Genomic DNA, 53,707 nt, shown 5'->3' with positions numbered 1-53,707 from the left:
ACGAAGGAGGGGTTGAGACACGAAACCCTCTCCCCCCACAAGGGAGAGAGGGTCGGATCCGCGGAGGCTCAGTCGGCCGCTCTGAGCAGCCGCCTAAGAACACCCGGTCGTCGTGCCGCAGGTGATGCACTTGAGACACGTGCCGTTGCGCACCATGGTGAACTGGCCGCAGTCGCCGCAGGGATCGCCCTCGTAGCCCTTGAGGCGCGCGATCTCGGAGGCCGAGAGCGCCTTGGCCTGCGCCAGCGCGCCGCTGCCGCCACTGTCAGGGCTCGCGGCGCGCGAGGTGACGGGCGTGGCCGCGGACGGCTCGAAGGCCGGCGCGGGCGGCTCGACGCGCGGGATGCCGCGCTGGCCGGCCGGACCATGGGGAATCTTGGCGCCGAGCGTGTCGCCGCGGAGGTCCTCTTCGGCGACATGGGAGAGATCGGTGCGGCCGAGGTAGGTGATGGCCAGCTCGCGGAAGACGTAGTCGATGACCGAGGTGGACATCTTGATCCGGTCGTTGCCCTTGACCATGCCGTTGGGCTCGAAGCGGGTGAAGACGAAGGCGTCCACGAACTCCTCGAGCGGCACGCCGTGCTGGAGCCCCAGCGAGATGGCGATGGCGAAGCAGTTCATGAGGGAGCGGAAAGCCGCGCCCTCCTTGTGCATGTCGAGGAAGACCTCGCCCAGCGTGCCGTCCTCGTACTCGCCCGTGCGGAGGTAGATCTTGTGGCCGCCGACAACGGCCTTCTGGGTGTAGCCGGCGCGGCGGTCCGGCAGCCGGTGCCGCTCGCGCAGGTACTTGGTTACCACCCGCTCGGTCATGCGCTCGGCCACCTTCTCCACGTCGGCCGCCGCGGCTTGCTCCTCGTCGTCGCTGACGGTGTTCAGCGGCTGGGAGAGCTTGGAGCCGTCGCGGTAGAGCGCGACCGCCTTGAGCATGGACTGCCACGAGGCGCGATAGGCGTCCTTGACCTCCTCGACCGTGGCGTCCTGCGGCATGTTGATGGTCTTGCTGATCGCCCCTGACAGGAAGGGCTGGGCGGCGGCCATCATGCGGATGTGGGCCGCGACCGCGATGAAGCGCTGGCCCTTGCGGCCGCAGCGGTTGGCGCAGTCGAAGACCGGCAGGTGCTCGGGCTTGAGGAAGGGCGCGCCCTCGACCGTCATGGTCCCGCAGCAGAAGTCGTTGGCGGCCTCGATCTCGGCCGGCGTGAAGCCGAGCGCGCGGAGCAGGTTGCCGTTCCACTCGGCCAACCGCGCGTCGTTGATCCCGAGCTTCTCGGCGACATAACCGTCGCCGAGCGTCCAGGAGTTGAGGACGAACTGGATCTCGAAGGCGCCCTTGAGTGAGGCCTCGATCTTGGCCAGTCCCTCGTCGTCGAAGCCCTTGGCCCGGAGCGTGTCGTGGTTGATGAAGGGCGCGCCGTCGAGGGTCTTGCGCCCCACGCAGTAGTCCACGATCTCCTCGATCTGGTTCGGCGGGTAGCCGAGCGCCTGGAGCGCCACGGGTAGGCTCTGGTTGATGATCTTGAAGTAGCCACCGCCCGCCAGCTTCTTGAACTTGACCAGGGCGAAGTCGGGCTCGATCCCCGTGGTGTCGCAGTCCATGACGAGGCCGATGGTGCCCGTCGGCGCCAGGACCGTCACCTGGGCGTTGCGGAAGCCGTGCGCCTCGCCGAGCTCCAGCGCCCGGTCCCAGGTCTCGCGCGCGGCCTGCAGGAGCCGCTGTGGGCAGCGCTCGGGGTCGAGGCCCCTGGGGGTGATGGTCAGCCCCTCGTAGTCGCTCGCGGGCGCGTTGTAGGCGGCCCGCCGGTGGTTGCGGATGACGCGCAGCATGTGCGCCCGGTTCTTGGCGTAGCCGGGGAAGGGTCCCAGGTCCTTGGCGATCTCGGCGGACGTCGCGTAGGCCTCGCCGTGCATGATGGCCGTGATCGAGCCGCAGATGGCCGCGGCCTCAGCGGAGTCGTACGGGATGCCGCTGCGCATCAGCACGGTGCCCATGTTGGCGTAGCCCAGCCCCAGCGTCCGGAAGTCCCAGCTCTTCTGCGCGATGATTGGGCTCGGGTAGGCGGCCATGAGGACGCTGATCTCGAGCACCATCGTCCACAGCCTGCAGGCGTGGCGGAAGCCCTCGACGTCGAAGCTGCCGTCGGGCCGGAGGAACTTGACCAGGTTGACGGACGCCAGGTTGCAGGCCGTGTCGTCGAGGAACATGTACTCCGAGCAGTTGTGGACGACGACCCCTCCGGCCACGAAGTGATGCGTAGCCTCCTCGGTCAGGTCGAACACGTCCGCATCACCGGCAGGCTCGATGGAAGCGACCTCGTCGGTGAGATCGTCCCGGTAGGTAGTCACCTCGGCGTTCAGCCGCGCCAGCGCCGCGGCCTTCGGGCTCGCGGGATGGAATCCAATCTCGCGCTCGAAGAGGAGGCGCGAAGACCGGCTGATCCGGAGCGAGAACATCGGCTGGACGGGATACTGCCGCAGGCCGCCGCGGCCGTCCGGAAGGAGCGAGAGCGTCGTCTCGCCGCGCCGGTTTGCGTACAGCTTGGACTTGATTCCGAAGGACAGCAGCAGCAGCTGGACTTGGCGGAGGAGCTCCTCCGGCGTGGAATCGAGGCCCACGTACTGGGACTTGTCCCCGTAGTTGGCGACGGTGCCGTCGGCCGTGAAGAGGCCCCGCAGGACCGCGGCCAGGGCGGGACGGTCCAGCTCGAACACGGCCGGCGTGAAGCGCTTGGCCTCGGAGCCTTCGTCGAGCACCGCGAACTGACGGAACAGCTCCACCACGGGGCCGGAGCCGAAGGCAAGCCGGGTCCCGGTGGCACTCCGCGTCACCTGCACACCGTCGTTGCGGCCCACAGAGCCAACCACCTTCAGCGCGGCCTTCGACGCATTGACGGCCTCGGCGACCGAGGCCAGCACGCCCGCCTCCTGGGCGTGCATGGTGAGGATGACAACCCTCTGCTCTCGGCCGCGGATGACCGAACGGGTGAGGCAGCCGTCGCCGACGGCCACCCCGATTCCGAGCGCGAGATCGGTCGGGAGCGTGCGCCTACCGAAGCCGGGGCCTTGGAGCATCAGCCGTTCACCCGACCGAACATCTTTGACCGCGACATCACCTCGCTCCACGGTCAGCACCCGGTGGTCACCGGTGATCTGTACTCGGTAACCGGCGCGGGTCGTCAGCCGGAATACGGGCTTGCGGCCGGTCGGGAAAATGCGGGTGACCAGATGGGGCTGGCCGTCGGCGCCGATGATCAGCGCGGACTTGCCTACGAGGCTGTCGATCCGCTGCCAGCCGTCGGCTGTCGCGACGAGGGTGTCGCCCGTCACGCACGGGTTCGAGGCGTTGATGCGGCCGTCCTCGGGGCAGGTGTGCCACTCGTTGATGGTCGTGTCGTACTGCACGCCCGGGTCCGCGCAGGCCCAGGCCGCGTAGGCGATCTCGCTCCAGATGTCGGCGGCCGCGACCTTCTTGGCGACCTTGCCGTCGGTTCGGCGCTTGAGCTCCCAGTCGCCGCCCTTGTCCAGCACCTCGAAAAAGCCGTTGGGCACGCGGACCGAGTTGTTGGAGTTCTGGCCCGAGACGGTCAGATAGGCCTCGCTGTCCCAGTCGGTGTCGTACTCCGGGAAGACGATCTCGGTCACGCCCTCGGCGGCCAGATGGAGCGTCTTCTGGATGTAGGCCTCGGGCACGAAGGCTGCGCGTGCCTCGCGCACGGCCGCGCGCAGCCCCGCGTTCTGCTTGGGGTCGGCCTCGATCCGGTCGCCGACGCGCGCCGCCTGCAGGAGCGCCTGGAGCCGGCGCTTGCCCAGCCGAGAGCCCGCCACCAGCGCGGCCACCTTCTGCTCCTCGACCACCTTCCAGCGGATGAACTGCATCACGTCCGGGTGGTCGATGTCGAGGCAGACCATCTTGGCCGCGCGCCTCGTGGTGCCGCCCGACTTGATCGCCCCGGCCGCCCGGTCGCCGATTTTAAGGAAGGACATGAGCCCCGAGGACTTGCCGCCGCCCGAGAGCGGCTCGTTCTCGCCCCGGAGGGCCGAAAAGTTGGAGCCGGTGCCCGAGCCGTACTTGAAGATGCGCGCTTCGCGGGTCCAGAGGTCCATGATCCCGCCGTCGTTGACCAGATCGTCGCTGACTGACTGGATGAAGCAGGCATGAACTTGCGGGCGTTCGTAGGCGCTCGAGGCGCGGGTCAGGACGCCCGTGTCGGGGTCGACCAAGTAATGGCCCTGGGCCGGCCCCGAGAGGCCGTAGGCGTAGTGCAGCCCCGTGTTAAACCACTGTGGCGAGTTGGGCGCCGCGATCTGCGCCGCCAGCATGTGGCAGAGCTCGTCGTAGAAGGCGCCGCCGTCCGCCGGGGAGTCGAAGTAGCCGTAGCGCTCGCCCCAGTGGGTCCAGCAGCCTGCCAGGCGGTGGAAGACCTGCCGGGCGTCCCGCTCGCCCCCGAGGACGGGCTGCCCTTCCTTGTCGAGGAGGGGCTTGCCGTCGGGGCCGACCTGGGGCACCCCCGACTTGCGGAAGTACTTCTGGGCCAGGATATCCACAGCCACCGACGACCACTCGGCCGGCACGGCGATGGCATCCTGACGGAAGACCGAGGTCCCATCGGGGTTCCGGATCTCCGAGTTCCTCTGGGCGAACTCGATGCCGGTATAGGGGCTTCGGCCTTCCGCGGTGAATCGCCGGGTAACTCTCATACATCCCTCCTCTTCTGGACGCCGTCCGCTGCGGTTTCCGCCCGGCCGCCGTCCGCCCCGCCGCGGACCGCGCCCGCGGAGGCTACCGCCACGAAAATTCGCCCCCGATTGCGCGCCGCCGTCTGGAGAACCGTGAAAGATGAACTGCGCGTGAGGCACAACATATTGTGCCCGGCTAGACTAAGTCAACCTTTATTTGGTGGTTTCCTCTTTTCTGGGTTTAGCGCGGTGCGTTGATGCACCAGAGCATTAGAATGAGGCCGCTATGCGCTGGCTCGTGGACGGCTACAACGTAATCAGGCGCGCGCCGGAGCTCAAATCGCGAGAGCAGGAGAGCCTCGAAGCGGGTCGCCAGGCGCTCTGCGCGCTGCTGGTCGAGGTCGCACGCGTGTCAGGGGACAGCTTCACCGTTGTCTTCGATGGCGCCCAGGCGGGCGGGCGCGCGGGCGGAGGCTCCGGCGTCAGCGTGATTTTCTCGAGCGCCCGCGAGTCCGCCGACAGTGTGCTGGCGCGCATGGCGCGCGATGGGGGCGCCGTCGTTTCAAACGACCGGGAAGTGCGCAGGGCAGCCGAGCGCGCCGGCGCCACCGTCGTCACCACCGACCAGTTCCTGGCGCGCCTCGACCAGGCTCGCCGGCTCCCGCCCGAAGCCCCAGCGGACCTGATGGACGGCGACGAGGAGGAGCCCAGTCGCGGACCGCGCAAGGGCAACCCGCGGCGGCTCAGCAAGAAAGACCGGGCTACCCAACGAGCTCTCGGCCGCCTGGGCCCCGGCCGCCACCCCCATGCCCATTAAAGGAGCGTCTATGCACATCGGCTTCGTCGGTACCGGAAACATGGGCCGTCCCATGGCCAAGAACATCCTGAAGGCCGGGCATCAGATGACCGTCTTCGATCTCCGGCCCGAGGCGACGGCGCCGCTCGAGGCGCTCGGCGCGCGCCGGGCGGCGGACCTGCCGTCTCTCGCGCGAGACGTCCGCGTCACGCTCATGAGCCTGCCCGACGCGCGGGCGGTGGAGGCCGCCCTGTGGGGTCCGGCGGGGCTCATGGAGGGCGCCCGGTCCGGCGACGTGGTGTTCGATCTGTCCACGGTCGGGCCCGAGAGCACCCGGGCGCAGCACGCGCGGATGGCCGAGCGGGGCGTGCGGCTGATCGACGCGCCCGTCTCGGGCAGCGTGAGCGGCGCCGAGGCCGGAACGCTCGCCGTGATGATCGGAGCGGATGCTGCGGCCGTGGCGCCCTACGAGACGGTCCTGGGCGCTATCGGCACCAGCCTCTTCCGCCTTGGCGAAGTCGGACGGGGGAACATCCTCAAGCTCCTCAACAACTACGTCGCGCTGTCCAACCAAGCCGTGCTCTGCGAGGCCATGGCGCTGGCCGACCGGCTCGGCATCCCGCGGCAGACCGTGGGCGAGGTCGTGGGCAAGAGCTCCGGCGCGTCGTTCATCCTCGAGCGCAAGCTCGGGGCCATGGTCGAGCGGGACTACAAGGCGGGCTTTTTCGTGGATCTCGCGTGGAAGGACCTCGGCTTGGGACTCGAGCTGGCGGCCGCTGCGGGAGCGAAGACCGCCGTTGGGCGGGAAGCCTGGAAGCTCTACGGGCAGGCCCGCGAGGCGGGCCTGGGAAGGCTCGACAGCTCGGGGCTCCTTGGGCTGCTGGAGCCCAAGCGCTGAGAGCTACCTGCCTTCTTTGATCAGCCGGTTGCGGCGCTGGAGATAGCCGTTGCGGACGGAGCTGTACAGATCGACCGTCGACTCCTCGATGCCCTGGAAGAGGTCGAGGTTGAGCGAACGATCGTTAATCGTGTCGCCGGCCTTCATCGCAAACTGATCGACAAAGAAGGGGATGTAGTAGTAGAGTGGGTTCATCGCTCCATCGCCGGCGAAGCCGATGCCATCGCGGACGGTCAGCGGCGGCAGCAGGGGCAGCACGAGGTACGGCCCGGGCCCGATGCCCCAGATGCCGAGCGTCTGGCCGAGGTCGGCCTTCTGCCGCTCGAGTCCCATCTCCTGGCGCGCAACGTCGAAGAGCCCGCCGACCCCGAGCGTGGAGTTGATGAGGAAGCGGCCCATCTCCTTGGTGGCGTCGAGGAGCTTCCACTGCAACACCTTGTTCACGAATCGCGACGGCATGCGCAGGTTCGTGAAGGCGTTGTCGATCATGGTTTGGAACATGTCCGGCACGACGAAGTTGTAGCCCTTCGCCGCCGGCTTCAACACGTACTTGTCCATGTTGTAGTTGAAGCTGAACATCTTCTCGTTGAACTTCTCCCACGGGTCGTACTCTTCCACGTCCGGGTCCGGCGGCACGGTGTCCGGAGTGCCGCGCAGCGAGGGGTCAACGGGTCCGGAGAGCGCGACGACCCAGTTGGGAGCGTTCTCGCTGGTGACGGGATCGTAGGTGACGACAACGGGAGCGGCGACGGACTCGTCCGTGTTCGCGGAGACGTCGGATTCGGGCATCGCAGGCTCAGCCGGCGCCGCGACCGGCGCGCGGGAAGCGAGCACGGAGCTCTCGCTGGCCAAGCTCGACGACAACGTGCTGCAACCGCCGAAAGCGAAGCCGAGGATTGCGAAGACGATCAGGACCGGCCAGACCCGCGAGCTCGAGCGCACCGTGCCTCCTCTTGTTCTGAACGTCATTGCCGCGTTCGAACCCGCCACCTTGAACCTATTTGCACAACGGCGCGAGACTAGCCTGAAAACGGACGTTATGCCAGCCCTTTTTCTTGCGAGCCCGAGAAAGCCGCGCGGGCCGCCCTTGACGGGCCACGCTGAGGCCAGGCTGTTCTCCGTCTGCCTCGCGCTGAGTTCTCGCATGGTACCAGAGCCAAGCAAGCCGGGTGCCAGGGTTCCTCAGGCTTCGACCCATGTCCTATCTGACTGTCCAATAAGGTTTTTCGATCCACGATTCCTTCTTACTTACCCTAATACGAGCGGCCGGGACATCGTAATTTGTCAGTTAGGGCGGGCGAAGTACCAAAACGCGGAGGTCGGGCTGGGAGCCGCCGAGCAAGATGGGGGTGGGCGGGAGTTGGCTCCCGCCCGAGCGCAACAATGCATGTGCGCAACGCCCGTTGCGCGTTCCGGCGCCCCCGCATATCTCGGCTCGCGCGTATTATCTGGTGCGATCATGGTCAGCCGGCATCCGCGCGCGTGGAGCCTGGTCGCCCTCACGGTGGCGACGCTGCTGCTCTTGCTGGGCGCCCTCGTGGCGCGCGAGCTCAAGGGCGTCGAGCGTCCCGTCCGCCTCTACCGCCTCCGTCCGGAGGCCGCCGGGTGACGCCCAGCGCCCTCCAGCATCTCTCGCGAACCGATCCGGTCATGCGCCGGATCATCCGCGCGATCGGGCCGTGCACGCTCGAACCGCATCGCCTCCGCTGGACGCCCTTTCAGGCGCTCGTTCGTGCCGTCGTCTACCAGCAGCTCCACGGCCGCGCGGCCAAGGCGATCCTTGACCGATTCATCGCCCTCTTCGACGGCCGGGCATTTCCGAGCCCGGCGGCCGTTCTCGCGGTCGATCCCCGACGGATGCGGCGCGTCGGGCTCTCGCGCGCGAAGGCCCGCGCCATCAGGGACATCGCGAGGAAGGCAGCGGCGGGCGTCGTGCCGACTCGGCGCGCCGCCGCGCGCTTGAGCGACGATGAGCTCGTCGCGCGGCTCACGGCGGCCCGCGGAGTGGGACGCTGGACAGTGGAGATGTTCCTGATCTTCACGCTGGGCCGGGAAGACGTCCTGCCGGTCGACGACTTCGGCGTGCGCGAAGGGTATCGCGTCGCCTACGGCCTGCGGAAGCAGCCCAAGCCCAAGGCGCTCCTGGCCTTCGGCGAGCGCTGGCGGCCGCACCGGACGACCGCGGCCTGGTATCTCTGGCGCGCCGCCGACCGCGCCAAGCGCCCGGCCTTACGCAAGCGCTAGCGCGAGATGGTCAGCCGCTCGATGCCGTAGCCGGTCGGGTCGACCCAGAGGGCTCCCTCGGCGAAGCGCGTGGAGCGGAAGCGGGAGAGGTCCGCGGTCTCGGGTTTGCCCTTGACGATCCACTCGGCGAGACAGCGGCCGATGGCCGGCGCCGTCTTAAAGGAAGTGCCGGAGTCGCCGAGCATGACCCACAGGCCCGGCACCGAGGGGATCTGGTCGATGATCGGGCGGCCGTCGGGGCTCATCATGATCATGCCCGCCCAGCCGCCGCGCATGGTCGAGCGGTCGAAGGCCGGGAAGCGCCCGGCGAGCCGCTCGCGGCAGAGCGCCACGTAGCTCGGGTCCACGCCCTCGTCTTACTTCTCCGGATCCGCGTGCCCCGAGCCCAGCTCGACCCCGATGAGGGTGCACCCGCGCCCCTCGGGGCGCATCCAGGCGCGGTGCATGGCGTCGATGACCACTGGGTGGCGGCGTGTGAAGCCGTCGGGCCAGCGGAAGATCGAGACCTGGATGCGATAGGGCGTGAGGCCGAAGTCGAGCCCGAGAGGCTCGAGGAGGCGCCCGGCCCAGGCCCCCGGTACCGCGACGACGACAGGCGCGGCGATCCTGCCCCGGCTCGTCTCCACTCCGGCGACGCGGCCGCCTTCGGTGACGATGCGGAGCGCCTCAGAGCCCGTCTCGATGGTGGCGCCGAGCCGCCGCGCGGCCTCGGCGAAGGCAAACGTGGTGGTGTTGGGATCGGCGAAGCCCGAGCCGGGCTCGTAGGCGGCGGCGCCGATGTCGTCCACGCGAAGGTCGGGAGAGATCACGCTCAGCTCGCTTCTCGACACACCAGACGCGTGTCGATGCCGATCCGCTGCTGCATGGCCACGTTGGCAGCCAGGTCGCCCGCGTGGGCGGCGCCGACGATCTGGACGAAGCCCGTGGCGTCGAAGCCGCAGTCCCCGCCCACGACGTTGGCGAAATCGCGAAAGACCCTGTGGCTCTCCCATGCGAGGCGGGACTCGACCTCGTTGGTGTAGTGCATCCGGACGAGCGAGCCCGATTTCCCGGTGGCGCCGGCGGCCAGGTGGCGCCGCTCGACGACCGTGACGCGCCTGACGCCGAGACTCGCCAGGCTGAAGGCGAGACTGGCGCCGTTGACGCCTCCGCCGATGATGACTACGTCCGCGCTCGCCATGGGTTCGACTCCTCCGCGTGGGGTCGGCCCGGCCGGTCGCCGCGATTGTGACACGCTTGACAGGCCCCCGGGAAGGCCCTATAAACGTCGCCACATACCGCTGTGGCAGGATCAGGCTGTGCCCGAACCAAACCTAACGGAGGTGCACACCATGCAGGTCACTCGACGCGAGTTGCTCAAGGGCGCGGCAGCCCTCGGAGTCGCCGGGGCGCTGCCCCAGGCGCTCTCTGGCTCGGCGCAGGCCCAGACCACCCAGAAGAAAGAGCTCATCACCGCCCAGGGGGGCGACATCGCCAAGTTCGACCCGCACTACAGCACGTCCTCCAACGACATCCGGGTCTCGTTCAACCTGTTCGACAACCTGACGAGCCGGCACCCGGACGGCAAGCTGTACCCGGGTCTGGCAACCGAGTGGAAGCTCGAGGGGCAGACGTCCTGGAGGTTCAAGCTGCGCCAGGGCGTCAAGTTCCACAACGGAGACCCCTTCACCTCGGCCGACGCCAAGTTCAGCATCGAGCGCACCTACAACCCGAACGCCAAGACCATGGTCGCCACGGCGCTCAGCACCATCGACCGGATCGAGGCGCCGGACCCGTCCACGCTCGTCATCCACACCAAGAAGCCCGATCCGCTCCTGCCCGCGCGGCTGGCCTTCTACGGCGGCCAGATCGTGCCGAAGAAGTACGTCGAGTCGGTCGGCAACGATACCTTCAACGCCAAGCCCGTCGGCACCGGGCCCGTCAGCTTCGGCTCGTGGGTCAAGGACGACAAGGCCGTATTCGACGCGAACCCGGGCTACTGGGGCGGTAAGCCCGACTTCGACCGCTGGATCGTCCGCGCCATCCCCGAGACGGCGCCGCGGGTCGCGGCCCTGCTCAAGGGCGAGGTGGACATCATCACCCAACTGCCGCCGGATCAGGAGGATCGCGTCAAGGCCAATGCCACCACGCGGGTGGAGGGCGCCCTCTACGCGGGCCTGTACGTCCTGGCCGTCAACAGCAAGCGGCCGCCGCTGGACAACCCGCTGGTCAAGCAGGCGCTGTCGCTGGCCATCGACCGGGACCTGATCGTCAAGGAGCTGTGGAAGGGGCGCGGCATCGTGCCGAGCGGGCCCATCGCCAAGGGTGACAACCACTTTGATCCCAAACTGCCCGCGCTCGCGTACAACCCGAAGGAAGCGCGCGAGAGGCTGAAGAAGGCCGGCTACAAGGGCGAGGAGATCTTCATCGAGACCACCGTCGCCTACACCGCGCAGGACAAGGCCATGTCCGAAGCCATCGCGGCCATGTGGAAGGACGTCGGCGTCAACGTCAAGGTCGAGGTGATCGAGTACTCGGTGCGCGCGCAGAAGAACCGTGAGAAGACCTTCAAGGGCATGTACTGGTCCGACCCGACCTCCACGCTCGGCGATCCGGACGGCATGATGTGGCGCCTGCTCGGCCCCGGCGGCCCGCAGGATTACTGGCGTGAGGCCAAGTTCGATGAGCTGGGCAACGCCGCGCGCTTCTCGGTCGACGAGAAGTTCCGCGCCGATGCCTACCGCGAGATGACCAAGGTCTTCCTCGAGAACTTCCCGTGGATCCCCGTGATCCAGCCCTACGAGGACTACGGCCTCCAGAAGTACGTGGAGTGGACCCCGAACCCGAACCAGCAGTTCGAGATCCGTCGCTTCAACTTCAAGTTCCGCCGCGCGTAGAGCTGCTCCCATCCCTCCCTCTCCCCCTCTTGGGGGAGAGGGCAGGGTGAGGGGGCTTTCCCCCATGCGCGGACTCCTCCCGTTCCTCGCCCAGCGGCTCTTCCGCGCCCTGATCGCCCTCTGGCTCGTCTCCACGGTCGTCTTCGTCGTCATGCGGCTCTCGGGCGACCCCGTGCCGCTCCTCCTCCCGCCCGACGCGCCCATCAGCGAGATGGAGCGCGTGCGCCACGAGCTGGGCCTCGACCGGCCGCTGCCGGTCCAATACGCGGTCTTCCTCGGCAACACGGTCAGGCTCGACTTCGGCAGGTCGCTGCACTTCCGCCAGCCGGCCTTCACCGTCGTGCGCGGCTACATCCTGGCCACGCTCGAGCTGGGTCTCACGGCCTTTGTGCTGGCGGCGGTCTTCGCCGTGCCGATCGGGCTCCTCTCAGCCATGAGGCGCAACTCCATCCTGGACCATGCGGCCATGGGTTTGGCGCTCATCGGCCAGTCGGCGCCGACCTTCTTTCTCGGCATCCTCTTCATCCTGCTGTTGGCGCTCAAGGCCGACCTCTTCCCCACCTCCGGGCGCGGCGGCTGGCAGCACCTGGTGCTCCCCGCGCTCACGCTCGGGGCCTTCACCATGGCCTCGATCGCCCGTCTGACGCGCTCGGCCGTCCTCGAGGTGCTGCGCGCCGACTACATCCGTACGGCGCGCGCCAAGGGACTCGGCGAGGTGATCGTCGTCGTCAAGCACACGCTCAAGAACGCCTCTATCCCGATTCTGACGATCACGGCGCTCCAGTTCGGCACGCTCCTGGGCGGCGCCGTGGTGACCGAGACGGTCTTCGCCTGGCCGGGCATCGGCCGGCTGGCCGTCCAGTCCATCTACAACCGAGACTACCCGGTGGTCCAGTGCACGGTCTTCCTCGCCGCGGTCATGTTCATCGTCATCAACTTCGCCGTGGATCTCCTCTATGGCGTCCTCGATCCCCGCGCCCGCGCCGGCTGAGCTGGTGCTGTCGGCGCTGCACGAGGCTCGCCCCCGCGGCAGGCGCATGCCCTGGCTCATGCGGCTGGGGCTCGGCTTCGTGGCGCTTCTTGCGCTGCTGGCGGTCGTGGCGCCGTGGGTGATCCCGCAGGACCCCGAGCGCCAGTCGCTGCGCACGCGGCTCCGGCCGCCGACGGTCGAGGGCGCTGACGGCCGCGCGCATCTCCTCGGTACGGACCACCTCGGGCGTGACATCCTCGCCCGCGTCATCTACGGCTCGCGGGTGTCGCTCGTGGTCGGCCTGTCGGCCGTGCTCGTGGGCGGCCTCATCGGCTCGGCGCTGGGCCTGGCGGCGGGGTACCGCGGCGGCCCTGTGGATGCCGTCATCATGACGGTGGCGGACGCCCAGCTGGCCTTCCCCTTCATCCTGCTCGCGATCGGCATCATCGCCGTCCTGGGCCCGAGCTTCCCGACGCTGGTCGTCGTCATCGGGCTCTCGGGCTGGGTCAGCTACGCGCGCATCCTCCGCGCCCAGGTGCTCGTGCTTCGCTCGCGCGAGTTCGTCGAGGCGATCCGCGCGCTCGGCGGCTCGACGGTGCGCGTCGTCCTGCGCCACGTCCTGCCCAACGTGTTGGCGTCGCTCGTCGTGGTCGCCACCCTCGAGCTGGCGCGCTCCATCGTGCTGGAGGCGACGCTGTCCTTTCTGGGGCTCGGGATCCAGCCGCCCACGCCCTCGTGGGGAGGCATGATCCAGGAGGGGCGTGACTACCTCGACTCGGCGTGGTGGATCTCGACTTGCCCCGGCATCGTGCTCATGATCACGACGATCGTGATCAGCCGCACGGGCGACTGGCTCCGGGACGTCCTCGACCCGACGTTGAGGGGCGAGTAGGCTGCGGGTGCCCGCTGTGCCCAGGCCCGGCTCCTTGACGGGCGCGGCGCCCCGTCACATTATGGGCCGATGAGAAGCGCGGCCCGCGGTGCCCTGGCGGCCCTTCTGTTGCTGGGGCTCGTCTGCGCGGCGATCGCAGAAGAGGTCCGGGTCTTCCACGGTCGCGTCATCTGGGTCCAGGGCACGACGATGGCCTTCGCACCCGACAGCGGGGGCAGCTTCGACGAGGACGTGTCGAAGGTCGATCAGACCTCCTACGAGTTTCTGAAAAGCGGCGACGCCATCACGGTCGTGGGGGTCGTCTCGGGCGACGGAAACAGGGTGATCGCCACCACCATCACGCCGGACCGGTAGGCCGCCCCCTCCCGGGCGCGCAGCCATCCTTCGTCCGGCTGCGGGATCTCCGCCCTGCTGCTCGCATCCATCGCGGCCGCGCAGCCGAAGCCGCTGCCGCTCGAGACGATCAGGCTCCCGCAGGGATTCGCGATCGAGCTGGTGGCCCACGTCGACAACGCTCAGACGGCTCGCTGCTGGTGTCCGACGATCTCGCCGGGGCGATCTACTGGATCACCTACCGCGGCTGACCTCCCGATTTCCGCGGCGAGGGTAGCACCGAGCCTTTCGCGCGGAAAGCGCCGCCGAATCGAGCATGGACCCACGATCCGGCCGCGATTCCCTCGTCACCGCCAGGCGGCGAAGGTCTGCCGGAGCTCAGCCGACGGGACCGTGTCACGCATATACGTGAACGATCCCTGCTCCTTCATTTCGCGGGCGCCCTTGAGGAAGGCCGCGAGCGCCAGGCGGGACAGGGCGCCGCCGACGCTGATGCGCTTCACCCCGGCTAGGGCCAGCTGCGCGACGGTGATCGACGGGTCGGCCGCGCTCATCACCACATTGACCGGCTTGCCGACGGCGGCGGTCACCGTGCGGATCGACGCGAGATCCCTGAGTCCCGGCGCGTAGAGCACCTCGGCGCCGGCCGCCTCGAAGGCCCGGAGCCGGCGGACCGTGTCGTCGAGGTCGCGACGGCCATGGAGAAAGTTCTCCGCCCGCGCCGTTAGCATGAACGGGGTGGGCAGCGACCGCGCCGCCTCCGCCGCTGCGCGCACGCGCTCCACCGCCAGCTCGAAGTCATAGATCGGATTCAGCGGGTCGCCCGTCGCGTCCTCGATGGAGCCGCCGACAACGCCCGCCTCGGCAGCCAGCCGGATCATCCCGGCGGCGGCCTCCGGCTCGTCGGCGTAGCAGTTCTCCAGATCCGCGTTGACGGGCAGGTCGGTGGCGCCCGCGATCGCCCGGCAGTTCGCCAGGACCTCGTCGCGGCTCACCGCTCCCGTGCCGTCGGCGCGCCCGAGCGAGTTCGCGAGCCCGAGGCTCGTCGTCGCGAGCGCCTCGAAGCCGAGCGAGGCCAGGAGCCGCGCGGTGCCGGCATCCCACGGGTTCGGGATCACGAAGGCCCCCGGGCGCTCATGCAGGGCCCGGAAGGCCGCTGACTTCTCCGCGTATGTGGCCATGTCGAGTTGTCCTTTCCGGAGTGAGTTGTTGGCCCGCGTCAGCGGGCGAGGGCGACGCAGATGACGCCGCTCGCGACGATGGCGGCGCCGACCAGGCGCTGGCCGAGGGCGCCCTCCTTGAACAGGAGACTCCCGATCAGCGCCGAGATCACGATGGAGACCTCGCGCCCCGCCACGACGTAGCCCGCCTTCGAAAGCCGGAAGGCGAAGAGCACGAGGAGATAGCCGCCCGGGCTCAGCACCCCCGACAGCAGCACCGCGACCCGGTTCTCGCGCCACTCGCGCGCGAGCGAGCCGCGGCGCGCCAGCACCGGCGGCAGCAGGGAGACGCAGCAGCCCACCATCATCGTCCAGAGGTAGGGCAGCGGGTTGATGTGCGACACGCCCACCTTGTCCACCAGCGAGTAGGACGCGATGCAGAATCCGGTGGCGACCGCCCATCCGGTGCCGGAGTTGAAGAGCGCATCCTCGCTCCAGGCGCCGCGCCGCCAGTGGAGCGCGAAGATCCCCGCGAGGATCAGCGCGATGCCCAGGATGCCGAGCGCCGAGAGCTGCTCGTTGAAGAAGTAGAAGGCGCCCGCGGGCACGAGCGCCACGCCCAGGCCCCGCGCCATCGGGTAGACGAGGGAGAAGTCCCCCGTCTGGTACGCCTTGCCGAGGACGAAGAAGTAGACGCTGTGGAGGATGACGGTGGCGACGACGAAGGGCAGGGCGCCCGGTGAGAAGCCGTCTCTCGCCAGCACGTAGAGCGCCGGCGGCGCCAGGAGCAGCGAGGAGAGCGCCCCCGCCCACCAGAGCATCGCCATCGGGTCGCGCGCGCGCTTGGCCATCGCGTTCCACGTCGCGTGGATGACTGCCGCGCCCAGCACCAGCATCAACGCCGCGCCTGTCACCGGCCAACCCTACGGGCGCCCCGGCGCCCGTGTCAACTCTCGTATAATGTCCCCAGACTCACTCTCAGGAGACCGGAGGTCTTTCCGTGCCCTACTCGCTGCGGTTGATCGAAGACACGCTCGCCCCCGGCGCGCGCTACAAGCCCGCGCTCGCCTCGGCCGCGGGCGTGCTCTACCTGGCGGCGGGAGACCTTCGCATCGAGGGCGGCGCCGCAAGCGGCCCGCTCGAGCCCGGCCGCGCGCATCTCGCCGCCAAGGTCGGCGCCGCCGTCGCCGGGGCCTCGGGCGCCCGCGTGCTCCGCTTTGAGCTGGTCCGCCAGCCGCCGCCTCCCGCGGGCGGCCGCGTGCTCCTCGAGCACCCGATGGCGCTGGACCCTCGCGCGTCGTGGCTCCTGCGCTGCGATCGCGTGGACTTCGACCGTGGCGGAATCGCCCTGCCGCACCGTCACCGGGGCGGCGGCATCCGCTGTCTCCTGAACGGGCGCCTCGACGTGACCGTAGGGCAGGGGACGGCGCGGGCCATGCGCCCGTGGGACGCGTGGTTCGAGAGCGGCAAGGAGCCGGTGCTGGCCGTGTCCGCCAAGGACGAGGAGACCTCGTTCATCCGGGTCTCCGTGCTGCCTGCCGAGATCCGCGGCAAGAGCTCCATGATGTACGTGGACCCGGGCGACGCCGCGCGCAGCAAGCCCCGGACGTACACGGTCTACGTGGATGAGCCCATCGCGCTCTGAGCGCGTCACCGCGCCGGGCGCGCCGGGCGCGGCCGCGCTCAAGGAGGCGGCGCGGGCGCTCACCGGCGGCCGCTTCGCCGAGGCGGAAAGCCTCTGCCGCGCGGCGCTCGCCGGCAATCCCCGCCACGCCCAGCTCCGCGCCACTCTCGGCGCGGCGCTCCGCCGCCAGCGCCGCCCGGAGGAGGCGGAGGCGGAGTTCCGCGAGGTGGCGCGGCTCTGGCCGCGCTCGCCCGCCGCGCATGTGGATCTGGGCGCGGTCCTGCTCGAGCAGCGCCGCTGGGGCGAGGCCGCGGCGGCCCTCCGCGCGGCGCTCGGTCTCGCGCCGCGCACGGTCGAGGCCCACTTCAAGCTCGGCCTGGCTCTGGAGCATATGCGGCTGTGGGCCGACGCCGAGGCCGCGTACCGTGAGGCGGCGCGGCTCAAGCCGCGGCATGCGCTGGCGCATCTGCGTCTCGGGCTCGTGTGCCGGCGCCAGGGTCGGGCGGCGGAAGAGGAAGCTGCGCTCCGCCACGCCGTCGGGCTGGCCCCGGCTCTGGCCGACGCGCACGTCAACCTCGCCCAGGCGCTTGCCGTTCAAGGGCGCTACGCCGAGGCCGAAGCCGCATTCCGCGAGGCCCTCGCCCGCGCTCCTCGCCACGCGATAGCGCACGACGGGCTGGGCGTGGTGCTGATGGCCCAGGGCCGTCTCGATGAGGCGGCCCACGCGCTTGAAGAAGCGCACCGTATCGAGCCGGCGCGGCTTCGGACCCTCGTCCACTTGGCCGATGCGCTCAGGCGCGCGCGTCGCTCTAGCCAGGCGGCGACGCGCTACCGCGAAGCGATCCGCCAGCGGCCGGGTCTCGCGCGGCTCCACGGCTGCCTGGGCCTCACGCTGTGGCGGCTCCGACGCTACGGCGAGGCGGCAGGCGCGTGGCGTGATGCGACGCGCCTGGAGTCCGCGCGCGGGCTATGGCACCGGTGGCTCGGGCTCGTCCTCGAGAGACTGGGCCGGCTACCCGATGCCGCGGCGGCCTTCGAGCAGGCGCTCCAGCTTGACGGTGACGACGTCGCGGCCTGGCTGGGTCTCGCGGCCGTGTGCCGGCGCCAGGGCGACTGGGAGCAGGAGGCACAGGCCTATGCGCGCGCGCTGGCGTTCCGTCCCACCGACGCCCACCTCTACGCGGAGCTCGGCGTCGCCTTCGAGGCCCAAGGGCTCGAGGCCAATGCCGAGGCCGCTTTCCGCGAGGCGGTGCGGCTCGCGCCCGAGAATCCCGACCACCACCTCGACCTCGGCATCGCGCTCGGCCGCCAGGGGCGCCACGCCGAGGCCGAAGCGGCCCTGCGCGAGGCCATACGGCTGAGCCCGTCCGACATCGTGGCCTGGGGCAACCTGGCATTGGGCCTGGGCCGCCAGGGGCGCTACGCGGAGTCCGAGGCGGCATATCGCGAGGCGTTGAGACTCAAGCCGGACGGCGCGGCGCTTCACCGGGGCCTGGGCATGGGTCTCTACTTCCTGGGACGCTACGAGCCGGCCGAGGCCGCGTTCCGCGAGGCGGTGAGGCTCAATCCCGCCTATGCGCGGGCATGGGCCGACCTGGGCGAGCTCCTGAGCGAGCAGGGAAGGCTCACCGAGGCCGCCGAGATATTCCGCGAGGCCGTTCGCGTCAAGCCGCAGCGGGTCGGATCGCACCGGGGCCTGGGGCGCGTCCTGCTGGCCCTGGGGCTCGATGCGGAAGCCGAGGCGGCGCTCCGCGAAGCCCTCAGGTTCCGCCCCGGAGACGCGCAGAGCCACTTCAATCTCTGGGCGGCGCTCGAGAAACAGGGCAAGCACGCCGAGTGCGAGGTGGCCTACCGCGAGGCCATACGGATCAGACCGGAGCACGCTGAGGCCCATGCACGGCTGGCCGCCGTGCTCGAGAGGCTCGGCCGAACGGATGAAGCCTTGGCCGCGTGCCGGGAAGCCGCGCGCCTGGAGCCCGGCGACGCGCGCTACCGCCACGCGCTGGACGCGCTCCGCCGAAGGATCCGAGCCTGATGCTCCTCGGCGTGGACCATTTCGTCATCGCCGTCGGCGATCTCGCGGCGGCGATGCGCGACTATGCGGCGCTCGGCTTTTCCGTCGTGCCGGGCGGTCGCCACGCCGCCGGCACCCACAATGCGCTCATCGCGCTCGCCGACGGCGCCTACATCGAGCTGATCGCCTTCCACGAGCCGTACCCTGAGCACCGCTGGTGGACGGCGCTCGGGCGCGGCGGCGGGCTCGTGGACTACTGCCTGCAGACCGACGACCTCGCCGCCGACACTGGGGCCTTCCGACGCGCCGGGGTAGCGATGACGGATCCGAAACCCTCGGTGCGCACGCGCCCCGACGGCTTTGCTGTCAGGTGGGTGCTGGCGCTCGCGGAAGGGCCGCAGCGCGGAGTCGCGCCATTTCTCATCCGAGATGACGGGCCGCGGGCCGAGCGCGTGCCGCCCGAGAGCCGACATGCTAACGGCGTCACGGGTCTCTCGGCGGTGACGGTGGCCGTGCCGAGCGTGGGCGAGGCGAGAGACTGGTACGAGGCGGTGCTGGGGCGCCCGGGCGAGGCGCTCCACCGCGACAACCTCGACGCCGACGGTGTGCGCTTCGCGATTGGCCCGCACGCGCTGGAATTCCTTCAGCCCAGAACCGAACGCGGGCAGCCCAGAACCGAACGCGGGCCGATCGGCCAGTGGGTCGATTCGCGCGGGCCCGGGACCTACGCCGCGCGCTTCACCGGGGGCCCGCCTGGCGCCGCGCTCGATCCGCACCTCACCCACGGCGCCCGGCTCAGCTTCGGGTGATCCGGGCTTCGGCTGCCCGGCGCATCGCTGCCGCGCTCGCCATGGCGGGTTGCGCCGCGGCGGCGCCATCGCTCGACGACGATCCCGCTGCTGTGGCGCGCCGTATCGCGGCCCGGGCGCGGGACGTCCAGATCGTCTATCTCGGCGAATCCCACGACAACCCCTACCACCACATGGACCAGGCGCGCGTGCTCGAGGCCATGCTGGCCGGAGGCGCGCGGCCGGCCCTCGCCTTCGAGATGCTGGCCCAGGACCAGCAGCCCGCGGCGGACGAGGCGTTGCGCGACGGCGCCGACCCGGCCGCGGCCGGAAAGCGTCTTGGGTGGGTTGACCGCCGCTGGCCCGACTTCGAGATGTACCGGCCGCTCTTCGACCAGGCAAGGCGCTACGGCCTGCCGGTCGTCGCGATCGACCTGGACCAGCAGACGGTGCACCGCATCGCCAAGGAAGGGCTGGGCGCCCTGCCCGCCGACGAGCGAAGCCGGCTCGTCTCGCGCCTGGCTCCGGAAGCCGATCGCGAGCGGGGCATCGCGCGCGACATCGAGGCCGCCCACTGCGGCCTCCTGCCGGCGGGCGCGGTGCCCGGCATGGTGGACGCCTGGCACGCGCGCAACGTCACCATGGCGCGGCGGATCCTCCAGGCTCTCGAGCGGGCGCCGCAGGTGGTGGTCATCGTCGGGCGAGGGCATCAGGCGCCGGGGGGGCTTGCCGATCAGGTCGACGCGCTGCGATCCGGTACCCGACAGCTGATCGTGGACTTTGTCGAGGCTGGGTCAGACGAGGCGGGACGGCCAGCGCCGGGCAGCCACATCGTCTGGCCAAGGCCTCCCGTCGAGCGTCCCGACCCCTGCGCGCCGCTCAGAAACCGCTAGGAGCGTGTCGGAGAAATGACCCGACTTCGATTTCGACGGGATCGAAACGCATTAGCGAGGCCGAGATCTTCGAACCTGAGCCAAATGTGCGATCGCATGTTCTGTTGCATACCGTCGAAACCCATTATTCCGACACGCTCCTAGGCCGGGTCGGGGGTCGTGTCCGCTTCTATGGCCGACACCCGCGCGTAGCTGATGCCGACCCTGGTGCCGTTCTGGTCGAGGATAAGGCCGTCCTGCGTGACCTGGGCCAGGATGCCCTTCATGGGATCAGGCGCGTTGCGCACGGCCACCAGGACGCGCTTGCCGAGGAGCGGCTCGGCCTCGGCCCTCCACATGGAGTCCAAATCCGACAACGCGCTCGCGGCCGCCGGCTTGAGCTCGGTGATGCGACCCATGCCGGGAACGACAAGCCCGCCGCGGCCGCCGGCGCCTGAGCGCCCCCTGACTGCGAAGGGACTGGGCCGCCCCGAGGGCGGCGCGGGGACCTGGCGCGATGCGCCGGCCGTGTGGCTTTCCGCCATCGGCCCGCTCGGACCGGGCTCGACGGCCATCGTGACGACCGGGCCCTGGGTCGCGCCGTGGGTCGCACCTGAGGGCGGCTGCGCTGACTCGTCGGCCTCGAGGTCGCGGAGGATGTCGGACAGCCGCGACATCATGACCGAGTAGATGTAGAAGCCGATCATGGAGAGGACCAGCGCCGAGCCCAGGCCGATCTGGGCGACGTTGTGGTGAAGCACGTCGAGGGCGTAGAGCGTGTAGGCGAAGAGGAGCAGCGGCAGGACGGAGATCAGCGCGAAGACGACCGAGGAAGCCCGTCTGAGCGTGTAGGTGCGGGTTTTGGCGGCTCTCGCCATGGCTCGACTCTAGCGCGGGAGCGTCGCAGGACGCACATTTTTCCTCGCCCCGACCCGCAGCCCGCCCCGCGCGCGGGCCCACATGGTAAAATCCGGCCGTGACCCGATCCCGGCGCGGGCTGCGCGAGATGCGCGGCTTCATCTTCGATCTCGACGGCTGCGTGTGGACCGGCGACGCGCTGATACCGGGCGCCGCCGACGTGCTGGCCCTCTTACGGAGCCAGGGCAGGGCGCTCACGTTCCTCACCAACAACTCGCGGGCACGCGCGGCGACCATGCAGGCCAAGCTCGAGCGGCTGGGCATCCAGGCGGCCGTGAACGAGGTGCTGACCCCGCTCGAGATCCTCGGTCGCGTGCTCGACACGCACGTCGGCCCGGCCTCGCGGGTGCTCGCCATTGGCGGCCCCGAGCTCGAAGCCGCGGTCGTGGACGGCTCGCACAGCCTGGTGCCCATGGACCACTACCGCGAGGCGCAGGCCGTGGTCGTCGGCAACGACTTCGACTTCTCCTACGAGCGGCTGACGGCCGCCTCTCGGGCCGTCGCCGGCGGGGCAGCCTTCCTCACGCCCAATCTCGATCCGCGGCTGCCCGTGGAGGGCGACGACTTCCTCCCGGGCTGCGGCGCGATCGTCGAGGCCGTGGCAGCCGCTGCGGGCTTGCGCCCGCTCGTCGTGGGCAAGCCGGAGCCGCCGTTGTTCGAGCTGGCGCTCGCGCGCATGGGGCTCACCGCCGAGGACGCGGCCATGGTGGGCGATAGCGTGGACTCCGACATCCGCGGGGCGCGCCGCGTGGGGCTGACGGCCGTGTTCCTGGCCCCAAAGGGCGGTCTCGACGGCGTCGCCCACTACATGGTCAAGTCCATGAGCCAGCTGCGCCGACTCCTGGAAACGCGCACTCCCTGATGCGGGTCCTGCTGCATTCCGGAGGACCGCTCGGCCCCGGCGGCCGGCGCGAGATCCTGGACTTCCTGGGCGGGCGCCACCGGGTAGCCTTCGTCACCGCCGCCAGCCTCCACGACGAGTCGGCCTATTTCGCCCGTGTCTAGAGCCTGCTCGGCGTCCCGCCGCCCGAGGGCGCGGGGCTCGAGCTCCTGCACCTCCGCTGGAACGACCGGCCGCTCGACGCGCTGGGGCGCGCCGAGGCGCTCTTTATGGGCGGGGGCAATACGTACGCGCTTCTCAAGCGGCTGCGCGAGGCCGGCCTCCTGCCTGCGATTCGGGCGAGGGTCGAGGCGGGCATGCCCTATGTCGGCGCGAGCGCGGGCTCCAACGTCGCGGGGCCGACGATCCTGTCGACCAATGACTGGAACGTGGTCGCGCTCGACCGCTTCGACGCCCTCGGGCTCGTCGGGTTCAACGTCAACCCGCACTACAAGGAGATCGATCCCGCCATGGCGCCGGGCAGCGAGACGCGGGACGACCGGATCCGGGAGTACAACGTCGTCAACGCCAATCCGGTCGTGGGGCTCGAGGAGGGAGCCATCGCGCGCCTCGAGGCTGGAACCGTCACGGCATGGGGCACGGCGAGGATCAAGATCTTCCGGCGAGGGCAGGAGCCGACCTGGCACCAGCCCGGCGAGCGGCTGCCGATCGAGGCCTGAGGCGCGCCGCTACTCCGCGCGCATCGTGGTCAGTGTGATGTTCTGGGCGCCGAGCGTGGCCGCAGCGCGGTCGACGCGCACGATGACCTGGATGGTCGCGAGCCGGTTGGGCGGGACGGTCGGCCCCGTCGGCGTGATGGACCAGGAGCGGGTGATGCCCGGCTCGGGCGTGTCCGTGCCGTTCGTCGTTCCGGGCACGAAGGGCTGGTTCTTCAGCTGCTCCATCATCTGCCGCGCGAAGGCCGTGGCCTTGGACTGGCCGCCGCCGGCGACCACACTGACCGAGCCCTGGGCGAGCATGCTCAGCAGCGCCACGAGGGACACCGCGAGGAACGTCACGGCCAGCATCACCTCGATGAGGGTCATGCCCGACTGATCTCCGCGCGGCCGCCGCATCACGGCCTCCCTAACTTCACTTCTGGGCCCACGGGCCGCGCAGGATCAGGACGCCCTGGGGCGTGCCGGGCGGCGGGTTCGTGTTGAACAGCGTGTCGTAGCTCCAGATGCGCGTGGGCGGCGTGTAGTAGTTGGTGCCGCCCGTGCCGCAGCAGCGCCAGAGCCCGGTCGCCTGCTGGCTGTGCCAGAGATCGACGATCGAGCCGCGGTACGTGAAGTTCTGGCCGTTCCAGTCCTCGAGGAAGCGGATGTCGTTCTCGAGCTGGCCGTTGCCGCTGCCGAAGGTCGATTCGACGGAGGGTCCCAGCGCGAAGGCGGCGTTGACCGTGGTCGCCGTGGCGGGCCGCGTGCTGGTCCCCAGCGCGCCCTTGGTGTCGCTGTTGTTCGCCGACCAGTTGTTCGACAGGACCGTGATGGAGTCGGCCAGGACCGCGGCCGGCACCTTGGCGACCGTGTTGTAGTCGCCACGGACGTACACGGGGTTCTCGGAGACCACGGTCAGCCCTTGCGACGGAAGCTGGGAACCGTTGACGAGCCTGACGGCGGTCCCGGGTGTGCCGGTCTTCGCGACGTAGAGGACGCCGTTGGCCGGCGCGGCGCCCGTGCTGCGCAGGAGCCCCACGTTGACCTCCACGATGGTCATCGTCCTCAGCTCGCGCATGTCGTAGAAGCTCTTGCTCGTGATGACGCCCGCGGGCAGTGAGACCGGGTTGTTGCTCATGTCGGTGGCCGCGCCGTCCACGATCCGGAGCCCCGACTTGGAGTACATCTTCGCCGCCTGGAGATCCGGCGCGTCGCCCCCGTCCGCGATCTCGATGAGCTGGTGGGCGATGACGTCCGGGTCCGAAGGGTTGTAGAAGAGTGCGGGGACGGGCGGGATGATCTGCCCCACGCCCATGGTCGTATCGCGCACCGTGTTGCCAAAGGTGCTGCTCGCCTGGGCCTGCCAGGCGGAGGGCGTCCAGGTGCTGCCGAAGCCCGGCTGGTAGTCGTGGTCGAAATTGAGCGGACGATACGTGCCGGCCGAGTCCTTGATCTGGGGGTTGTTGCCCCACGGGATCGAGCTGTCGCGCTTGATGCGCCGGAAGATGTCGCCCGCCGACGTGATGGTCGAATCGAAGGACAGCGTCGCGCCCGCGCCCATGTAGATGTTGCTGTTCGAGTGCACGCGGCCGTTGAAGGTCATGTTGGCGCCGGGCGCGATCTCGAGGTCCACGCCAGCGCCGTAGAAGACGCCGAACTGGAAGAGCGGCACCTGGACGTACCGGACGATCTGGCTCAGGCGGGACCGGGTGCCGTTCTGGCCCTGGACCTCCGAGGTGATGAGGTAGTCCGTCACCTGGCCGCTGAAGCCCGCGTACGGGCCCGTGGTGAAGGTCGTGGGATAGGAGTACGGCGGGGTCGGCACCACGCGGGTGACCGAGAACGTCGTGAAGGAGAGCTTGGGGTCGGGCAAGGTCGGCGCGGTGATGCCGGTCAACTGACCGCTCGTCGGCGTCGGGGTGCCGGCGAGGATGTCTCGCAGCGCGACGACGGCCGACTCGATCCCGGCCTCGGCGCCGTAGAAGGCCGCGCTGTACTGCTTCCAGCTGCCCGAGATGGTCAGCTCGGTCGTGCCCATGGCGACGAGGGTGAAGCCCAGGACCGAGAAGAGCAGCATGGCGATCATGGCCAGGGGCAGCACCGAGCCGCGCTCGGAGCGGCGCTCTTGACGGAGACGCGCGAGGGGCATCATGGGTGTCCTCCCCGCCCTCAGAGGTTCCTCGGGCGGACCGACGAGGTCAGGCTGAAGGTGCGCTGCTCAAGGGTGCCGGCCGACTGCGCGGTCATCGTCACCACGATGCGCCGGATATTGCCCAGGTTGGCGGGAAGGGCCCCGGGTGGAATGGCGATGTCGTTGACGTCGAAGTACGTCAGCGCGCAGGCCGTCACGCCCGTGGCGAGCGGCTGGAGCCCCGCGCCCGTCCCGGCGTCCTTGAAGATCGTGCTGACGCTGTCCCAGACGAAACGGACGAGCTTGGGCCGGCCCACCTGGACGCCCCGCGAATAGGCCACCGGCACTCCGGGCGGGCCGATGGTGATCACGGTGCCGGAGGCCGACCCCACGGTGCCGGTCGAAAACTGGTCGGTGTTGATGAGATAGATGGTGTCGCCCGCCGTGAAGCCCGAGGCATTCACGACGTTGAGCGTCGTGTCGCTGACGCTGGCGTTGGCCGTGAGCGTCGTTGACGCGGCGGTGAGATCGGCCCAGAAGCTGATGCTGGTGGGTGTCGCCGCCGTGATCTTGACGGCGGCGGGTGGGAAGCCCGCCCCGGCCAGCCTGAGGTCCTCCTCCAGAATCATGCCCGCCCGCGCGGCCTGCTGCGCCTGGGCGCGGCTGTCGCCGTCCTGGCTGACCTGGCTGCCCGTGGCGAGGACGCCGCCGACCGCGGCCAGGACCATGCCGAGGACGCCGCAGGAGACGAGGAGCTCGGTCAGGCTGAAGCCGCGCCGGTTGCCGAAGACGCGTAGGAGCGCGATCACGGACCCGCGGAGCGCAATCACGGACCCGCGGAGCGCAATCACGGAATGGTCACCTGGCCGGAGGGCTGCACCGTCACGGTGAGCGAGTTGCCGCTGCCGTGGTAGACGGTGACGACGCCCGAGGTGCTGGCGGTGCCGAACGCCGTGAACACGGGGGCCGGCCCGCTGAAGCTGACATTGTTGGAGAGTGCGATCACGCCCGAGGCGTTCGTGTCGGGCCCGACCCAGGGCGCGCCGGCGCAGGTGCCCTGGAGGAGCTGGAAGCCGCCGCCGACGGTCTGGACGCAGATGTTCTGGCGTGTGGTGATGGCGACCATTCGCGCCTGGCTCAGGATCGCGCGGATCTCCCGGGCGCTCCCGGTGACCGCCGCGGCGGGAAGGTAGGTCCAAGCGGTGGGCAGGGCCACGGTCGCCATGGCCCCGAGGACCGAGAGGCACACGAGAAGCTCCGAGAGCGAGAAGCCGGCGCTGCGGATCCGGTGCGGGCGTTCCGTAGATTGGCGCATGGCGACTGATCAAAGGAGCAACTTCCCTGCCACCGGCGCGCTCCGGCACGGGGGCGAGCAAACACGGGAAATGGCTGGCAAAGACGCGAGGGCTCCGATCGGGACGGGTCGCCGGAGCGTCAGATCCCGTGTCAGCGAATCTGACACAGTGTCAGGCAGCCAACAGCCCCCGCGCGCCCCCCGAGAGGCAGCTCATTGACAGCACGGGGCCGTCTGGCCATATTGGAGCGCCATGCCAGCCCTGCCCATCACCGATCTGACCACCGCCCACCTGTCCCTCTCCACCAGCCGCCTCGGTTTCCAGAAGCCGCTGGGCACCGCCACCAAGGCGCTGCCGTCACTCGACTACGTCACCGTCAGGCTCAAGGCGGGAGATCTCGAAGGACTCGGCTACGCTTTCACGCCCGGCCACGGCGCCCGCGCCATCCGCGCGTGCATCGAGGAGCTCAAGTCCGCCGTCGTCGGCGCCGAGGCTCTCGCTCCGCGCGATCTCTGGGAGGCCATGGCGCGCCGGCTCAGCTTCGTGGGACCCGAGGGCGTGGGCGCCTTCGCCATGGCCGCGGTGGACATCGCCTGCTGGGACCTGGCGGCGCAGGCGCACAAGGTGCCGCTCTACCGCCTGCTCGGCCACGAAGGCAGGCCGCTGCCCGTCTACGGCACGGTGGGGCTCCTCTCCCTCTCGCTGGACGAGCTCTGCCAGCAAACCTCCAAGATTCTCGAGAAGGGCGTCCACGGCGTGAAGGTCATGATCGGGCACCCGGACCCGCGCCAGGATCTCGAGCGGGTCCGCGCCGTGGCGTCACTGGTGGGGGCGACGCGGCGGCTGATGATCGACGCCAACTGCGCCTTCCGTACGGTGTCCGAGGCCCTCGACCGCATGGCCGTGCTGCGGGAGCTGCCCGTCTTCTGGATCGAGGAGCCGCTCCAGCCCTACCAGATCGAGGACCTCGGCCAGTTCCGGCGCCGCGCGCCCTTCAAGACCGCCGCGGGCGAGAGCCTCTATCTGCCGCAGGGCATCGGCCGGCTCGTGGAGCACGGCGTCGTCGACATCGCCCAGCCCGATATCCTGCGCATGGGCGGCATCACGCCCATGCTCCGCGCCTTCGGGCTCATCGAGGCGAAGAACCTGCCGGTGGCGCCGCACCACTTCCCGGAATTGATGACGCCGCTCCTGGGCGCCTCGCCCAACGCGCTCTACATCGAGTACCTGCCGTACTTCGTGGACGGGATCTTCGAGCAGGCGCCCGTGATCGACCGCGGCATGATCCGGCCGCTCGACGTGCCGGGCCACGGCATCCGGTTCCATCCCGACGTGCTGAAGACCGCGCAGTAGCGCGGGATCGGGGCGTCCAACCGGCCCGGCTGCGGAGCTAGGGCGCGGACAGCGTCACGAGCAACCGGTCGACGCCCTTCGCGAGGCAGCGCTTGATCTCGTCCCGGCAGGCGCGGTAGCGCTCTTCCCCCTGGTCGAAGGGGTCGCCGATGTCGCCCTCCTCGCCGGCGAACTCCTTCAAGGTGAAGACCGGCCGCCCCCGCGCTTCCTCGTACGTTTCAAGCATCTCCTTCTGCTGCGCGGTCATGGTCAGGATCAGGTCCGCCTCGGCGATCACGTCGCGGTGCCGCCGGAGGTCCGTCGACGTCATCGCGTCCTCGGCGAGATGGATCCCGTCTTCGCGGAGGACGATCCGCGCGTCGAGCGAGGGGATCATCCCGTCTCGGGCGTGGTTGGCGATCCCTCCCGAGCGCACCAGCACGCGCCCGCGGGCCTCGCGCTCGGCGAGCATTTTCTCGAGGAGCACGTGGGCCATCACGCTGCGGCAGGTGTTGGCGTGGCAGACGAGGAGGACGGTCCTCACCGCTCTTCCCGGGGCCACTGCCAGAAGCGGACGCCGCGCCCGACCTCTTTCCACTCGTCCTTGGAGCGCTCGGTCAGGCTCTTGCCGAAGAGCGTCCCCGGCGGTTCGTGGAGGCCCGGGCCGAACGTCTCGGGCAGGAGCTTCACCAGCTCCTCGGGGTCGAGCCGGCGGTCGGCGTCGATGCGGCGGATCGCCTGCGGCTGGGCCAGGAGTGTGTAGCCGTAGCCGAAGGAATGGAAGACCTGCCCGTTGACGTGGGCCGCGGCATCGCTCGCCAGGAAGACGACGAGCGGCGCCACGTTGTCCGGGTCGCGCTCGGTGCCGATGGCCTGCTCGCTCGGCCACTTGCCCGTCTCGTCGAAGATCTTCTTGCCTCTGGGAGTCGAGTCGATCATGCGGGTCGCGCCGCTCGGCATGATCGCGTTGGCCGTCACGTTGTACTTCGCCATCGCGTTCGCCGTCGACCAGGTCAGGCCGATGATGCCCGCCTTCGCGGCGCCGTAGTTGGGCTGGCCGGGCGAGCCGAGCGCCGAAACCGACGACATGCTGATGATGCGGCCGGCCTTCTGCTCGCGCATCGCGATGGAGGCGGCGCGGGTGCAGAAGAAGGTGCCGTCGAGATGGACTGCCAAGACGGCGTCCCACTCTTCCTTGCTCATGTTGAAGATCATGCGGTCGCGCAGGATGCCGGCCACGTTCACGAGGATGTCGATCCGGCCCCACGCCTTGACCGCCTGCTCGACCATCTCCGTCGCCTGCTTGAAGTCGGCGACCGACCCGTAGTTGGGGACGGCGGTGCCGCCCGCCTTCACGATCTCGTCCACCACCGTGGCGGCCGGACCCGTCGCCACGCCTTCGCCGTCGAGCCCCGTGCCGAGGTCGTTGACGACGACCTTCGCGCCCGCCTTCGCCAGCGCGAGCGCGATGCCCCGGCCGATGCCCCGTCCGGCTCCCGTTACCACCGCGGTCTTTCCCTCGAGCATTCCCATGGTCACTCCCGTGGTTGTCGCTGGTAAGAGTTGTCCCCGGTCAACGTCGCCCGATCATCCCCAAAGGGGTCATCCCCAAAGGGGTCATCCCCAAAGGGGTCATCCCCAAAGGGGTTATCCCCAAAGGGGTTATCCCCAAAGGGGTTATCCAATGAAGAGGCCGCCATTCGGGGAGAGCCACTGGCCCGTGAAGAAGGAGCTGTCGTCGGAGGCGAGGAAGAGCGCCGTCTGCGCGACCTCGCCAGGCTCCGCGTAGCGGCCGAGCGGCGTCCGCCCGATGACGGCCTTGCGCATCAGGTCGGACATGGGCTGCGTCATGGGCGTATCGATGAACCCGGGACAGATCGCGTTCACCCGGATCTTCCGCGAGCCGACCTCCCGGGCGACCGCCCGCGTGAAGCCGAGGATGCCCGCCTTGGCCGCGCTGTAGTGCGGCACGTTCTCGAGGCCCATGAGCCCGGCGACGCTCGACAGGTTGATGATGACACCCTGGTCGCGGCGGCTCATCAGGCGGAGCGCCTCCCGCGTGCAGAAGAAGGTGCCGTTGAGATGCACCGCGATCATCCGGTGCCAGGTCTCGTCCGTCATCGTCTGCGTGATGTCGCAGTGGGTCTGAATGCCCTGGCCGCTCAGGAGCTCCATGATCCGGGCGTCGGATCGATCACGGAGCGTGTCGCGATCCGCCGAGGATGTCCCGGCGCTGCCGATGCCCGCGTTGTTGACGAGCACGTCGAGCGACCCGAACTCGCGCTCGACCTCGGCGAACATCGCCTTGACCTGCGCGCTGTCGGCCACGTCGGCCTGGATCGCGCGGGCGCCCGATCCCGCCGCGCCCAGCTTCTCCACGGTCTCCCGGGCGGCCTTCTCGTTCACATCGTTCGCGATGACCCGCGCGCCTTCCTCAGCGAACAGCGTTGCGATCGCGCGGCCGATCCCCGAGCCTGCGCCCGTGATGAGGGCGATCCGGTCTTTAAGTTTCACGCGCGATCGGTCAACGATCGAGCCAGGCCGCCATCAGGCGCCCGCCGTAGTCGTGGCCGATGTTCGGGCCGAAGTTCTTGACGTACGGCTCCCAGGCCGCCATCGCGCTGACGGACGGGCCATAGAGGCCCAAGACCTGCTGGGAGACGTAGCGTTGGATGTCGTAGATGATCTCCCGGCGCCTGGCGACGTTGAAGGTGCGGCGCTGGAGCCGGATCATCTCGGTGAGCTTGGGATCGTTCACGCCGGAGGCGTTGAGCGCTTGCCCCGGGATGAAGGTGCGGTAGAGGTAGCTGTCGGGGTCGGTCCAGGCGCCGAAGAGCCCGCAGCCCATCTTGTCGAACTTGCCGAAGATGGTGCTCGAGATGAAGGCGCCGTACTCCTTGAGCTTGATCTCGGCCTCGATTCCGGCTTTCTTCCAGCCCGCCACGGTGACCTCCACCGCGTCCATGTAGTCGGGCCCGTAGCCGGCCGTCGTCTCGAGGGTGGTCTTGAACCCGCTCGCGTAGCCGACCTCGGCGAGGAGGCGCTTGGCCGCGGCCGGGTCGAACTCGTAGAGCCTGCGGCCCTCGGCCGGGAGCTGATCGATGGGGATGGACCAGTCCTTGAGGGCGGCGGGAATGGCCGGGTTGGGCGCCCCTCGCCCCTGGGACCAGGCGTTGGTCTCGAGCACCTCCCTCCAGTTCGTGGCCATGGCGAGGGCCCGACGCACCCGCACGTCCTTGAACGGCTCCTGGTCGAGGTGCGTCCAGGTGATGCCGCCGAAGACCACGATGTAGTCCTGCATCTGGAGCCCCGGCTTGCGCTGCTTGGCCGCCTCGAGGTCGCTCCGGCGCACGACCATCCCGTACTCGGGCGCGAAGTCGTACCGGCCGGCCAGCCACGCGGCGAACGCCGAGGCCGGGTCGGTCTCGATCGCCATGTCCACGCCGTCGGCGTAGGGCAGTCCGGGGATGAAGTAGTTGGGGTTGCGCACGAAGGTAAAGCGCAGGTTCGGCTCGTAGCGCTCGAGCATCCAGGGTCCGGTGCCGATGCAGGTCTCGGGTTTCTTGAGATCCCCGTGCTGCTCGACGACCTCCTTGGCGATGATCCAGGTCGAGGTCGAGGCCAGCGCCTCGAGCAGCCAGGCGAACGGCTCCTTGAGCGTGAATTTGACCGTGTACTTGTCGAGCGCCTCGACCTTGTCCACCTGTTCGAGCATCCCGCGGTTGGGATTGGTCGGGCCCATGAAGCGCTCGAAGGTGTACTTGACGTCTTCGGCCGTCACCTCGCGCCCGTTGACCGGCGGCTTCGGGTGCCACCGCACGCCGCGGCGGAGCTTGAAAATGTACGTGGTGTCGTTGGGCTGGGTCCACGACTCGGCCAGGTCGGGCTCGAGCGGCTGCGTCCCGGGCTTCACCGACGGGCCGGCCTTCACCCTGACGAGTCGGCTGTGGGTGAAGGACAGCGGCACCATGGTGGTGAACGCCACCGTCTGCTGCGGATCGAAGTGGGGCGGGGCAAGGGTGAAGCGGACGCGGAAGGTGCCGCCGCGCTTGGGCGTCTGGGCATCGGCGCTGCCCGGATCGAACAGATGCAGGCCGGAGCCCGCGGCGCCTGCCGCGGCCGCGATGCCTCCGAGCTTGAGCAGGTCCCGACGGCTGACGGAGGAAACAAGAGGATTGTCCATGTCTGTTCCTCCTCCTGTGGTCAGAACGTGACCGGGAGCGTCTTGAGCCCGCGGAGCACGGAGGACTCCCGCCACTCCGGAGTGTCCGAGACGAGCTTGAGCGCCGGCATGCGGCGCAGCAGGGTGCCGATGGCGACCTGGCCCTCGATACGGGCCAGCGGGGCGCCGAGGCAGAAGTGGATGCCGAAGCCGAAAGCGATGTGCCGGTTTTCCCGCCGGGCGACGTCGAGGCGGTCGGGGTCGGGGAAGTGCGCCGGGTCCCGGTTGGCCGCGCCGATGACGGCCGCGACGATCGAGCCCTTGGGGATCTGCCTGCCGCCGATCTCGACATCCGCCATGGTCCTGCGCCCCGTCCGCTGCACGGGCCCGTCGTAGCGCAGCAGCTCCACGACGGCCGTTGGGATCAGCGCCGGGTCGTTCGCGAGCGCCCGCAGCTCCGCGGGATGCCGGAGCAGCGCGAGGACGCCGTTGCCGATCAGGTTGACCGTGGTTTCGTGGCCCGCGATGAGCAGCAGCACGCAGGTGGCGACGAGCTCCGGTTCGCTGAGCTTGTCGCCCTGTTCCTCGGCGGCGATCAAGGCCGAGAGCAGGTCCGGCTGGGGACTCTTTCGGCGCACCGCAATGAGCGAGCGGAAATACTCTCTCAGCGCGTCGCCGGCCTCCTGGCCGCGCGTGATGACGTCCGACCCGGCCGGGAGGATCGACGCATCGAGGCTTCGCGCGATGTCCGCAGACCACTGCTTGAAGACATCCTGGTCGGCCGTGGGCACGCCGAGCATCTCGCAGATGACCGTCACCGGGAGCGGGTAGGCGAGGTCCTCGATCACGTCCATGCCGCGGGCGCCCTCGACCCTGTCCAGCAGCCCGTCGACGATCTCCTGGATATGTGGGCGCATCGCCTCCACGACCCGCGGCGTGAACGCCCGGCTGACGAGCGCGCGCAGGCGGGTGTGGTCGGGCGGGTCCCGGAAGAGCATGTCGCGGGTGTTCGCGGGGCGAACGGATCCTGCGCCGAGCCGGGCCTCCATGAGCTCGGCCATGCCCTCGCGGCCGAAGCGCGGGTCGCGCAGCACCATGACCGTGTCGTCGTAGCGCGTCAGGATCCAGATGCCGAGCGGGCTCTGATGGACGGGGTCTTCCTCTCTCAGCCGGCGGTAGAACGGGTATGGATCCGCGTGGAACTCCGGCAGGAGCGGGTTAAACACGACCTCGCTGGACGCCACCTTGAGCCCGCCTTTCAGAGCTGGATGCGAAGACTGGCGGGAGTCTACGCGGGTTTGGGGAGCCGTGTCAAAGGCCCTCTCTCAGCCCGGTTTGGTGACGCCGAGGCGCCACTTGAGAACCTTGCCCGTCGCGCTTTTGGGCAGCTCGCCCACGAGGGTCACGCTGCGCGGGTACTTGAAGGCGGCCAACCGCTCGCGGCAGAAGGCCACCAGCTCGTCCGCGTCGGCGCGGGCGCCGGGCCGCAGCGTGACGAAGGCCGCCACTTCCTCCCCCAGCTCGGGGTGCGGTGTCCCGATCACGGCGGCCTCCGCCACCGCGGGGTGATCCAGCAGCGCGGCCTCGACCTCGCCGGGCACCACGGAGTAGCCGCCGCGAAGGATCAGGTCCTTCTTTCGTCCCACGACGCTCACAAACCCTTCGGGCGAGATTGTCGCCAGGTCGCCGGTCTTGAACCACCCGTCCTGGATGACCGCACGGGTTTCCTCCTCGGCGCGAAAATAGCCGTCCATCGCGGCGGGCGTGCGGATCCAGAGCTCGCCGGCCTCGCCTGGCGCGAGCGTTTGTCCTTCGGGGTCGACCACGCGCGCCTCGACGCCGGGCACCGGTCGGCCGATGGCGTCGGGCAGGTCGGTCGCGTCGTCGGCGAGGTACGAGATCGGGCGGAAGAGCTCGGTCATTCCGTAGCCGCGCACGATCCTCACGCCGGTGCGCCGCCGCCACGCCTGGCTGAGCTCCCACGGGCAAGGCGCCGCCCCCGACACCGCCAGGCGCAGGCTCGAGCATGCCGCCTCCGAGACACCGGGGACCTCGAGCATCCGCTGGAACATGGTCGCGACGGCGGGGAGGACCGTGACTCCGTGGCGCGCGATGGCGCGCAGCGTCTCCTCGGGAGAGAAGCGCTCCTGGATCGCCACGGTGGCGCCCGCGAGCAGCGGCGCCAGGAGCGCCCCGTTGAGCCCGAAGGAATGTGCGAGCGGCAGCGCGGCCAGCACGACGTCCTGCGGCGTGAGGCGCATCACGGGCCCGGCCCATGATGCGTTGGCTTTGCTCAGCGCGGCGTGGGAGAGGACGGCGCCCTTGGGCCGGCCCGCGCTGCCCGAGGTGTAGAGGATGAGGGCGGGCGCCTTGCCGTCCGCGCTGTCCGTCACAGCCTCCTCCTCCCGCACCTCCTCCTCGCCCACCTCGTCCACGATCAGGGCGGGCCCAAGGTGGGCCAGGATCCTGTCGCGCTCGCCGGCCGCGAGGAGCGGGTTGAGCGGCGCCACCGTCGCGCCCAGCTTGAGCGCGCCCCACAGAGCTGCGACGAAGCCCCAGCCGTTCGGCAGCAGGAGCGCGACCGTGTCGCCGGCGCGGACTCCCTGGCGCGAGAGCCGCCGCGCCAGTCCGCCCGCCCGCAGGTCGAGCTCGCGCCACGTGAGCGCGCCGCCGTCCCAGACGAGGGCGGGGGCGTCGGGCCGCCGGCGCGCGGCGGCGTCGAGCAGCGCGGCGAAGCTCTCCGTCACTGAAGCCCGAAGTCCTTCAAGGTGATCCGCTTCCAGGCCTCGGGCGGCACGCGGTGGCGCGGCGTGTAAGCGGCGAGCGACGGCTTGGCCGTCGCGTCCACGCCCCACTTGGCGGAGTAGCCGTCTTCCTTGGTCGAGGGATCGAGGTCTGAGCCGCGCGCGTGGGTGATGATGGCGATGTCCCGGTCGGGCTGGCAGCGCGTCGCGATCGCCCACGTGACCTGCCGGTCGTCGAAGATGTCCACGTCCTGGTCGACCATGACCACGCGCTTCATGTAGAGGTCGGCGCCCAGGACCGAAAGGATGGCGTTCTTGGCCTGGCCCGGCAGCCGCTGCTCGATCGAGACGTAGCAGGTGAACGGGCCCGGGACGCGGACGGCCTTGACCGAGGGCACCATGGCGCGCACGGCGCGGTAGAGGTTGGCCTCCATCGGGATCGTCGAGAGCAGCATGTGGTCGAGGTGGGCGACCGAGATGTCCTGGAAGAAGGCGCCCGCGCGGTGGGTGATGGCCTTGACCTTGACCACCTCGCGTGGGCGCTCGCCCAGGCTGTAGCCGGTGAACTCGCCGAAGGGGCCCTCGGGCGTGCGCGCGCCCGGAAGGATGTCCGCTTCGATGATCATTTCCGCGTGCGCCGGCACCAGCACGTCGGAGGTCTCGCACTTGACGAGCTCGAGCGGCTCCCGCAGCAGCGCGCCCATGATGGCGCGCTCGTCCTCGTCGATCGAGCCGATCGCCAGCGCGCCGAGCGCGATCGCGGGATGCACGCCGATGGCGAAGGCCACGGGCAGGGGCTCGCCGCGGGACTCGGCGATCCTCTGGAACTCCCAGAGGTGCTTGCCCGCCGTCAGGTGGATGGACGTCGTGTCGCGCCCCTTGATCATCAGCCGGTTGTAGGCGCAGTTCCAGATCTCGCGCGTGGGGTCCTTGGCAAAGGAGATCGCGGCCGTCAGGTATGCGCCCGCGTCCCCCTCGTGGTGGAGGATCTGTGGCAGATCGTAGAGGTTGATTTTGTCACCCGTGAGCACCACGTCCTTGCACGGCCCGCCTTTCACGATCGTCGGCGGGATGGGCTTGTCCATGGCGCGCAGGTACGTCGCGAGCATCTGGTCGGGAGCCGCGCCCATGGCGAGCGCCAGGCGGGAGCGGCTCGCGTGGAGGTTGGTCAGCACCGGGAACTTCGTGCCCTTCATGCGTTCGCAGATCAGCACCGGGCGGCGGCGCGCCTCGCGCTCGAGCTTGACCACGAGCGCGGTCAGCTCGTACGCGGGGTCGATCTCCTTCGAGATCACGACGATTTCCTCGGGCTTGCTGCGCTTGATCAGGTCGAGATACGCGGGAAGGTCTTGAGCCATCGGTCGCTCCTTCAGTTCGAGCGTTGGATCCAGGGACAGCCCACGCGCTCCAGCCACTGGAGCAGCCAGGTTGAGGCGACGCCGAGCAGGCCGAAAGTGACCACGCCCGCGAACACCTGCTTGGTGTCGAGGAGCTGGAAGGCTTCCCAGAGGAGGAAGCCGAGCCCCGCCTTGGTCGCCTCGATCTCGGTGATGAAGACGAGGATGAGCGCCATGCCCGCGCCGAGCCGGAGCCCGGTGAAGATGTTGGGCAGCGCGCCGGGCAGGATGACCTTGGTGAAGATCTGCAGCCGGCCCGCGCCGAGGTCGTGGGCGGCTTTGAGCAGGACGGGGTTGATGGACTTCACCCCCGCCATGGTGTTGACCAGCACGAGGAAGAGCACGCCGATCGCGATCGTCGCGATCTTGGACGGGTCACCCAGGCCGAACCAGAGCAGGAAGAGCGGGAAGAGCGCCGACTTGGGAATGGGGTAGACGGCCGCGACCCACGGGTCGAGCAGATCCTCGATCCAGCCGATCGCTCCGGCCAAGAGGCCCAGGAAGACGCCCACGGCGGCGCCGTAGACGAAGCCCTGCACCACGCGGTTGAGACTCACGAGCACGGCCCAGGGCAGCTGGCCCGATCGCGTCAGATCCCACATGGTGGCGAGGACTGAGAGCGGCGCGGGCAGGAAGAGCTCGCTGAGCCTTCCCGTCTGGACGAGGAGCTGCCACGCGACGAGAAGCCCCAGGACCGAGGCGATTTTCCGGAGGTGTGACGCGGTCATGTCACCATCGCCCGCTGGACCTCTTCGCTGAGCTCGGTGTCGAGGCGGTCGAGCATGTCCGCTTCCGCCCGTCCCGTCAGGTGGCGCGGGCGCGCGAGGGGCACGTCCACGATGTGCCTGATCCGGCCTGGGTGCGCCGTCATGAGGACGATGCGGCTGCCGAGAAGCACCGCCTCCTGCAGGCTGTGCGTGACGTAGACGAAGGTCTTGCCGGTCTCGCCCCAGATGCGCAGGAGCTCGTCCTGGAGGACTCGCCGCGTCTGGGCGTCGAGGGCCGCCAGCGGCTCGTCGAAGAGGACGATCTGGGGATCGTTGGCGAGCGCCCGCGCGAGCGCGACGCGCTGCCGCATCCCGCCGGAGAGCTCGTGGGGGTAGCGGTGCTCGGCGCCCTTGAGGTTGACCAGATCGATCAGCCGCCGCGCCCGCTCCTCGCGCTCGCCGCGAGCCACGTGTCGCACCTCGGGGCCGAAGACGATGTTGCCCATCACGGTCCGCCACGGGAAGAGGGCATAGTCCTGGAAGACCATGCTCGTCAGCTTGCCGTTGGGCTTGGCGCAGGGCGAGACGCCGCGCGTAACAGATGGAAAGCGGATCTCACCCGACGACGGCGCCTCGAGGCCGGCGATGATCTGGAGGAGCGTGGACTTGCCGCAGCCCGACGGCCCGAGCAGGATCAGGAACTCGCCGGGCGCCACGTCGAGAGTGATGGACTCGAGCGCGCTCACGCGCTCGCCGGTGCGCTCGATGAGCCAGACCTTGCCGACGTCGCGGAGGGCGAGGAGCACGCGTCCCGCCTACTCGAGGAAGGAGAGGTCGACCACCCGCTCCATCGGGACCTTCTCCTTCACCCACCCCATTTGGTGGAACCAGTCCTGGAGCGTGGCCAGGTCCTGCACCCGCGGGCGCGCGCCGGGGTCGACGTAGAAGGGGATCGTGGCCTGGATTGTCTCGACGGGGACCTTGGTGTGCTTCGACAGGATCCCGGCGACCTCGGGATCCTTGAGCCCGCGCTGGCTGTAGTACTTGATGCCCTGGACGTAGGCCTGCAGGAACTCCCGCGCCACTTTCGGGCGCTCCTTGATGAACTTGCCCGCGTACATGATCACGCCCACCTGGAAGGTGGCGACGGCAGGGGTCTGCTCGGTGAGGAAGAGGCGCACGCCGGCCTTCTGCTGCTCGGCCTGCACGCCCCAGGGCTCGGGCGCGATGGCGGCGTCCACGGCCTTGCTCGCGAGCGCCTTGATGGCGTCGGGATAGGACAGGTACACGACGTCGACCGCGTCGAAGCCCAGGCCGGCCTGCTCGAGCAACTTGGCGAGGAGGTAGTCGAGGGTGATGCCCTTGGCGCCGTTCGCCACCTTGAGGCCCTTGAGGTCCTTGATGGACTTGACACGGCCGGAATCGACGAGGTCCTTGCGGACGATCACCGGGACGAAGCTCCCGCCGGGGCGCAGCTGCCCCTTGTCGGCCACGACCCTGAAGTCCATGCCGCCCGCGATGGCGTTGTAGAGCCCGGCCGAGGGCGCGCCGACGGCGACGTCGAGCTGCCCCGTGGCGAGCGGGGCGATCATCTTGCCCGCCGAGGCGAAGCGCTCGGTCTCCACCGTGATGCCCCGAGCCTGGAAGTAGCCCTTCTCGATCGCGATGTAGAGCCCGGCGTTCGTGATCGCGGGCAGGTCGCCCATCCTGACGACCTCGGCCGCAAAGGCCGGGAGCGGAACCGCGAGAGATGCAGCCAGGGCGGCGAGGCGGATCCACCGGCGCGCGAACAGTGTCACGGGTTGGCCTCCTAGTGGGGGGTGCGGCGCTAGATTACGCGGGTGGGCGAACGGATTCAAGCGCGCGACACTCGCACCGTCAGAGCTTCGGCATGACCTCGCGCGCGAAGAGCTCGAGGCCTGGGAGATCTTCCTGGTCGAGCGTCTGGAGCAGCACGCGCTGGAGCCCGGCCTGCTTCCAGGCCTTGAGGTCCGCGACGATGCGCTCCGGCGAGCCCGCGAGGAAGGACGCCGCGTGCCACGCGGCCTCGTCGGCGGGCAGCGCGGGGAAGATGGCGCGCATGCCGGCGATACGGTTCGCGACCTCGGCCGAATCGCGCCCGATGGCGCAGGGGATCATCAACGAGCGCGCGATGGCCTCGGGGTCGCGGCCGAAGGCGCGGCTGTGCTCGGCCAGCACGGCGCGCTTCTGGACGAAGCCGGGGATGTCCACGCGCGTCACGTTCCACTCATCCGCGAACTCGGCGACGATCTTGAGCGTGCGCTTCTCGCCGCGCCCGCCGATGACGATGCGGTAGCGGCCCGTTGCGGGCAGGGGGAAGCTCTCGGCCTTCTCCAACGGGAAGTGCGGCTGCTTGAACGTGACAGGCTGGCCCTTCTCGAGCGAGCGGATGAGCCGCGCGCCCGCCTCGAGCCTGTCGAGCCGCTCCTTGACCGTCAGGAAGGGCACGCCGAACATCCGGTGCTCGTGCTCGTTCCAGCCGGCGCCGAGGCCGAGATCCAGCCGGCCGCCCGAGAGGGTGTCCACCGCCGCGGCCATCTTGGCGAGGAGCGCCGGGTGGTAGAAGGTCAGCGGCGAGACCATAGGGCCGAAGCGGATGCGCTTCGTGCGGAGCGCGAGCGCCGTCAGCGACGTCCACGTCTCGAGCGACGGCCGCTTGGACTCGCCGCCGAGGCCCGTGAGATGGTCGGAGCGGCACAGCGACTCGTAGCCCAGGTCCTCGGCCGCCTGCGCCAGCCGGAACCAGCGCTCCCACGTGAGCCCTTCCTGCCCTTCGATCATGATCCCTACCTTCATGGCATGATCCCGACCTTCATGGATGTGCCTCCTTGGCCTGACGCGTGGCCCGGCTTGACACCTTACAGCATCAGGGGCTCAATGGGGCCGCCATGTGGCACTGGGCCAATTTGCTTCGCCATACTTCGTTCTCGCTCGTCGGCAGCCCTCAACGTACACCCACGTACGTCTCGGGCTGCCGACTCACGCGGGCCTCGTCTGGCTCGCAACTTGACCCAGTGCCTGCGCCGACTGACCCGTGACGCAGCCGCGACTGCTCCTGCTGGTCCCGACGACGACCTACCGCACCGAGGACTTCGTGGAGGCGGCGCGCCGCCTCGACGTGGACCTGGTGGTGGCGGCGGAGCGGCCTAACACGCTGGCCGCAGCCCTCCCGGATCATCTCCTGTCGCTGCCGTTCGGCGACCCGGCTGCCGCCGCCGCGCTCATGCGCGACTACGCGCGCACCCGCCCGGTCGCCGCCGTCGTGCCCGTGGACGACGCGACCACCGTGGTGGGCGCCGCCATCGGCCAGGCGCTGGGGCTCCGCGCCAACGCGCTCTCCGCAGTCGCCGCCACGCGGAACAAGCAGGCCATGCGAGAGGCGCTGGCGCGGGGTGGGGTGCGCCAGCCCGGCTTCGCGGTCTTCTCCGTCACGGACGACCCGCAGGCCGTCGCGGCGCGCGCGCGCTTCCCGTGCGTGCTCAAGCCGCTCGTCCTCTCGGCGAGCCGCGGCGTCATCCGCGCCGACACGCGGGCCGAGTTCGCCGCGTCGTGGACACGCATCGCGGCCATCCTCAGCGAGTCCGATGTCCAGGCGCTGGGAGACGGCGCGTCGAAGATCCTCGTGGAGGATTTCGTGCCGGGCGTCGAGGTGTCGCTCGAGGGGATGCTGACGGAAGGGAGCCTGGCGACGCTGGCAATCTTCGACAAGCCGGATCCGCTCGACGGGCCCTTCTTCGAGGAGACGATCTACGTCACGCCCTCCCGGCTGCCCGAGGTGACCCAAAGGGCGGTCGCTGCGTCTGCGGGGCAGGCCGCCCGGGCGCTCGGGCTTTCAGACGGGCCCGTCCACGCCGAGATGCGTATTAATGATGCGGGGCCCTGGCTCATCGAACTGGCCGCGCGCTCCATCGGGGGGCTGTGCTCGCGCACGCTGCGCTTCGGCACCGGGATGTCGCTCGAGGAGATCATCCTGCGCCACGCGCTGGGCTGGCCGATCGCCTCGCTCGAGCGTGAGCGTCCCGCCGCGGGCGTCATGATGATCCCGATCCCGCGCGGCGGCATCCTCGAAGAGGTCCGCGGCCTCGACGCCGCGCGGGCCGTCGCCGGTATCGAGGACGTCACCATCTCCATCCCCAAGGGCCACCCGGTCGTCCCGCTGCCCGAGGGATCGCGCTATCTCGGCTTCATCTTCTCCCGCGCCACGACGCCCGCCGATGCCGAAGCCTCGCTGCGCCACGCCCACGCACTGCTGGACTTCACCATCCGTTAACCGACGCCCTCCAAGCTGACCAGCGCCTCAAGCACGCGCGGAGAGCGTAAGGCGTAGCCGGGCTTTCGACTCGGACACCCTGCGCTCGCCGCGCGGCCCCGGTGGCTGCTGACGGCCCGAGAGCTGAAGGGGGGGCGATGGCCTTCCCGGCTCTCGAGGCTGACGGCCGCGAGCCTGCTCTGGGCCCTGTCTCGCCGTTCGCCCGGCGGGCGCCGTTTAGCGCTGGGCGGGCGGGGGCGGCTGCGTCTCGCCCCGATTCGGCGAGAGCCGATTGGCGGGCTCACCCGGAAGCGGATGACGGGCCGGCGGGGCCGCCGCCTCGGGACGACGGGCAGGGGCCGGAGGCGCTGTCGCGGGAGCGGCCGGCGACGGGGGCGCACCCGGTGACGGGGCAACCACCTGCGACTTCTCGGGACGACGGGCCGGAGCCGGAGGCGCTGTCGCGGGAGCGACGGACGGGGCCGCCACCTGCGGCTGCTCAGGCCGACGGCCCGGAGGCGCAGGTGGTGTCGCGGGAGCGGCCGGCGGTGAGGGCGTCGTCGGAACCGGCGCGGCCACCTGCGGCTCGCGCTGGGCCGGCAATGGCATCGGGCGAGCCACGGGCGGCTTCGGAGGCGAGAGCGGCTGAGCGCCATCGGGTGTACGGCGCTCGACGTTGCTCTGCCCGAGAGGCGGACGGGCCGGCACCGCATCGGGCTCGTGCCGAGGCGGCGCCGAGACGAGGTGCGGCGCCGGCGTGGGAGTCCCCGGCGGCCCCGCCTTCCGTTCCTCCCCGGCGCCCGATGCCGGCCCCGCATGCGGCGGGCGCGTGGCGACCACCGATCGCTTCAGGCTCTCCTCTGGAGGCCGGCCGCCGCGGCTCGCCGTGGGCACGAAGCTCGCGGCCGTGGCGGTGACCTGGGGCGCGGCGTGGGTCGGCTGGAGGCTCTTCACGTCCACCTGGGTGACGCGCGCCGCCGTGATGGGGCCGCGGCCGAAGCGATTCTCGTTGACCACCACCACGGCGTTCGGCACGCTGCTGTTGCCGTAGACGTTGATGTTCTGCACGTTCACCACGGTCGTGTTGTTGATGACCACGTTGTTCACGACGCGCGGGCCGCCCCAGCCGCCCCACGACGGCTCGTGAACGAAGCCCGGCCGCCCCCACCAGGGCACGAGCGGCTCACCCCACCCGAGCGCCACCCAGCCCAAGACCGGCCCGCCGACGCTGATGCCGACGCGCAGACTGGGCCCGCCGAAGAAAGCGACGAGGGCGGGAGCATAGACCGGCCTCACCACCAGCGGCCCCGGCGCCCAGCCCCAGAAGCCGTTCACGGAGACCCAGCGCCCATGGTGATAGGGCGCCCAACCCCACGGCGCGGTGTCCACCCAGGTCCAGCCGTAGGTAGGATCGAGCGTCCAGGATCCCGTAGTGTACGGGGCCCATCCGGACTGCACCGTGGTCGGGATCCAAACAGAGCCGTAGGTGGGGACGTTTCGCCACGTCCCATAACGGTCGAGATCGCTCACGCCGTACGTTCCGGGGGAGACGTAGCGGGCGCTCACCGCGTCCAGGTGCGCCCTGCTGCGGGCGTAGTTCCATTTGTCCCAGTCATCGAGCTGCGGCGCCACGTAGGAGGTAAGTCGCGGGCTCGACGTGCCCTCGACGACGACTTCCTCGCTCGGCGTGATGACAACGGCCGCCCCGCTGGCTGGGGTGACGGTGGCCTGGCCGCCTCGGCGGGTGATGAACGCCGTGCGCTCCCCCGTGACGTCCACGCGGTAGTAGCCCGCGTGCTCGATGGTGAGGGCCGCGTTCGGCGTGGCGACCTCCACCGTGGTCCCGGGCTCGATTGTGCGAAGGTCAAAGGAGGCGGAACCCGCTGTCACCTTGAACTGGAGAAAACCCGGCTCCTGGTTGACCAGACCGAGCTGGGTGTTCGCCCACGTACGCACGAAGGCGCGGGAGCCAATCTGGATTTCCAGGTTGGCCGGAGACGCGGTATACACCTCGTCGCCCGGAGCGAGGGGAGTATTGACCTGGGCCGCCGACCAGTCGTCGGCACCCTGACGCCAAAACGAAACCTTCCCGTCCGCGTAGCTGAGCCGCGGCGGGGTCTGGTCGAACTCGGTCTGCTGCGGGTCCGGCGAGTCGGCCGCTCGCGCGGCCGGTGCGGCTCCTGTCAGGACGCCGAGCACCACCATGAACCCGATCCACCGCCTGGTCCGCATACCTGGATCCTCCTGCGTCTGGTTAGGTGATGGGCCCCGGAGCGTGAATCCTGACTGCACTCTCTGCCCCTACTCCAAAGATGCCAATCACAGACACCCGGCCCTGGCCCGATGTCCAAAGCTTGCACACTCTGCCTCACCGAGGCAACCGCACTACCTCGACCGTGGCAGGCTGGACTCCATGATAACCAATTATGGGCGACGCCATTCCGTCCCTCCATTGGACCAAGGTCCAATACGCTCGCAGGATAAGGGCGGGCACGTTAGGCGCGAGCGTAAGCGAGCCCACCTGGAGCTTCCAGGCAGAGCGCGCGGCCCAGGCCGTGCTCCTGCATCTCCGCCTCCGACAGCCACACGCCGTCGAGGCAGTAGGCGCCGTTGCGCAAGAGCGCATTGAGCGCCGCGCGCACTTCCTGCGCCCCCACGTGGAGCGGCCCCTGGAGGAAGGCGACCATCTGCTGCCAGCCCTTGAAGCGGCGCTGGGGACGGCCGAAGTGGTCCACGCCTAGCGGCGCGTAGCCGAGCACGTAGTTGGCGTTGTCGTCTCGTTCGATGTTCACGGTCCCGTTGAGCCTCATCGTTGTGTCCTCCGTGTCCCGGGGGGCCTGGCTGCGTCCCCTCTACCAGGCCAGACGCCGGGCAGACCGCCGCCGTTTACGGCCCGCGAGTCTGTAAACAAAAGGAGACAGGACGGCGTCCTAGTGGACAGAAGCGGCAAAGCCGAAAGGGGAAAGAGCGATGAGCCGGACGCAGCTCGAGATGCTGGCCAACTTCCTGTGAGGTGCTGTATCTCGTGACCCGCGGGGTGTCGGTTCCGCGAGAGGGCCAGGCGGACCTGGTGTCCGGCTTCTACTACTCGATCCTGGCGTGGTTAATAAGGTCAGGCGGGCTGGCTCAGCGCTCTCCTCAAGCTGGGGGGCGGCCGCTCCAGGCCTAGCGGCCGGGAGCCGGACGAGGCAAAGGCCCGGGCGCAGGCAGCGGGACGGGGACTCCCGCGCAGGCACCCGGGCCTCTGTTTGTCTTGAAGCAGGCGTCTAGAGGCAGGCTTCGAAGAGACCCGCGGCGCCCTGGCCGCCGCCGATGCACATCGTCACCACGCCGTACTTGGCCTTGCGCCGCAGCATCTCGTTGGCGATGGTGCCGACCATGCGCGAGCCCGTCATGCCGAAGGGGTGGCCGATGGAGATCGCCCCGCCGTTGGGATTCAGCTTGTCCATCGGGATGCCGAGTTTGTCGCGGCAGTAGACCACCTGCGAGGCGAAGGCCTCGTTGAGCTCCCACACGCCGATCTCGTCCATCTTGACGCCCATGCGCTTCAGCAGTTTCGGGATCGCGTAGACGGGTCCAATGCCCATCTCGTCGGGCTCGCAGCCGGCGACGGCGAAGCCGCGGAAGATCAGCTTGGGCTTGATGCCCAGCGCCTTGGCGCGGTCGAGCGACATCAGGACGGTGGCGGAGGCGCCGTCCGAGAGCTGCGAGGAGTTGCCGGCCGTCACCGAACCCTGGCCGCTGTCCTTGTCGAAGTGCGGCGCCAGCTTGAGCAGACCCTCGAGCGTCGTGTCGGCGCGGTTGCACTCGTCCTTGTCGACGTAGTAGTCCTCCTTGCCCGTGATCTCACCCGTCTTCCTGTCCACGATGCCGCGCACGACCTGGAGCGGCGCCAGCTCTTCCTTGAAGAAGCCTTCCTGCTGGGCGCGCGCCGTGCGCTGCTGGCTCGCCAGCGAGAACTCGTCCTGCGCCTGGCGGCTGATCTTGTAGCGCTTGGCCACGATTTCGGCCGTGTCGCCCATGACCATGTAGAGGCCGGGCTTGTGCTCCTTGACCCAGGGATTGGGGTCGCCGTCGCGCTTCATCATGCTGATGCTCTCGAGCCCGCCGCCGATGGCGGCCTCGGCCCCGCCCACGATGATCTGGTGGGCGGCCATGGCGATGGCCTGGAGCCCCGAGGAGCAGAAGCGGTTGACGGTGGTGCCGGCGACGGAGACGGGCAGGCCGGCGCGAAGGAGGGCCACGCGCGCCACGTTGTTGCCCTGGGCGCCGCTGGGCTGGGCGGAGCCGAGAATCACGTCCTCGATCTCGGTCTTGTCGAGCTGCGGGACCTTTCCGAGCGCGTCCTTGATGCAGTGGGCGGCCAGGTCATCCGGGCGGGTCATGTTGAACGACCCCCGGAACGATTTGGCGAGCGGGGTGCGCGAGCTGGAGACGACGACGGCCTCTCTCATAAAGGCTCCTTTCTGGAACCGGCTGGTCTGAATGCGGCTGTTTGCCGGGAGTATACCCTTTTTAGGAGGCCTCGTCGCCCTCGCGGGCGCTCGGGCCCCCATCCACGATGATGGTGGCGCCGGTCATGAAGGCCGAGGCCTCGGAGGCGAGGAAGATGCACGGATAGGCGATCTCGTGCACCTTGCCCCAGCGCCCCATGCCCGTGCGGCTCGCCACCGCGTCGTAGGCCTTCTTGGCGGCGGCCGGGTCCTGCTTCGTCAGCACGCCCAGGTACCCCTCGGTCTCGACCGGTCCGGGCGCGATGCAGTTGACGCGGATGCCCTGGCGCCCCCACGCCATGCCGAGCGCCCGGGTGAAGTTGATGACGGCCGCCTTGGCCGTGCCGTAGTGCGCCATCATCGTCGAGCCGTAGACGCCGGCGATGGAGGAGACGTTGATGATCGCCCCGCCGCCGCCCTGCGCCATCATCTGCTTGCCCGCCCACTTGCAGCCGAAGAAGACGCCGTTGACGTTGATCTGGATCACCGTGTTCCAGCCGTTGGCGCTGATGTCCTCGACCTTGGCGCGGAAGGAGGCGCCGGCATTGTTGACCATGATGTCGAGACGCCCCATCTCTTTCGCGGTGCGCTCGACGAGCGCCTTGACCGCCTCCTCCTGGCGGACATCGACGGCCTCGCAGAAGGAGCGCCGGCCGAGCTTCTTGATCTCGGCCACGACGGGCTCGAGGTTCTCCTTCTTGCGGCTGCAGATCACGACATCGGCGCCCGCCTTGGCGAACTCGATGGCGATGGAGCGGCCGATGCCGACGCCGCCTCCCGTGACGATCGCGACCTTCTTCTCGAGCGAGAACGGCGACGTTGCCATGGTGCCTCCTGTGCGCTGCTCACCCTCTCCCCTGAGGGGAGAGGGTCGCCCTTCGAGCCGAGACGCTCGTCTCGAGCTGCGAGGCGAGGGCTGAATTGATAAGGGGAGTCCTCCGACGCGCGGATTATACCCAAGCCGCGGGCGCCGCGCTCTCGAAGCGCATGGCCTTGCCGCTGCCCGGGTGGATGAAGCCGAGGCGGGTCGCGTGGAGGCACAGCCGGCGGAACTGGCCGCCGGGGCCGCCATGCTCGCGGTCGCCGACGATCGGGTGGCCGATGGCCGCGAGCTGGACGCGGATCTGCCTGCGCCGGCCCGTGTCGAGCGAGAGCTCGAGGAGCGTCGTGTCCTGCCCGCGCGCGAGCACCCGGTAGCGCGTGACGGCCGTCTTGCCTTCCGGGCCTCGCGCGGTGTGCACACGGAGGCTCCGGTCCTCGACGAGGCGGCTCTCGAGCGTCCCGGACTGCTCGCGCACGTGGCCCTTCACGAGCGCCGTGTAGACGCGCTGGACCGTGCGCTCCTCGAACTGGGTCTGGAGGGGCTGCTTGGCTTCCGGGGACTTGGCGAACACCAGGAGCCCCGAGGTCTCGCGGTCGAGGCGGTGGACGATGAAGGGGCGCGTGCGCGGCCGCTGGGCCTGGAGATAGTCCCAGAGCAGTCGGTAGGCGGTGCGCTCGCGCTCGCGCTCGGTCGCCATGGTGAGGAGCCTCGCCGGCTTGTCCACGACGACGATCGCATCGTCCTGGTACACGAGGCCGAGACCCTTCGGGAAGGGGATGCGGCCGCGCCCGCCGAGCTCGACGCGGTCGCCTGCGCGCATGACCGCGCGCCCGTCCCGGGCCACGCGCCCGTTGACCTCGACGCGCCCGGATTCGAGCCACTGCTTGAGGCTCCGGCCCGAGGAATCCGGGAAGAGCGCGCGCAGCCGATCCGCCAGCGTCGCCCGGCTCATTCGCCTCTCAGGACGCCGAGAGGCTTCCGGCCGAGGAGCCGGAAGGTGCCGAGGAAGCCGACGCCGATCGCGAGCAAGGCCGCTGCCGCAACGCCTCCAGCTATGGTCAGCGGCGAGCCCGCCCAGCCGATATCGAGCGCCCAGTGGCCGACGCTCCAGGCCAGCGCGGCGGCCAGGAGCGAGCCGCAGAGCCCTGCCGCCACGCCCAAGATCGCGTACTCGAGGGCGAAGACGCGCGCGACGAAGCCGCGCGTAGCACCGAGCGTCTTCAGGATCACGCTCTGGTAGAGCCGCTGGTGGCGGCTGACTCCAAGGGCGCCCGCCGTGACGATGAGACCCGTCGCGATGCTCACGCCCGCCAGGAGCCGGATCGCGAGAGCGATCTGGTCGAGGACCCCGGCGATGCGCTCGAGCACCTCGCGCACGGGGATGGCCGTGACGTTCGGGAAGGCCGCGGTGACGGCCGACTGGACGACGCTCTCGTCGGCCGGCGCCGCGCGCGCGGTCGCGATCCAGGTCGAGGGCGCGTCGTCGAGCGCGCCCTGCGAGAAGATCACGAAGAAGTTGGTGTTGAAGGTCTGCCAGTCCACGTGGCGGATGTTGACGACCCGCGCCTGCACCGTGACGCCCTGGATGTCGAAGCCCAGCGTGCCGCCGATCGTGACCCCGAGGTTCTTCGCGATATCCTCTTCGACGGAGATCAAGGCCTCCCCACGCGCCTCGTCCGCCGTCCACCAGCGGCCGGCGATGACGACGTTGTGCGCGGGCGGCTCGGCGCCCCAGGTCAGCACGTACTCGCGCGAGAGGTACCAGACCTCCTCCTGCTTCTGCCGCGGATCATCGGCGACGGAGGCGCCGTTGACGGTGGCAAGCCGCGAGCGGACGACGGGCGTGAGCTCGGGCGCGTGTCCTGCGAGATCCGTCACGAGCCGCGTGAAGGGCACGACCTGGTCGCGCTGGATGTCGATGAAGAAGAATGCAGGTGACCGCTCCGGTCCGCGGTCGGCCAGCTCGGCGCGCAGGCTCTGCCCGAGGAGCGCCACGGCGACGATCAGCATCACGGCCACGCCGAGCGAGACCAGGACCACGCCCGCGTGAGAGCCGGGGCGGTGGACATTGGCCACGGCCTGGCGCCAGGCGAGCGAACGCAGGCGCGGGAGGCGCTTCGCGCCGGCGATGACGAGCCGCGCGGTGAGCCCGAGCAGGGCGAGCGCGCCCGCCAGGCCGCCGACGAAGAGGCCGCCTACCTTAAACGAGCCTGCCTGCCAGAAGGCGAGGGCCGCGAGCCCCGCCACGATCGGCAACCCGACGAGCCATGGCCGTCGGCCCGGCAGCCGGGCTTCGACGTCACGGCGCAGGATGAGCGCGGGCGGCACGCGGCGGACGTCGAGCAGCGGCCAGAGCGCGAACAGGAGCGTGAGCCCCGTGCCCATGCCGAGCCCCGCCAGCACGGAGCGGAGAGACATGGACGCCTCGAGCGGGATGGGGAGAAGCGGCGAGAGCGCCGGCACGAGCGCCAGCTGGAGTGCTGAGCCGAGGGCGGCGCCGAGCAGGCTGCCGCCCAGCCCGAGGAGCACCGTCTGGAGGAGATAGGCGGCCAGCACTTGACGCCAGCCCGCGCCGAGGCACTTCAGCACCGCGATCGTATCGAGCTTGCCGCGCACGAACGCCCGCACGCTGGTCGCGACGCCGATGCCGCCCACCATGAGGGCGACGAGACCCGTGAGGCCGAGGTAGACCGTCAGCTGGTCCCAGAAGCGGCGCACGCCCGGCTGGGCCTGCGCGTACGTCGTGATCCGCGCGACCGTGTCGGGCAGCCGTGCCGCAAGCGCGTCCTTGAACGCGTCGGCGCTCGTCCCGGCGGGCACACGGAAGAGCACGCGATGGCGCACCCGGCTGCCCGGGCGCACCAGCTTGGTGCCCGGTAGGTCTTCGGGCGCGATCATCACACGCGGCCCGAGCGAGAAGACGCCGACGGAGCGGTCGGGCTCCTGGCGAATGACGCCGCTGATGACGAAGTCGGCCTCGCCGATCTTCATGTGGTCGCCGACCGAGGCTCCGAGCTTCTGGAGCAGCGAGGGATGGACGAGGGCGCGGTTCTTGCCGACCAGCGTCCCGAGGGGCGCCGCGGGCTCCGTGATGAGGTCCCCGTAAAACGGATAGCCGGCGCCGACGGTCTTGAGCTCCACGATCTGGCTCCGCCCGTCCGCCGCCGACATGGCGACCAGCTCCAGGACGGGGAGGACCTCGACGCCGCCGCGCGCCATTTCCGCCACGACGGCTTGACCGGCGGGCGACAACGGCTGGGTGCTGCGGATCTCGACGTCGCCGCCCATGAGCGCGCGCGCGGAGCGGCCCACCGTGCGCTCGAGACTCGAGGCGAAGCTGCCGACCGCGACGAGGGCGCCCACGCCGAGCGTGATGCAGGCGATGAGATAGGCGAAGTGCCGCCCCGCGCCGCGCGTCTCCCGCCACGCGAGCTTCAAGACGAAGTCGAGACTAGGCCGCGCAGCCATTGCTCGTCTCGTCGCTCACGATGCGCCCGTCGCGGAGCGTGATCACGCGGTCGGCGAGCGCGGCCAGCGCCGCATCGTGGGTCACCAGCACCAGCGTGCTGCCGAGGTTCTCGTTCAGCGCGACCAGGAGATCGATGATCTGCTTGCCCGTGGCCGAGTCGAGGTTGCCCGTCGGCTCGTCGGCCAGGAGGAGCGTCGGGCGCCGCGCGACCGCGCGCGCCACGGCCACGCGCTGCTGCTCGCCTCCCGAGAGCTGGACGGGGTAGTGGTGCGCGCGCTCTTCGAGGCCCACCTCTCTCAAGAGCGCTTGCGCCCGCTCGAGCGCGTCAGGATCTGCCGCCAACTCGAGCGGCACCGCGACGTTCTCGAGCGCCGTCAGTGTCGGGATCAGGTGGAAGGACTGGAAGACGTAGCCGATGGTGTCGCTGCGAAAGCGCGCGAGGGCGTCCTCGCCGAGGCCCGTCAGCTCGACCCCGTTCACCACGATCCGCCCCGTCGTGGGCCGGTCGAGGCCCGCGATCAGGCCCAGCAGCGTGGACTTGCCGCTGCCGGAGGCTCCCGCCACGGCGACGAATTGGCGGGCCGGCACCTCGAGGGAGACCTCGGTGAGCACGTCCACCGGGCGGCCGCCGCTCTCGAGACGCATGCCAAGGCCGCGGACGCTGATCATGACGCGATCCATACTACACTAGCGTCATGCGCCCTCTGCTCGCCGCCCTCGCCGCGGCGCTCGCGCTCGCCGCGCCGGCCCACGCCGTCGAGCGTGTGATCGTCGCGTTCGGTGACAGCCTGACCGCGGGGCTCGGCGTCACACCAGAAGATTCCTACCCGGCGCGTCTCCAGGCCAGGCTCCGCGCAGACGGTTATGCCTACCGGGTGGTCAACGCGAGCGCGTCCGGCGATACCACCGCCGGCGGGCTCAGGCGGGTGGACTGGGCGCTCAAGAACAGGCCCGACATCGTCATCGTCGCGCTCGGCGCCAACGACGCGCTGCGCGGCCAGGATCTCGCCTCCGTCCGCGCCAACCTCGACGCGATCGTGGCGCGCTTCCAGAAGGCGGGCGTGCGCGTGCTCGTTGCCGGGATGGAGGTGCCGCCCAACTACGGCGCGAGCTACGCGGCGGACTTCCGCCGGCTGTATGCCGAGGTGGCCCGCAAGCGCGGCGCGGCCTTCATGCCCTTTCTCCTCGACGGTGTCGCCGGCAACCCGCGCCTCAACCAGCCCGACGGCATTCATCCCACGGCCGAGGGCTACCGCGTCGTTGTGGAGCATCTCTGGCCCTTCCTCCAGCCGCTGCTCGCGCGATAGCCCCGGAGGCCGTGATGCCGCGGACGCCGGCCCACGCGATGCTCCATGTCCTCTTCTTCTGCTCGGGGGCGAGCGGCCTCATCTACGAGGTCGTCTGGGTCCGGGAGTTCGGCAACATCTTCGGCAACACGGTGCACTCGGCCGCGCTCGTCGTCGCCGTCTTCATGCTGGGCCTCGGGGCCGGCGGTTACGCGGTGGGCCGGTGGGCCGACCGCCGGCACGCCGCGCAGGACCGTTCGCTGGTGAAGGTCTACGGATACTTCGAGCTCGGCATCGGCCTGTGGGGGCTGCTGATCTCCCTCTTGCTTCCCCATCTGGGCGCGCTGTCGGCGCTGATCTCCTCCTATGTCCACGAGCCCGGCGGCTGGTACGCGATGTCGGCGATGTCCTACCTCTGGCGCTACGTCGCGGCCGTGCTGCTGGTCGGACCCGCCACCTTCTTCATGGGCGGCACGCTGACGCTGCTGATCCGCGAGGTCGTATCAGGTCACCTCTCCACGGCGGGCTGGCGGGTCGCCACGCTCTACGGCGTCAACACGGCGGGCGCGGCCCTGGGCTCTTTCCTCACCGACGCCCTGCTCGTACCGGTGGCGGGTCTCGGGACCGCCCAGATGACCGCCGTGCTGCTCAACGTGCTCGCCGCGACCGGCGCCTTTCGTCTCGCCACGCGGAGGGTGTCAGTGTCCCGCGCCCCGCAACCTGTCGAGCTGGCGGCGGGCCCCACCGCGCGCCGCTCGCTGCCCCTGGTCGCGCTGGCGCTCGCGCTCTCTGGCTTCGCCGCGATGGGGATGGAGATCCTGTGGTTCCGCCACATGACCCTGGTTCTCGGCGGCTACCGCGCGGTGTTCTCCCTCCTGCTGACGGTCGTCCTGGTCGGTATCTGGCTCGGCTCGGTCGCCGGCGGATGGCTTCACCGTCGCTTCGGGCACCCGGCGTTGTGGTTCGCTCTGGCGCAGGCTGCCTTCGTCGTGTCGGCGCTCGCGGGGCTGGCCGCGACGAATCTGGACGGGATCCGGCACGCCGAGCGCGCGTGGTCAGAGGCGTTCGCGGCCGCGCCGGGCTGGATCCGCGCGGCGGTGGCCCTCTGGCTCGACCTGCGTCCGCTCGTGCGCGAGGCGGCGGTACCGGCGCTCGTGATGGGCATGACCTTCCCGCTCGGCAATGCGATGGTTCAGCGGTCGGAGGCGGCCGTCGGCGGCCGGGCGGGCGCCCTCTACCTGGCCAACACCGTGGGCGCCGTGGCGGGATCGCTGGCGTGCGGCTTCGTCCTGCTGCCGCTGCTCGGCATGCAGCGGGTCGTGGCCGTCCTGGCGCTGGCCGCGACCCTGGCGGTCGTGCCCCTCCTCGTCGCCTCCGTCCGGGTCGCCGCGCCGGGCTGGCGAGAGCGCGCCGCGCTCGGCGGCGCCATCGCGGGCGCGCTGGCCGCGGTGGCGCTCTGGCTGACCTTGCCGGCGACGTATCTCCTGGCACGAGCCCAGGACCTACTGACGCCGGCAGCGGCGCTGGTCACGATGCACGAGGGGGTCAACGAGGTCGTGGCGGTGACGGAGGTGCCCGGCGAAGGACGACGCCTCTGGACCAACGGCCACCCCATGTCCGCGACGACCCGGCTCACGCAGCGCTACATGCGCGTCTTCGCCCACCTGCCTCTCCTGTCACTCGAGCGGCCAGAGCGGGTGCTCGTGATCTGCTTCGGAGTCGGGAATACGGCGCACGCGGCCTCGCTGCACCCATCGGTCCGGCGGCTCGACGTCGTGGATCTCTCCCGCCAGGTCCTCGCGCACGCGGACTACTTCTCCGCGGCCAACGACGGCGTGCTTCGCGATCCGAGGGTCTCGGTGTACGTCAACGACGGCCGCCAGCACCTGCGGATGCAGTCCGCGGCGGCGTACGACCTGATCACCCTGGAGGCCCCGCCGGTGGCGCTGGCAGGCGTCGGTTCGCTCTACTCGCGGGAGTTCTACGGGCTGGTGCGATCGCGCCTGCGGCCGGGAGGCTACGCCAGCCAGTGGCTGCCCGTGGCGCAGGTGCCGCCGGAGACCACGCTCGCGATGATCGGCGCCTTCCTCGCGGTGTTTCCCCAGGCGGTCCTCCTCTCGGGCGCCGACGCCGAGCTGGTCTTGATGGGCGTCAACGGCGCGCGCATCGAGATCGATCCTGCGCAGGTGGCGGTCCGCCTCCGGGAGGCACCGGCCGTGCAGCGGGACCTCGAGCGTGTCGACCTCGGGACCGTGACCGAGATCGTGGGGACCTTCATCGCCTCGGCCGGCGCGCTCGCGGAGGCCAGCCGCCTCGTGCCGGCGGCGACGGACGACCGTCCGATCCAGGAGTACGGCGCGCGGTCACGCTTCTCTCCCGGCAGGGCGGGGGCGCCGCTCAGCATCTTCAAGGTGGACGGGGTCTCCGCCTGGTGTCCGAAGTGCTTCACCGGGGCCCGGCCGGTTCCCCCCGTCGAGGGGCTCGACGTCTACCTGGCGATCCTCGACGGCGTGTATCGAGACCCCGCGTTTCGCCAGCGCGGGCTGCGGCTGCCTAAAGGCCGGGGGGCGCAGGAGGTCATCGCCCGCAGCCCGTATCTGCGCGGCGTCATCGAGCGGGCCCGCGAGGTCGCGCCGAGGCGTCCTCCGGGCTGAGCCGGCGCCTGGTGCTCCGAGGGGTCCTCTGGCGGACCCCTCGGTGGCCGCGTCCAGCCCACGGCCCGGTCGTCAGCAGATCAGCAGGCCGGGAACCCAGCGTGCCCAAACACCGAGAATTTGCAGCCGAACTGGGAATCGGCGACGGCCGCAGGCGTGAGGATGTCGTCACCGTCCGGCCTCACACCGGTGGTCACCCAGTTCACTAGCCCGCATTATTCATGAATGCCGACGGTGGTGGCCAGCCCGGCCCTGCGGGCGCGTGGACGGGAGTTCGGGGCCCTGGACGCGACATCGGGGTGGCCATGGTGAGCGTGTGAGCGTGGATGCCGGAGCGGCACGGTCA

Annotated in this window: 47 protein-coding genes and 1 pseudogene; 19 read left to right on the top strand and 29 right to left on the bottom strand. The window is 70.0% G+C overall.

All coding sequences use genetic code 11. The features are described 5' to 3' along the window. Positions 1 to 93: 93 nt before the first annotated feature. Complete coding sequence (locus tag Q7W02_15975) at positions 94 to 4,695, bottom strand: LAGLIDADG family homing endonuclease (protein MDO8477662.1); 4,602 nt, start codon at positions 4,693 to 4,695, stop codon at positions 94 to 96. A 265-nt stretch (positions 4,696 to 4,960) separates the two neighbouring features. Here Q7W02_15975 and Q7W02_15970 point away from each other — a divergent pair, with 265 nt between their 5' ends. Together Q7W02_15970 and Q7W02_15965 are read left to right on the top strand one after the other, a co-directional pair. Continuing rightward, the gene (locus tag Q7W02_15970) at positions 4,961 to 5,491 is read left to right on the top strand and encodes an NYN domain-containing protein (protein MDO8477661.1); all 531 of its coding nucleotides are present in this window, start codon (positions 4,961 to 4,963) and stop codon (positions 5,489 to 5,491) included. Positions 5,492 to 5,501: 10 nt separating this feature from the next. Further along, positions 5,502 to 6,368, top strand: coding sequence for an NAD(P)-dependent oxidoreductase (locus Q7W02_15965; GenBank protein MDO8477660.1), 867 nt, complete (start codon positions 5,502 to 5,504; stop codon positions 6,366 to 6,368). Between the two features lie 3 nt (positions 6,369 to 6,371). On the opposite strand, the gene Q7W02_15960 is transcribed toward Q7W02_15965, so the two are convergent. Next, positions 6,372 to 7,310, bottom strand: coding sequence for a VacJ family lipoprotein (locus tag Q7W02_15960; GenBank protein MDO8477659.1), 939 nt, complete (start codon positions 7,308 to 7,310; stop codon positions 6,372 to 6,374). A gap of 517 nt (positions 7,311 to 7,827) precedes the next feature. Here Q7W02_15960 and Q7W02_15955 point away from each other — a divergent pair. Both Q7W02_15955 and Q7W02_15950 read left to right on the top strand, forming a co-directional pair. After that, positions 7,828 to 7,977 carry a hypothetical protein gene (locus Q7W02_15955; GenBank protein MDO8477658.1) on the top strand — a complete coding sequence of 50 codons (150 nt, stop codon included), beginning with the start codon at positions 7,828 to 7,830 and terminating at the stop codon, positions 7,975 to 7,977. Next, entirely contained in the window at positions 7,974 to 8,612 is a 639-nt protein-coding gene (locus Q7W02_15950) for a DNA-3-methyladenine glycosylase 2 family protein (GenBank protein MDO8477657.1), read from the top strand. Before Q7W02_15955 ends, Q7W02_15950 begins: the two co-directional genes overlap by 4 nt. Here Q7W02_15950 and Q7W02_15945 read toward each other — a convergent pair. Then, positions 8,609 to 9,442: pseudogene (locus Q7W02_15945) on the bottom strand (FAD-binding oxidoreductase). The gene Q7W02_15950 and the pseudogene Q7W02_15945 overlap by 4 nt on opposite strands. Further along, positions 9,424 to 9,792 carry an FAD-dependent oxidoreductase gene (locus tag Q7W02_15940; protein MDO8477656.1) on the bottom strand — a complete coding sequence of 123 codons (369 nt, stop codon included), beginning with the start codon at positions 9,790 to 9,792 and terminating at the stop codon, positions 9,424 to 9,426. Before Q7W02_15940 ends, Q7W02_15945 begins: the two are co-directional and overlap by 19 nt. Positions 9,793 to 9,943: 151 nt before the next feature. Between Q7W02_15940 and Q7W02_15935 the strand changes: the two genes are divergently transcribed. The 4 genes from Q7W02_15935 (at position 9,944) to Q7W02_15920 (ending at position 13,704) form a co-directional block, all read left to right on the top strand. Next, positions 9,944 to 11,488 carry an ABC transporter substrate-binding protein gene (locus Q7W02_15935; protein ID MDO8477655.1) on the top strand — a complete coding sequence of 515 codons (1,545 nt, stop codon included), beginning with the start codon at positions 9,944 to 9,946 and terminating at the stop codon, positions 11,486 to 11,488. A 64-nt stretch (positions 11,489 to 11,552) separates the two neighbouring features. After that, positions 11,553 to 12,479, top strand: a complete 927-nt coding sequence (locus Q7W02_15930) for an ABC transporter permease (protein MDO8477654.1) — start codon at positions 11,553 to 11,555, stop codon at positions 12,477 to 12,479. After that, positions 12,445 to 13,350, top strand: a complete 906-nt coding sequence (locus Q7W02_15925) for an ABC transporter permease (GenBank protein MDO8477653.1) — start codon at positions 12,445 to 12,447, stop codon at positions 13,348 to 13,350. The genes Q7W02_15930 and Q7W02_15925 overlap by 35 nt, the downstream gene beginning before the upstream one ends. A 69-nt stretch (positions 13,351 to 13,419) precedes the next feature. Then, positions 13,420 to 13,704, top strand: a complete 285-nt coding sequence (locus tag Q7W02_15920; GenBank protein ID MDO8477652.1) for a hypothetical protein — start codon at positions 13,420 to 13,422, stop codon at positions 13,702 to 13,704. A 326-nt stretch (positions 13,705 to 14,030) separates the two neighbouring features. On the opposite strand, the gene Q7W02_15915 is transcribed toward Q7W02_15920, so the two are convergent. Continuing rightward, positions 14,031 to 14,864 carry an isocitrate lyase/phosphoenolpyruvate mutase family protein gene (locus Q7W02_15915; protein MDO8477651.1) on the bottom strand — a complete coding sequence of 278 codons (834 nt, stop codon included), beginning with the start codon at positions 14,862 to 14,864 and terminating at the stop codon, positions 14,031 to 14,033. A gap of 38 nt (positions 14,865 to 14,902) precedes the next feature. After that, a complete protein-coding gene (locus Q7W02_15910; protein ID MDO8477650.1) occupies positions 14,903 to 15,757 on the bottom strand; it encodes a DMT family transporter in 855 nt (284 codons plus the stop codon). A gap of 86 nt (positions 15,758 to 15,843) precedes the next feature. Here Q7W02_15910 and Q7W02_15905 point away from each other — a divergent pair, with 86 nt between their 5' ends. Genes Q7W02_15905 through Q7W02_15890 form a run of 4 tightly spaced genes read left to right on the top strand, consistent with a single transcriptional unit; the run spans position 15,844 to position 20,162 of the window. Then, a complete protein-coding gene (locus Q7W02_15905; GenBank protein MDO8477649.1) occupies positions 15,844 to 16,488 on the top strand; it encodes a hypothetical protein in 645 nt (214 codons plus the stop codon). Continuing rightward, positions 16,469 to 18,502: a tetratricopeptide repeat protein gene (locus Q7W02_15900; protein MDO8477648.1), complete on the top strand. Its 2,034-nt coding sequence runs from the start codon at positions 16,469 to 16,471 to the stop codon at positions 18,500 to 18,502. The genes Q7W02_15905 and Q7W02_15900 overlap by 20 nt, the downstream gene beginning before the upstream one ends. Continuing rightward, positions 18,502 to 19,290: a VOC family protein gene (locus Q7W02_15895; protein ID MDO8477647.1), complete on the top strand. Its 789-nt coding sequence runs from the start codon at positions 18,502 to 18,504 to the stop codon at positions 19,288 to 19,290. Before Q7W02_15900 ends, Q7W02_15895 begins: the two co-directional genes overlap by 1 nt. Then, entirely contained in the window at positions 19,287 to 20,162 is an 876-nt protein-coding gene (locus Q7W02_15890) for a ChaN family lipoprotein (GenBank protein MDO8477646.1), read from the top strand. Before Q7W02_15895 ends, Q7W02_15890 begins: the two co-directional genes overlap by 4 nt. 140 nt (positions 20,163 to 20,302) lie before the next feature. Here the strand turns inward: Q7W02_15890 and Q7W02_15885 are convergent, their stop codons facing one another. Further along, positions 20,303 to 21,019: a hypothetical protein gene (locus tag Q7W02_15885; GenBank protein MDO8477645.1), complete on the bottom strand. Its 717-nt coding sequence runs from the start codon at positions 21,017 to 21,019 to the stop codon at positions 20,303 to 20,305. Positions 21,020 to 21,117: 98 nt separating this feature from the next. Here Q7W02_15885 and Q7W02_15880 point away from each other — a divergent pair, with 98 nt between their 5' ends. The 3 genes from Q7W02_15880 to pepE are packed head-to-tail and all read left to right on the top strand — an operon-like array spanning position 21,118 to position 22,619. Then, entirely contained in the window at positions 21,118 to 21,921 is an 804-nt protein-coding gene (locus Q7W02_15880; protein MDO8477644.1) for an HAD-IIA family hydrolase, read from the top strand. Continuing rightward, on the top strand, positions 21,921 to 22,064 hold the full coding sequence (locus Q7W02_15875; GenBank protein ID MDO8477643.1) for a hypothetical protein: 144 nt from the start codon (positions 21,921 to 21,923) through the stop codon (positions 22,062 to 22,064). Before Q7W02_15880 ends, Q7W02_15875 begins: the two co-directional genes overlap by 1 nt. A gap of 45 nt (positions 22,065 to 22,109) precedes the next feature. Further along, positions 22,110 to 22,619, top strand: coding sequence for a dipeptidase PepE (gene pepE / locus Q7W02_15870; protein MDO8477642.1), 510 nt, complete (start codon positions 22,110 to 22,112; stop codon positions 22,617 to 22,619). Between the two features lie 9 nt (positions 22,620 to 22,628). On the opposite strand, the gene Q7W02_15865 is transcribed toward pepE, so the two are convergent. Genes Q7W02_15865 through Q7W02_15850 form a run of 4 tightly spaced genes read right to left on the bottom strand, consistent with a single transcriptional unit; the run spans position 22,629 to position 26,044 of the window. After that, positions 22,629 to 23,015, bottom strand: coding sequence for a hypothetical protein (locus Q7W02_15865; protein ID MDO8477641.1), 387 nt, complete (start codon positions 23,013 to 23,015; stop codon positions 22,629 to 22,631). 16 nt (positions 23,016 to 23,031) lie between these two features. Next, a complete protein-coding gene (locus tag Q7W02_15860) occupies positions 23,032 to 24,750 on the bottom strand; it encodes a hypothetical protein (protein MDO8477640.1) in 1,719 nt (572 codons plus the stop codon). 17 nt (positions 24,751 to 24,767) lie between these two features. Further along, positions 24,768 to 25,580, bottom strand: a complete 813-nt coding sequence (locus tag Q7W02_15855) for a prepilin-type N-terminal cleavage/methylation domain-containing protein (GenBank protein ID MDO8477639.1) — start codon at positions 25,578 to 25,580, stop codon at positions 24,768 to 24,770. Beyond that, entirely contained in the window at positions 25,577 to 26,044 is a 468-nt protein-coding gene (locus Q7W02_15850) for a GspH/FimT family pseudopilin (GenBank protein ID MDO8477638.1), read from the bottom strand. The genes Q7W02_15855 and Q7W02_15850 overlap by 4 nt, the downstream gene beginning before the upstream one ends. 232 nt (positions 26,045 to 26,276) lie before the next feature. Between Q7W02_15850 and Q7W02_15845 the strand changes: the two genes are divergently transcribed. Further along, positions 26,277 to 27,377 (top strand): mandelate racemase/muconate lactonizing enzyme family protein, encoded by a 1,101-nt coding sequence (locus tag Q7W02_15845; protein MDO8477637.1) that lies wholly within the window; start codon positions 26,277 to 26,279, stop codon positions 27,375 to 27,377. A gap of 37 nt (positions 27,378 to 27,414) precedes the next feature. Here Q7W02_15845 and Q7W02_15840 read toward each other — a convergent pair whose 3' ends face one another. The 11 genes from Q7W02_15840 to Q7W02_15790 form a co-directional block, all read right to left on the bottom strand. Continuing rightward, positions 27,415 to 27,900, bottom strand: coding sequence for a low molecular weight protein arginine phosphatase (locus tag Q7W02_15840; GenBank protein MDO8477636.1), 486 nt, complete (start codon positions 27,898 to 27,900; stop codon positions 27,415 to 27,417). Next, on the bottom strand, positions 27,897 to 28,889 hold the full coding sequence (locus Q7W02_15835) for an SDR family oxidoreductase (protein MDO8477635.1): 993 nt from the start codon (positions 28,887 to 28,889) through the stop codon (positions 27,897 to 27,899). Before Q7W02_15835 ends, Q7W02_15840 begins: the two co-directional genes overlap by 4 nt. 144 nt (positions 28,890 to 29,033) lie before the next feature. Continuing rightward, complete coding sequence (locus Q7W02_15830) at positions 29,034 to 29,870, bottom strand: SDR family NAD(P)-dependent oxidoreductase (GenBank protein ID MDO8477634.1); 837 nt, start codon at positions 29,868 to 29,870, stop codon at positions 29,034 to 29,036. A 10-nt stretch (positions 29,871 to 29,880) separates the two neighbouring features. Then, the gene (locus Q7W02_15825) at positions 29,881 to 31,539 is read right to left on the bottom strand and encodes an ABC transporter substrate-binding protein (GenBank protein MDO8477633.1); all 1,659 of its coding nucleotides are present in this window, start codon (positions 31,537 to 31,539) and stop codon (positions 29,881 to 29,883) included. A gap of 20 nt (positions 31,540 to 31,559) precedes the next feature. Further along, entirely contained in the window at positions 31,560 to 32,762 is a 1,203-nt protein-coding gene (locus tag Q7W02_15820) for a cytochrome P450 (GenBank protein ID MDO8477632.1), read from the bottom strand. Positions 32,763 to 32,843: 81 nt separating this feature from the next. Continuing rightward, positions 32,844 to 34,265 (bottom strand): AMP-binding protein, encoded by a 1,422-nt coding sequence (locus tag Q7W02_15815; GenBank protein ID MDO8477631.1) that lies wholly within the window; start codon positions 34,263 to 34,265, stop codon positions 32,844 to 32,846. After that, positions 34,262 to 35,620, bottom strand: coding sequence for a UbiD family decarboxylase (locus Q7W02_15810; GenBank protein ID MDO8477630.1), 1,359 nt, complete (start codon positions 35,618 to 35,620; stop codon positions 34,262 to 34,264). The genes Q7W02_15815 and Q7W02_15810 overlap by 4 nt, the downstream gene beginning before the upstream one ends. Positions 35,621 to 35,631: 11 nt before the next feature. Then, complete coding sequence (locus Q7W02_15805; protein ID MDO8477629.1) at positions 35,632 to 36,387, bottom strand: ABC transporter permease; 756 nt, start codon at positions 36,385 to 36,387, stop codon at positions 35,632 to 35,634. Next, positions 36,384 to 37,172: an ABC transporter ATP-binding protein gene (locus tag Q7W02_15800; GenBank protein ID MDO8477628.1), complete on the bottom strand. Its 789-nt coding sequence runs from the start codon at positions 37,170 to 37,172 to the stop codon at positions 36,384 to 36,386. The genes Q7W02_15805 and Q7W02_15800 overlap by 4 nt, the downstream gene beginning before the upstream one ends. A gap of 9 nt (positions 37,173 to 37,181) precedes the next feature. Beyond that, complete coding sequence (locus tag Q7W02_15795) at positions 37,182 to 38,165, bottom strand: ABC transporter substrate-binding protein (protein ID MDO8477627.1); 984 nt, start codon at positions 38,163 to 38,165, stop codon at positions 37,182 to 37,184. A 79-nt stretch (positions 38,166 to 38,244) separates the two neighbouring features. Next, entirely contained in the window at positions 38,245 to 39,183 is a 939-nt protein-coding gene (locus Q7W02_15790; protein MDO8477626.1) for a TIGR03560 family F420-dependent LLM class oxidoreductase, read from the bottom strand. Between the two features lie 238 nt (positions 39,184 to 39,421). Here Q7W02_15790 and Q7W02_15785 point away from each other — a divergent pair, with 238 nt between their 5' ends. Continuing rightward, complete coding sequence (locus tag Q7W02_15785; protein MDO8477625.1) at positions 39,422 to 40,657, top strand: ATP-grasp domain-containing protein; 1,236 nt, start codon at positions 39,422 to 39,424, stop codon at positions 40,655 to 40,657. A 216-nt stretch (positions 40,658 to 40,873) separates the two neighbouring features. On the opposite strand, the gene Q7W02_15780 is transcribed toward Q7W02_15785, so the two are convergent. The 7 genes from Q7W02_15780 to Q7W02_15750 all read right to left on the bottom strand — a co-directional run bounded on the left by Q7W02_15780 (position 40,874) and on the right by Q7W02_15750 (position 50,090). Further along, positions 40,874 to 42,868: a hypothetical protein gene (locus Q7W02_15780; GenBank protein MDO8477624.1), complete on the bottom strand. Its 1,995-nt coding sequence runs from the start codon at positions 42,866 to 42,868 to the stop codon at positions 40,874 to 40,876. A 263-nt stretch (positions 42,869 to 43,131) separates the two neighbouring features. After that, positions 43,132 to 43,446, bottom strand: a complete 315-nt coding sequence (locus Q7W02_15775; protein MDO8477623.1) for a hypothetical protein — start codon at positions 43,444 to 43,446, stop codon at positions 43,132 to 43,134. A gap of 456 nt (positions 43,447 to 43,902) precedes the next feature. After that, positions 43,903 to 45,090, bottom strand: a complete 1,188-nt coding sequence (locus Q7W02_15770) for an acetyl-CoA C-acyltransferase (protein ID MDO8477622.1) — start codon at positions 45,088 to 45,090, stop codon at positions 43,903 to 43,905. A 61-nt stretch (positions 45,091 to 45,151) separates the two neighbouring features. Beyond that, positions 45,152 to 45,955 (bottom strand): glucose 1-dehydrogenase, encoded by an 804-nt coding sequence (locus Q7W02_15765; GenBank protein ID MDO8477621.1) that lies wholly within the window; start codon positions 45,953 to 45,955, stop codon positions 45,152 to 45,154. Positions 45,956 to 46,079: 124 nt separating this feature from the next. After that, positions 46,080 to 46,904, bottom strand: a complete 825-nt coding sequence (locus tag Q7W02_15760) for an RluA family pseudouridine synthase (protein ID MDO8477620.1) — start codon at positions 46,902 to 46,904, stop codon at positions 46,080 to 46,082. Then, entirely contained in the window at positions 46,901 to 49,420 is a 2,520-nt protein-coding gene (locus tag Q7W02_15755; protein ID MDO8477619.1) for an ABC transporter permease, read from the bottom strand. Before Q7W02_15755 ends, Q7W02_15760 begins: the two co-directional genes overlap by 4 nt. Then, the gene (locus Q7W02_15750; protein ID MDO8477618.1) at positions 49,404 to 50,090 is read right to left on the bottom strand and encodes an ABC transporter ATP-binding protein; all 687 of its coding nucleotides are present in this window, start codon (positions 50,088 to 50,090) and stop codon (positions 49,404 to 49,406) included. The genes Q7W02_15755 and Q7W02_15750 overlap by 17 nt, the downstream gene beginning before the upstream one ends. A 26-nt stretch (positions 50,091 to 50,116) precedes the next feature. Between Q7W02_15750 and Q7W02_15745 the strand changes: the two genes are divergently transcribed. Together Q7W02_15745 and Q7W02_15740 are read left to right on the top strand one after the other, a co-directional pair. Further along, positions 50,117 to 50,728, top strand: coding sequence for an arylesterase (locus tag Q7W02_15745; GenBank protein MDO8477617.1), 612 nt, complete (start codon positions 50,117 to 50,119; stop codon positions 50,726 to 50,728). Between the two features lie 14 nt (positions 50,729 to 50,742). Continuing rightward, entirely contained in the window at positions 50,743 to 53,361 is a 2,619-nt protein-coding gene (locus Q7W02_15740; GenBank protein ID MDO8477616.1) for a hypothetical protein, read from the top strand. Positions 53,362 to 53,707: the final 346 nt, after the last annotated feature.

The sequence above is a fragment of the Candidatus Rokuibacteriota bacterium genome (assembly GCA_030647435.1).
In the GTDB taxonomy this organism is placed as follows: Bacteria; Methylomirabilota; Methylomirabilia; order Rokubacteriales; family CSP1-6; genus AR37.
Note: the sequence above shows the minus strand (reverse complement) of the source record. Positions and strands in the feature narration are given on the sequence as shown.

Excerpts from the sequence above, each read along its gene's own strand:
- Q7W02_15975 (MDO8477662.1), bottom strand. The coding sequence starts at position 4,695 with ATGAGAGTTACCCGGCGATTCACCGCGGAAGGCCGAAGCCCCTATACC.
- Q7W02_15970 (MDO8477661.1), top strand. The coding sequence starts at position 4,961 with ATGCGCTGGCTCGTGGACGGCTACAACGTAATCAGGCGCGCGCCGGAG.
- Q7W02_15965 (MDO8477660.1), top strand. The coding sequence starts at position 5,502 with ATGCACATCGGCTTCGTCGGTACCGGAAACATGGGCCGTCCCATGGCC.
- Q7W02_15955 (MDO8477658.1), top strand. The coding sequence starts at position 7,828 with ATGGTCAGCCGGCATCCGCGCGCGTGGAGCCTGGTCGCCCTCACGGTG.
- Q7W02_15940 (MDO8477656.1), bottom strand. The coding sequence starts at position 9,792 with ATGGCGAGCGCGGACGTAGTCATCATCGGCGGAGGCGTCAACGGCGCC.
- Q7W02_15935 (MDO8477655.1), top strand. The coding sequence starts at position 9,944 with ATGCAGGTCACTCGACGCGAGTTGCTCAAGGGCGCGGCAGCCCTCGGA.
- Q7W02_15930 (MDO8477654.1), top strand. The coding sequence starts at position 11,553 with ATGCGCGGACTCCTCCCGTTCCTCGCCCAGCGGCTCTTCCGCGCCCTG.
- Q7W02_15925 (MDO8477653.1), top strand. The coding sequence starts at position 12,445 with ATGGCGTCCTCGATCCCCGCGCCCGCGCCGGCTGAGCTGGTGCTGTCG.
- Q7W02_15920 (MDO8477652.1), top strand. The coding sequence starts at position 13,420 with ATGAGAAGCGCGGCCCGCGGTGCCCTGGCGGCCCTTCTGTTGCTGGGG.
- Q7W02_15915 (MDO8477651.1), bottom strand. The coding sequence starts at position 14,864 with ATGGCCACATACGCGGAGAAGTCAGCGGCCTTCCGGGCCCTGCATGAG.
- Q7W02_15900 (MDO8477648.1), top strand. The coding sequence starts at position 16,469 with ATGAGCCCATCGCGCTCTGAGCGCGTCACCGCGCCGGGCGCGCCGGGC.
- Q7W02_15895 (MDO8477647.1), top strand. The coding sequence starts at position 18,502 with ATGCTCCTCGGCGTGGACCATTTCGTCATCGCCGTCGGCGATCTCGCG.
- Q7W02_15885 (MDO8477645.1), bottom strand. The coding sequence starts at position 21,019 with ATGGCGAGAGCCGCCAAAACCCGCACCTACACGCTCAGACGGGCTTCC.
- Q7W02_15875 (MDO8477643.1), top strand. The coding sequence starts at position 21,921 with ATGCGGGTCCTGCTGCATTCCGGAGGACCGCTCGGCCCCGGCGGCCGG.
- Q7W02_15865 (MDO8477641.1), bottom strand. The coding sequence starts at position 23,015 with ATGCGGCGGCCGCGCGGAGATCAGTCGGGCATGACCCTCATCGAGGTG.
- Q7W02_15860 (MDO8477640.1), bottom strand. The coding sequence starts at position 24,750 with ATGATGCCCCTCGCGCGTCTCCGTCAAGAGCGCCGCTCCGAGCGCGGC.
- Q7W02_15850 (MDO8477638.1), bottom strand. The coding sequence starts at position 26,044 with ATGCGCCAATCTACGGAACGCCCGCACCGGATCCGCAGCGCCGGCTTC.
- Q7W02_15845 (MDO8477637.1), top strand. The coding sequence starts at position 26,277 with ATGCCAGCCCTGCCCATCACCGATCTGACCACCGCCCACCTGTCCCTC.
- Q7W02_15835 (MDO8477635.1), bottom strand. The coding sequence starts at position 28,889 with ATGGGAATGCTCGAGGGAAAGACCGCGGTGGTAACGGGAGCCGGACGG.
- Q7W02_15825 (MDO8477633.1), bottom strand. The coding sequence starts at position 31,539 with ATGGACAATCCTCTTGTTTCCTCCGTCAGCCGTCGGGACCTGCTCAAG.
- Q7W02_15810 (MDO8477630.1), bottom strand. The coding sequence starts at position 35,620 with ATGGCTCAAGACCTTCCCGCGTATCTCGACCTGATCAAGCGCAGCAAG.
- Q7W02_15805 (MDO8477629.1), bottom strand. The coding sequence starts at position 36,387 with ATGACCGCGTCACACCTCCGGAAAATCGCCTCGGTCCTGGGGCTTCTC.
- Q7W02_15790 (MDO8477626.1), bottom strand. The coding sequence starts at position 39,183 with ATGAAGGTAGGGATCATGATCGAAGGGCAGGAAGGGCTCACGTGGGAG.
- Q7W02_15780 (MDO8477624.1), bottom strand. The coding sequence starts at position 42,868 with ATGCGGACCAGGCGGTGGATCGGGTTCATGGTGGTGCTCGGCGTCCTG.
- Q7W02_15775 (MDO8477623.1), bottom strand. The coding sequence starts at position 43,446 with ATGAGGCTCAACGGGACCGTGAACATCGAACGAGACGACAACGCCAAC.
- Q7W02_15770 (MDO8477622.1), bottom strand. The coding sequence starts at position 45,090 with ATGAGAGAGGCCGTCGTCGTCTCCAGCTCGCGCACCCCGCTCGCCAAA.
- Q7W02_15765 (MDO8477621.1), bottom strand. The coding sequence starts at position 45,955 with ATGGCAACGTCGCCGTTCTCGCTCGAGAAGAAGGTCGCGATCGTCACG.
- Q7W02_15760 (MDO8477620.1), bottom strand. The coding sequence starts at position 46,904 with ATGAGCCGGGCGACGCTGGCGGATCGGCTGCGCGCGCTCTTCCCGGAT.
- Q7W02_15755 (MDO8477619.1), bottom strand. The coding sequence starts at position 49,420 with ATGGCTGCGCGGCCTAGTCTCGACTTCGTCTTGAAGCTCGCGTGGCGG.
- Q7W02_15750 (MDO8477618.1), bottom strand. The coding sequence starts at position 50,090 with ATGATCAGCGTCCGCGGCCTTGGCATGCGTCTCGAGAGCGGCGGCCGC.
- Q7W02_15745 (MDO8477617.1), top strand. The coding sequence starts at position 50,117 with ATGCGCCCTCTGCTCGCCGCCCTCGCCGCGGCGCTCGCGCTCGCCGCG.
- Q7W02_15740 (MDO8477616.1), top strand. The coding sequence starts at position 50,743 with ATGCCGCGGACGCCGGCCCACGCGATGCTCCATGTCCTCTTCTTCTGC.